Source organism: Actinophytocola sp. NPDC049390 (assembly GCF_044466355.1).
Classification (GTDB): Bacteria; Actinomycetota; Actinomycetes; order Mycobacteriales; family Pseudonocardiaceae; genus Actinophytocola.
In genome coordinates, this window is the sequence record NZ_JBITMQ010000025.1 from 39,177 (window position 1) to 81,677 (window position 42,501).

The 42,501-nt window shown below is 68.9% G+C and carries 47 protein-coding genes; 29 read left to right on the plus strand and 18 right to left on the minus strand.

All coding sequences use genetic code 11. The features are described from left to right. Positions 1–961 precede the first annotated feature (961 nt). The 8 genes from ACIBVP_RS43050 (at position 962) to ACIBVP_RS43085 (ending at position 6,273) form a co-directional block, all read left to right on the plus strand. Entirely contained in the window at positions 962–1,351 is a 390-nt protein-coding gene (locus ACIBVP_RS43050; RefSeq protein ID WP_396112373.1) for a hypothetical protein, read from the plus strand. Positions 1,352–1,712: 361 nt separating this feature from the next. Continuing rightward, on the plus strand, positions 1,713–2,486 hold the full coding sequence (locus ACIBVP_RS43055) for a hypothetical protein (protein ID WP_168523991.1): 774 nt from the start codon (positions 1,713–1,715) through the stop codon (positions 2,484–2,486). Positions 2,487–2,509: 23 nt separating this feature from the next. After that, entirely contained in the window at positions 2,510–2,809 is a 300-nt protein-coding gene (locus ACIBVP_RS43060; protein WP_168523989.1) for a hypothetical protein, read from the plus strand. Between the two features lie 49 nt (positions 2,810–2,858). Then, complete coding sequence (locus ACIBVP_RS43065) at positions 2,859–3,167, plus strand: hypothetical protein (RefSeq protein ID WP_168523987.1); 309 nt, start codon at positions 2,859–2,861, stop codon at positions 3,165–3,167. Between the two features lie 61 nt (positions 3,168–3,228). After that, a complete protein-coding gene (locus tag ACIBVP_RS43070; protein WP_396112374.1) occupies positions 3,229–3,927 on the plus strand; it encodes a hypothetical protein in 699 nt (232 codons plus the stop codon). A 61-nt stretch (positions 3,928–3,988) separates the two neighbouring features. Continuing rightward, on the plus strand, positions 3,989–4,864 hold the full coding sequence (locus ACIBVP_RS43075) for a hypothetical protein (RefSeq protein ID WP_168523983.1): 876 nt from the start codon (positions 3,989–3,991) through the stop codon (positions 4,862–4,864). A 140-nt stretch (positions 4,865–5,004) separates the two neighbouring features. Continuing rightward, on the plus strand, positions 5,005–5,589 hold the full coding sequence (locus ACIBVP_RS43080; RefSeq protein WP_168523981.1) for a hypothetical protein: 585 nt from the start codon (positions 5,005–5,007) through the stop codon (positions 5,587–5,589). Between the two features lie 96 nt (positions 5,590–5,685). Then, positions 5,686–6,273, plus strand: a complete 588-nt coding sequence (locus ACIBVP_RS43085; protein WP_168523979.1) for a hypothetical protein — start codon at positions 5,686–5,688, stop codon at positions 6,271–6,273. 66 nt (positions 6,274–6,339) lie between these two features. Here ACIBVP_RS43085 and ACIBVP_RS43090 read toward each other — a convergent pair whose 3' ends face one another. Further along, positions 6,340–6,576, minus strand: coding sequence for a hypothetical protein (locus ACIBVP_RS43090; RefSeq protein WP_168523977.1), 237 nt, complete (start codon positions 6,574–6,576; stop codon positions 6,340–6,342). Between the two features lie 293 nt (positions 6,577–6,869). Between ACIBVP_RS43090 and ACIBVP_RS43095 the strand changes: the two genes are divergently transcribed. The 8 genes from ACIBVP_RS43095 (at position 6,870) to ACIBVP_RS43130 (ending at position 14,014) form a co-directional block, all read left to right on the plus strand. Continuing rightward, positions 6,870–7,685 carry a hypothetical protein gene (locus tag ACIBVP_RS43095; protein ID WP_168523975.1) on the plus strand — a complete coding sequence of 272 codons (816 nt, stop codon included), beginning with the start codon at positions 6,870–6,872 and terminating at the stop codon, positions 7,683–7,685. A 42-nt stretch (positions 7,686–7,727) separates the two neighbouring features. After that, on the plus strand, positions 7,728–8,111 hold the full coding sequence (locus tag ACIBVP_RS43100; RefSeq protein ID WP_168523973.1) for a hypothetical protein: 384 nt from the start codon (positions 7,728–7,730) through the stop codon (positions 8,109–8,111). 115 nt (positions 8,112–8,226) lie between these two features. After that, the gene (locus ACIBVP_RS43105) at positions 8,227–8,658 is read left to right on the plus strand and encodes a hypothetical protein (protein ID WP_168523971.1); all 432 of its coding nucleotides are present in this window, start codon (positions 8,227–8,229) and stop codon (positions 8,656–8,658) included. A gap of 119 nt (positions 8,659–8,777) precedes the next feature. Further along, positions 8,778–9,095: a hypothetical protein gene (locus ACIBVP_RS43110; RefSeq protein WP_168523969.1), complete on the plus strand. Its 318-nt coding sequence runs from the start codon at positions 8,778–8,780 to the stop codon at positions 9,093–9,095. A 63-nt stretch (positions 9,096–9,158) separates the two neighbouring features. After that, positions 9,159–9,656, plus strand: coding sequence for a hypothetical protein (locus ACIBVP_RS43115; RefSeq protein WP_396112375.1), 498 nt, complete (start codon positions 9,159–9,161; stop codon positions 9,654–9,656). Positions 9,657–9,930: 274 nt separating this feature from the next. Beyond that, complete coding sequence (locus tag ACIBVP_RS43120) at positions 9,931–11,091, plus strand: tyrosine-type recombinase/integrase (protein WP_396112385.1); 1,161 nt, start codon at positions 9,931–9,933, stop codon at positions 11,089–11,091. Further along, on the plus strand, positions 11,088–11,471 hold the full coding sequence (locus ACIBVP_RS43125) for a helix-turn-helix transcriptional regulator (protein WP_168523965.1): 384 nt from the start codon (positions 11,088–11,090) through the stop codon (positions 11,469–11,471). The genes ACIBVP_RS43120 and ACIBVP_RS43125 overlap by 4 nt, the downstream gene beginning before the upstream one ends. A gap of 338 nt (positions 11,472–11,809) precedes the next feature. Next, on the plus strand, positions 11,810–14,014 hold the full coding sequence (locus ACIBVP_RS43130; RefSeq protein WP_396112376.1) for a hypothetical protein: 2,205 nt from the start codon (positions 11,810–11,812) through the stop codon (positions 14,012–14,014). Positions 14,015–14,175: 161 nt separating this feature from the next. Here the strand turns inward: ACIBVP_RS43130 and ACIBVP_RS43135 are convergent, their stop codons facing one another. From ACIBVP_RS43135 to ACIBVP_RS43145, 3 genes are read right to left on the minus strand one after another with little or no spacing between them, the layout of a single operon-like run. Beyond that, on the minus strand, positions 14,176–15,636 hold the full coding sequence (locus ACIBVP_RS43135; RefSeq protein ID WP_396112377.1) for a cytochrome P450: 1,461 nt from the start codon (positions 15,634–15,636) through the stop codon (positions 14,176–14,178). 11 nt (positions 15,637–15,647) lie between these two features. Continuing rightward, a complete protein-coding gene (locus ACIBVP_RS43140; protein WP_168524149.1) occupies positions 15,648–16,688 on the minus strand; it encodes an LLM class flavin-dependent oxidoreductase in 1,041 nt (346 codons plus the stop codon). Then, the gene (locus ACIBVP_RS43145) at positions 16,685–17,533 is read right to left on the minus strand and encodes an SDR family oxidoreductase (RefSeq protein ID WP_396112378.1); all 849 of its coding nucleotides are present in this window, start codon (positions 17,531–17,533) and stop codon (positions 16,685–16,687) included. The genes ACIBVP_RS43140 and ACIBVP_RS43145 overlap by 4 nt, the downstream gene beginning before the upstream one ends. Positions 17,534–17,681: 148 nt before the next feature. Between ACIBVP_RS43145 and ACIBVP_RS43150 the strand changes: the two genes are divergently transcribed. Further along, positions 17,682–18,317 (plus strand): TetR/AcrR family transcriptional regulator, encoded by a 636-nt coding sequence (locus tag ACIBVP_RS43150; RefSeq protein ID WP_168524151.1) that lies wholly within the window; start codon positions 17,682–17,684, stop codon positions 18,315–18,317. Between the two features lie 38 nt (positions 18,318–18,355). Next, positions 18,356–18,856 carry a PaaI family thioesterase gene (locus ACIBVP_RS43155; protein ID WP_168524153.1) on the plus strand — a complete coding sequence of 167 codons (501 nt, stop codon included), beginning with the start codon at positions 18,356–18,358 and terminating at the stop codon, positions 18,854–18,856. A gap of 102 nt (positions 18,857–18,958) precedes the next feature. Here ACIBVP_RS43155 and ACIBVP_RS43160 read toward each other — a convergent pair whose 3' ends face one another. Beyond that, the gene (locus ACIBVP_RS43160; protein WP_168524155.1) at positions 18,959–19,717 is read right to left on the minus strand and encodes a patatin-like phospholipase family protein; all 759 of its coding nucleotides are present in this window, start codon (positions 19,715–19,717) and stop codon (positions 18,959–18,961) included. 30 nt (positions 19,718–19,747) lie between these two features. After that, positions 19,748–20,332: a TetR/AcrR family transcriptional regulator gene (locus tag ACIBVP_RS43165; RefSeq protein WP_168524157.1), complete on the minus strand. Its 585-nt coding sequence runs from the start codon at positions 20,330–20,332 to the stop codon at positions 19,748–19,750. 101 nt (positions 20,333–20,433) lie between these two features. On the opposite strand from ACIBVP_RS43165, the gene ACIBVP_RS43170 reads away from it, so the two are divergent. Beyond that, positions 20,434–22,827: an MMPL family transporter gene (locus ACIBVP_RS43170; protein ID WP_396112379.1), complete on the plus strand. Its 2,394-nt coding sequence runs from the start codon at positions 20,434–20,436 to the stop codon at positions 22,825–22,827. A 175-nt stretch (positions 22,828–23,002) separates the two neighbouring features. Here the strand turns inward: ACIBVP_RS43170 and ACIBVP_RS43175 are convergent, their stop codons facing one another. The 3 genes from ACIBVP_RS43175 to ACIBVP_RS43185 are packed head-to-tail and all read right to left on the minus strand — an operon-like array spanning position 23,003 to position 26,607. Further along, positions 23,003–23,884: an alpha/beta fold hydrolase gene (locus tag ACIBVP_RS43175; RefSeq protein ID WP_396112380.1), complete on the minus strand. Its 882-nt coding sequence runs from the start codon at positions 23,882–23,884 to the stop codon at positions 23,003–23,005. 33 nt (positions 23,885–23,917) lie between these two features. Beyond that, complete coding sequence (locus tag ACIBVP_RS43180; protein WP_396112381.1) at positions 23,918–25,021, minus strand: BtrH N-terminal domain-containing protein; 1,104 nt, start codon at positions 25,019–25,021, stop codon at positions 23,918–23,920. After that, positions 25,018–26,607 carry an MFS transporter gene (locus tag ACIBVP_RS43185; protein WP_396112382.1) on the minus strand — a complete coding sequence of 530 codons (1,590 nt, stop codon included), beginning with the start codon at positions 26,605–26,607 and terminating at the stop codon, positions 25,018–25,020. Before ACIBVP_RS43185 ends, ACIBVP_RS43180 begins: the two co-directional genes overlap by 4 nt. A gap of 128 nt (positions 26,608–26,735) precedes the next feature. On the opposite strand from ACIBVP_RS43185, the gene ACIBVP_RS43190 reads away from it, so the two are divergent. The 3 genes from ACIBVP_RS43190 to ACIBVP_RS43200 all read left to right on the plus strand — a co-directional run bounded on the left by ACIBVP_RS43190 (position 26,736) and on the right by ACIBVP_RS43200 (position 28,928). Further along, positions 26,736–27,395 (plus strand): TetR/AcrR family transcriptional regulator, encoded by a 660-nt coding sequence (locus tag ACIBVP_RS43190; RefSeq protein WP_168523834.1) that lies wholly within the window; start codon positions 26,736–26,738, stop codon positions 27,393–27,395. Between the two features lie 484 nt (positions 27,396–27,879). Next, positions 27,880–28,440: a transposase gene (locus ACIBVP_RS43195; RefSeq protein WP_396112383.1), complete on the plus strand. Its 561-nt coding sequence runs from the start codon at positions 27,880–27,882 to the stop codon at positions 28,438–28,440. Between the two features lie 53 nt (positions 28,441–28,493). Then, positions 28,494–28,928 carry a transposase gene (locus tag ACIBVP_RS43200; protein WP_312872002.1) on the plus strand — a complete coding sequence of 145 codons (435 nt, stop codon included), beginning with the start codon at positions 28,494–28,496 and terminating at the stop codon, positions 28,926–28,928. Positions 28,929–29,611: 683 nt separating this feature from the next. Here ACIBVP_RS43200 and ACIBVP_RS43205 read toward each other — a convergent pair. The 9 genes from ACIBVP_RS43205 to ACIBVP_RS43245 form a co-directional block, all read right to left on the minus strand. Continuing rightward, entirely contained in the window at positions 29,612–30,430 is an 819-nt protein-coding gene (locus ACIBVP_RS43205; RefSeq protein ID WP_168523836.1) for a CoA ester lyase, read from the minus strand. Then, positions 30,427–30,987 (minus strand): MaoC family dehydratase, encoded by a 561-nt coding sequence (locus ACIBVP_RS43210; RefSeq protein ID WP_396112384.1) that lies wholly within the window; start codon positions 30,985–30,987, stop codon positions 30,427–30,429. The genes ACIBVP_RS43205 and ACIBVP_RS43210 overlap by 4 nt, the downstream gene beginning before the upstream one ends. Beyond that, positions 30,900–31,250 (minus strand): hypothetical protein, encoded by a 351-nt coding sequence (locus ACIBVP_RS43215; RefSeq protein WP_168523838.1) that lies wholly within the window; start codon positions 31,248–31,250, stop codon positions 30,900–30,902. The genes ACIBVP_RS43210 and ACIBVP_RS43215 overlap by 88 nt, the downstream gene beginning before the upstream one ends. 166 nt (positions 31,251–31,416) lie before the next feature. After that, positions 31,417–31,692: a hypothetical protein gene (locus tag ACIBVP_RS43220; RefSeq protein WP_168523840.1), complete on the minus strand. Its 276-nt coding sequence runs from the start codon at positions 31,690–31,692 to the stop codon at positions 31,417–31,419. A 128-nt stretch (positions 31,693–31,820) separates the two neighbouring features. Then, a complete protein-coding gene (locus ACIBVP_RS43225) occupies positions 31,821–32,162 on the minus strand; it encodes an enoyl-CoA hydratase-related protein (RefSeq protein WP_168523842.1) in 342 nt (113 codons plus the stop codon). Between the two features lie 35 nt (positions 32,163–32,197). Continuing rightward, positions 32,198–33,370, minus strand: a complete 1,173-nt coding sequence (locus tag ACIBVP_RS43230) for a CaiB/BaiF CoA-transferase family protein (protein ID WP_168523844.1) — start codon at positions 33,368–33,370, stop codon at positions 32,198–32,200. A 346-nt stretch (positions 33,371–33,716) separates the two neighbouring features. Further along, positions 33,717–34,508: an enoyl-CoA hydratase/isomerase family protein gene (locus tag ACIBVP_RS43235; RefSeq protein WP_168523846.1), complete on the minus strand. Its 792-nt coding sequence runs from the start codon at positions 34,506–34,508 to the stop codon at positions 33,717–33,719. Continuing rightward, positions 34,505–35,284, minus strand: a complete 780-nt coding sequence (locus tag ACIBVP_RS43240; RefSeq protein WP_168523877.1) for an enoyl-CoA hydratase-related protein — start codon at positions 35,282–35,284, stop codon at positions 34,505–34,507. The genes ACIBVP_RS43235 and ACIBVP_RS43240 overlap by 4 nt, the downstream gene beginning before the upstream one ends. 17 nt (positions 35,285–35,301) lie before the next feature. After that, on the minus strand, positions 35,302–35,871 hold the full coding sequence (locus ACIBVP_RS43245; protein ID WP_168523848.1) for an enoyl-CoA hydratase-related protein: 570 nt from the start codon (positions 35,869–35,871) through the stop codon (positions 35,302–35,304). Positions 35,872–35,905: 34 nt separating this feature from the next. On the opposite strand from ACIBVP_RS43245, the gene ACIBVP_RS43250 reads away from it, so the two are divergent. The 7 genes from ACIBVP_RS43250 (at position 35,906) to ACIBVP_RS43280 (ending at position 42,135) form a co-directional block, all read left to right on the plus strand. Beyond that, positions 35,906–36,985 (plus strand): hypothetical protein, encoded by a 1,080-nt coding sequence (locus ACIBVP_RS43250; protein ID WP_168523850.1) that lies wholly within the window; start codon positions 35,906–35,908, stop codon positions 36,983–36,985. 43 nt (positions 36,986–37,028) lie between these two features. Further along, positions 37,029–37,829, plus strand: coding sequence for a hypothetical protein (locus ACIBVP_RS43255; protein ID WP_168523852.1), 801 nt, complete (start codon positions 37,029–37,031; stop codon positions 37,827–37,829). A gap of 64 nt (positions 37,830–37,893) precedes the next feature. After that, positions 37,894–38,772 carry a DNA-processing protein DprA gene (locus tag ACIBVP_RS43260; RefSeq protein ID WP_168523854.1) on the plus strand — a complete coding sequence of 293 codons (879 nt, stop codon included), beginning with the start codon at positions 37,894–37,896 and terminating at the stop codon, positions 38,770–38,772. Continuing rightward, a complete protein-coding gene (locus ACIBVP_RS43265) occupies positions 38,769–39,557 on the plus strand; it encodes a M48 family metallopeptidase (RefSeq protein WP_168523856.1) in 789 nt (262 codons plus the stop codon). The genes ACIBVP_RS43260 and ACIBVP_RS43265 overlap by 4 nt, the downstream gene beginning before the upstream one ends. Before the next feature lie 163 nt (positions 39,558–39,720). Further along, positions 39,721–39,999: a hypothetical protein gene (locus ACIBVP_RS43270; protein WP_168523858.1), complete on the plus strand. Its 279-nt coding sequence runs from the start codon at positions 39,721–39,723 to the stop codon at positions 39,997–39,999. A 94-nt stretch (positions 40,000–40,093) separates the two neighbouring features. Further along, on the plus strand, positions 40,094–41,404 hold the full coding sequence (locus ACIBVP_RS43275) for a HEPN/Toprim-associated domain-containing protein (protein ID WP_168523860.1): 1,311 nt from the start codon (positions 40,094–40,096) through the stop codon (positions 41,402–41,404). Between the two features lie 164 nt (positions 41,405–41,568). Continuing rightward, positions 41,569–42,135, plus strand: coding sequence for a hypothetical protein (locus ACIBVP_RS43280; protein ID WP_210718544.1), 567 nt, complete (start codon positions 41,569–41,571; stop codon positions 42,133–42,135). Positions 42,136–42,501 lie beyond the last annotated feature (366 nt).

Consider the following 42,501-nt stretch of genomic DNA (forward strand, 5'->3'; position numbering starts at 1 on the left):
CCGGTCGCGTCCGCTGGGGCCTCTGCCGCGCCGGTCGCGTCCGCTGGGGCCTCTGCCGCGCCGGTCGCGTCCGCTGGGGCCTCTGCCGCGCCGGTCGCGTCCGCTGGGGCCTCTGCCGCGCCGGTCGCTCGCTTCGCTCGCCTCCCTATGCAGCCGCGCGTTGCCGGCACGAATACCGCCTGACCTGCACTCTCACAAGATCATGTAACGGCAAGGTCACAGCGAGGGCATTCCCTCTTGCAGAGTGTCCTACTTGGGTGTCTAATAGACACGTCAGCAGGACAGCTACCGAGGGGGCGACGAGGACCAGGGCACGGCGTCCCTGCGAGTCGATCACCACGGCAACTTTCCTAATGACAACAACCTTAAGTCCCGTATAGCGCGGGCAGCGGCTTGGGCCGTGCGGTCAGCAGCGAATCCGTGCAGAGCGGAATGGTGAACGACGCGTAGCCAAACGCTCATTTCCGAGAGGGAATGTGTAGTAACTGCGCTTGCAGCACCATTTGTATAGCTCTTGCTATAGAGCGGAGTAGCGCGCATAAATGGCATGCCTGCCACAGGTGTGTCCCCAAGATAAGTCAATGGTGGTCTAGCACCGAAAAACGTCGCAATGTGTAGGCGTTCGGGGTTGTTTTAGGCGGTTGCCGACATTGGGTTCCTCTGGCTTGAGAGCGTCGCTCTCGCCTGCCCATAGCACGCTAAACCCTTACGGGCATGGTTCCTTGCGTTGCGCGCTAGACATAACGGCTTATCTCAACAGTTTTAGAGATTCAGGGAATGTGCCATCGGAACGCGCAACCCTCACCACGCGAGTAGTGCCGTATTGCACGGATACAGGATGTGTCCCCTTTGCGGAGATCTCGCAATGGTGAGGGTTGCGCGTTTCGGTGCCAGTTCACAACTGGCCTGAATCGCTGCCAGTCAACCACTTTCGTACACGAAACGGAGTACCGCCATGACTATGTCTCTGATCGATTGGTCCGCCCGGATTAGCGCCATGGCGGACGCTCTGTCCGTTCCCGACGGTGGCTTTTCCGTCAAGCCTGACGACGGTTCCGACGTCCGTACCGGCTATGCGGTTGCCGTACACCCGGAACACGAACGCGTTTTCGACGGTCCCGTGACCAGTAACGACCTGCATGAGTACATCGGGCAAGCGAAAGACGCTCTTTCGCTGCCCGGTCGCGTTCTCGGCGGATGGCGCGACCCTGCGACCGGTCGCGTCTACCTGGACGTTTCCGTCGTGACCGCAGATCTGTCCGAGGCAATGACGCTCGCGCGGGAAACCGCACAGCTCGCCATTTTCGATTTTTCCGCCATGGAATCCATTCCGGTCACGGTCGCGGCGTGAATCAAGGGGCAAACCATGAGTGCAGTTATCGTCATGATCAGCGACGGGCAAACGCGGCGTATCGCGTCCGAGTGGCACGGCGGTATGTCGTCCGCTCTGTATTCCCTCGCGTCATCGGGCGCGATTGACGTTGACCGCGTGCGGGATGAGATCTCCCGTGAACTGTGGCAATTGGACGTCGGAGAAGCGCGACGCGAATTGCTCGCCCTGGACAAATACGTACGAACGGTCGGAGCGCGTCCCGCGCAATCGGGATGGTCCCGCTTGTGGGACGACTCGCCGGTGACCGTGAATCACACCTAAAAGGGACTGAATTGTCATGCCTGCCCCCAGCGATCATCCATGGTTCCGGGCACACCCCGTGAGCCACGAAAACATCGTGTGGCACTGGGAACAGGCCACACCCGACGAAATCGCGCAAGGAATGCGCTGGTATGCCGACGCGCACCACGTGGCAACCGCCATCACGAACGGTGACGCGCATCTGGGCGCCGGAATGCTTGCGATCTACTCGCCCCAGCAAGGATGGATCGGCAATGTCCTTAATGCCGCTCGCGTACTGCGCGAGGGTAAGGGAATCGGTGGGCCCGGTTCCGGGATGTTCGCCACAACCGGGCAGAAACGCGCGGCTGACCGGTTGCTCGCCGGTGAGCGGTATGAGGACATCCTGAACGGTCCCAAGATCCGCGACTTTGCCCACCTGATCGAGTTCGGCGGAGATCAGGACCCGGATGACCCGCGCGTGGTGATCGACCGGCACGCGCTGTCGGTGGCGCACGGTCGCGCGCTCACGTCCGAGGAGTACGACTCCGCGCCGGTGAACGGGTTCCGTCGCAAGGACGGAACGGTTTCCCGTCGGCAGTACGACCACGTGGTGAGCCTGTACCGCCGTGCCGCGGAGCTGATCTCCGCACGCACGGGACAACGGGTCTCGGCACACCAGGTGCAGGCCGTGACCTGGCTCGCCCGTCAACGGCTCAACCAGGAAGCCGAACAACGGCGCGGCCCCAACCGGCTGGACCGGGGACGCAACCGGGCCCGCGCGAATTCCGAACGCGCGTGGAACGACTTCCGAACCGTCTACCTGCCCCATCTGGCCAATTGCCCCGGCACGGGCTACCAGTCCGCCGCCTAACGCATCCCGAGGGAGGTCTCGCAATGACTGACACGCAACGCGATTCGATTCGGATGACTGTTATTCGGATCGGTGATCTTATCTTCCTGGACAGTTTCTCCGGACTCGTGCCGGCCAAGGTGACGGGGTACGCCACGCGCGGCGAAATCGCCGTGTTGGTCACCGCTACACGCGGCGCCTATCGCCGTGGCGAACACACCACGTTCACCCCAAGCGGTTGTGTCCCGCGCGGACACGTGCGCGTGCGTTGTGGACAGTTCCGCATTTTCGGCGCGTGGACCTTTGACGGACTGTCCGAGGAATTCCAACCGCGCTGGGCCTGAACCCGCGCACGCGACCTACCCAGGACCGGACAACGCCAAGGGAGACCACATGTCCACCGACACGGACAACGTCGTTGAGCTCCACTTTCAGTACGCCCAAAACGGCTACGTCATGACTGACGACACCTACGGCGAACAGGACGCCGATAGCGCGGTCGCGTTCACCCGTGACGGATGCGCGTTCGTCGCCTGCGAACGCGCACCGCGCGGACGTTGGCGCATCGATTCTACCGACGGGGCGCCCACTCCGGTGCCGCTGTCCGCCTACCGCTACCGATTCTCAACCCTGGCGGACGCTGCGGACTACGTCGCCAAGAAATGCGGCGCAACCGTCCACCGCGTCGATTCCTGGATCTAACCACAGTCCAGCTCGCCCGGACATGTCACCGATAGTCAGCCGCGTTTCTCGGCGCCCGTTCATGACGGGCGCCGCGCAGCTCTCACCCGCGCGCAACGGTTGCAACGGTCTGATTTTCCGTTGCGGATTGTTCGACTCATCCGCGCGCACGTCATCACCACCGTTTCCGAATCAGCAAAGGAGCTCAACCATGTTCGTGTACGGCGTGTCCCTCACCGATATTCACCACGTCGTACGCGACGTGTCCAGCGCGCTCTACGACGGAAACATCACCGTGCGCACGGGCGAGGATCGCAGCAACCGCGCCGGCCCCCGCGCCACGTTCACCCTCCGCGCCACCGACACGGGAGGCTCCGGCGCCAAGGGAAGCGCGTCCGTGTTCGGCAAGGGCACCGGCCCGAACGGCAGGCGCCGCACGATTTCGGCGTGTTGGCACGCCCACTACGACGTGTTGGCCGAGTTGTTCGCCCGATTCCCGGCCGCTCGTGTGGTCACCGCGATTGCCACCTACACCGCGCCAACCTTCCATGACCGCGCGCTGGCCACCGCGTCGCGGAACGTCGGCAGTCAGTTGTACCCGGTGACCGCGCCGGACTGCTGCGAATGCGACCACTCCGACTACGTCGACACCTTCGACCAGGTCGCCAGCACCGGTTACGTCGACGACTTCGACTGGATGCCGTCGGGCGACGCGATGCGCCCGAACACGGACGTCGACTACTTCCTTGATCAGCTCGACCGCGTGCTCGCCGAACAGTGACCCCCTTTCCCATCACCTCCGCACATTCACGCGATTCGACCGACGAAAGCGAGCACCCACAATGACCACCAACCACCCGACCACCCTGGACACACTGCGCGCGGAACTCGACCGGGAACGCGCACGAGCCGAGTCTCTGGAGACGGTGAACCGCGTGCAGGCCGGCAGCCTCACCAGCCTCGCCAGGCTCGCGGAGGAACTCCGCTGCCAGGTCGCCGACCTGCACGACGACGCGCTGAGCTCGCACCCCATGCCGGTGCAGGGCCTGCGCAACGTCACCGGCCGCATGAACGGCTTGGCGGACACCTTGAGCCGCGCGGCACGCGGCTACTCCGGCGCCCGGACCACAGACATGATCTACCCGACCGTGGACGACGATCTCCGCGCACACGGGTGGACGCCCCGACCGGACCGGGGGCTTGACGGCGTGTTGCCGCCGATCCCGATCACCGAGCTGGGCGACCGGCGCGGCTATGCGCGCGGCTGGCATCGCGGCCCGCAGTGGATCACGTTGTGGTTCACCGGGCCGTGCGCACTGGCCTACGCGGACAGCAGCGACCACGGGCGGCTCACCGACGCCGACGCCGTGCGCGCCGTGATCACCTCCCGCCGGCCGTTGTCCGCGGACGCACTGGCCGAATGGGCAGCGACTCGGCAGGAAGCACACACCGCGCCGTTCGACGCCTCGTACGTCCGGGTGTTCGCGCACCTGCGGTCGTCCTGGGGTGGGGGCCTGGTCGTCGATGACCGATGCGACGAACACGGCGCCCCCGCGCCCAACGGGCCCGGTCAGCGCTCCGTGTGGGCCTGCCCAAGCGATCCCGATTTCCGGCTCTACGTCTGGGGAATCGGCAACGAACCGGCCCACGTCCGCTACTGGGCCGGGCCCGTGGTCGACATGGCCCACCTGGTCCAGATCACCGGCCACTGCCGCTGACCTCCGTCTCTCCTTTCCCGCCGGTCGGCCGTCCCCGTCGACGGTCGGCCGGCGCCCCGTCGTGCGCCGGTTGCCGCCGCACCTCACCACCAGTTCGGCCGGCGCGTCTCGGGCTGGCCGCCGACCCACGGGAGAACTCCATGACCACCCTCGACCTCGCGCACACCGTCGCCGAGCACCTCGGAACCGGGTGGCGCGCCTACACCGGCAAGGCCGACGACGGCTCGGAAGCACACCTCGCCGGACCGAACGATCAGGTCCTCGACCTGATCGACGGCACCACCACCGGCCGCAAGACCGACCAGGGCCGATTGATCATCACCGGTCACCTCGGCTTCCTGCGCAACCACGTCCCGCAGGACCACAAGCAGGACCACAAGATCACCGTCGACCAGGGCAAACCGCCCGACATGATCACCCACGAGATCCGGCGCCGGCTGCTGCCGAACTACGAGGCCGCGCTGCACGCGGCCTGGGACGAGAAGCACGCCAGCGACGGCATCGCCGCCGCCCGCGAGCAACTCGCCGCGACCGTCGCGGCCCGCCTGGGCGTACAGCGCCGAGACCAGGCCACCGACTTCCACTTCGGCACGGTCGACGCAGGCGTCCACGGACGCGTCTGCGTGCGCTCGGGCGCGTCCGACTCGGTGTTCACCGTCCGCGTCCCGCACGACCGGGTGGCCGAGTTCGCCCGGCTGCTGGCCACCTTCGGACACCTCACTTGATCACCTCCGGCCGTTCGAGCCGCCTCCGGTGGCCGAACGGCCGACCTACGCATTCCCGATTCCGCTCGTCACCGGCCTGAAGGGACCGATGCCGCCATGACCACCTCCTTCACCGCCCCCGTGGCGGACGTCCTCGACTGCGGCCACCCGCCCACCCCGGACCCCAGCGGGATCGGCACCGGCCGCGCGATCGACCCGACCACCGGCGCCACGAGCTGCTACCCGTGCTCGGACGAACGCGAACGCCACGCGATGACACGCGCGAACACGTTCGTCGCCTACGTGTCCTCGGCCGGTCGCGCGCTGACCACCTGGCCCGGCGGGCACCTGGCCACGATCGACCCCCACGACGTCCACCAGGTCGGCCGGCGCACCTACACCCCGTCCGGCGGGATGTGGACCCGCTACGTCTGGCACGCCACCGACGTCGACGGAGGCCGCTGGGCCGGCATCAACGGCGGCCCTGGCCTCGTCATCCGCGTCCACCGGTTGCGCGCGTGCACCTGGCAAACCGAGTTCGCGACGGCCGACCCCCCGCGCTACTGCCACCGCCGCGCCACCCACGCCGGCCAGGGCGGCGCCTTCGACCTCTACTGCCGCTCCCACGCCCGCCAGGTCTTCGACCTCTACGGCTGGACCACCACCGCCCTGCCACCCCGCGCGCTCGCCCAGACCCGCGCCTGAACCCGCGCCACCACACCGAAAGGGGAGTCCCTCGTGTTCGTGAAGTTCTACGACCGCCTCGACCTGTCACGGGCCCACCTGGACGACGTGCTCACCGTGCCCGCCAACCGCGCCAAGGCGCTCGACGTGGCACGGGCCCGCCACCTTCCGCGCCAGTCGCTCACCCGCGCGACCACCCGCATGGGCCTCTGGGTCTACGTCTTCCAACTCGGCGCCGACGTCCAGCTCGGCACGGTCACTCTGGCCGGCGCCGAGCCCGGCCCCGAGAACGTGGTCACGCTGCCGGTCCGCCAGCTCGACCACTACACCACCCCCGGCATGCCGTTGACCGAGAGGCCGGGCTGCTGGCCGCGGTCGCCGAGGACTACCCGCCCACCGCGCCGACCGCGCTGCTGGCCGACAGCCTCACCAAGGTCCTCGACCTGTGGGCCGACGCCCGCCGCACCGGCCGGACCGCGATCGACATCCGCGACCTCGACCGCGCCGTCACCAGCGAACTCGCCCCCGCCATCCGCGCCTGGCGCACCGGCGACGCCTTCCCACGCCCCCGCCTGGCCGACACGGCCTGGCCCGAACCCGTTCCGAGGTGAACCACCATGCCCATCGACGACCCCACGACCGCAACCCCGTCCGAGATCGACGAAGAGCTCGCCCGGCTCGGTATCGAGCATGCCAAGGCCACCGACACCGTCAACGGGCTCACCGCCCGCGTCCGCCGTCTGGTGAACGACGGGATGGACGAGTACGCGACCGAGTTGCAGCCCCGGATCGAGCAGACCCGCCAGACGATCGCCGAGTGCGAGGCCGCCGCGCGCCCCCTCGATGCGGAGTTCGAACGCCGAGGCGGCTGGACCCGCGCCTGGCTGGTCCTCAACACCGGCGGCCACGTCCACCGCACCATGCAGTGCCGAACGTGCTTCCCGTCCACCCGATTCGCCTGGCTCACCCAGCTCTCCGGGCACGACGAGACCGAGATCGTCGAGCAGGCCGGCAAGGCCGCGTGCACCGAGTGCTACCCCAGCGCGCCGGTCGAGGTCCGCAACCGGCCCAGCCGGATCAAGACCCCCGAGCAACTCGCGCGGGAAGCGGAGAAGGCCGAACGCGCGAAAGCCAAGGCCGCCAAAGCGATCACCGCACCCGACGGAACGCCGTTGCGCACCAATCAATACGGGCAGATCGACACCGAGTTCACCGCGCGGCGCTCCTACATCGACGCGCTGTCCTACGCCCGGCTCCTTGCCAAGCGCAACGTGGCGTTCCACCGCGACACCATCGCCGAGTACCACGAGGATGCGCAGCTCATCCTGGCCGCGCTCGCCGCCAAACACGGCCGGACCGAGGACGACCTGCGCGCCGAACTGGCGCCGAAGGTCGAAGCCAAGTGGAACCGCGAACACCGCAACTGGGGCTAATCGCTCCCGGCAGGCAACCCGTTCTCGCGAAAGGACTCACCGATGCTTCTGGTCGAAACGCTGGAAGACCTGGTGCACAACTACCTCGAAAACCCCGCTCGGCCCGGCTCGGCCGTCGGCAAGGTCAACGCGCAAGACCTGGTCAGCCACGTCGTGCAGCACCTCGCCGAGCGCGGGGTCGACGTGGGATTTCACGACGGCTCACGCCTTACCCTGCCGGGCAACGCGCCCCGGCGGCCGGAGCCCGAGCGGCACCGCCTTCCCCTGGTACTCCAGGAAAACGACGACGGGCACGTCCGCATCTACTGCGACGGGCGCGACTGCGTCTGGTCCTGGCCGCTCTACCAGCAGGCGAGCGCGCAGACCAACGGCGACACGATCACCATCGCTGTCGAGCATGCCATCCGGCGACACCGCCACTTCTGACCACTCCGGCCACCAGCTACGCACCTCAGCGCGATGCCCTCCCCAGCACCAACTCGCCACGGGGAGGGCATCGCGCTGCATGGGCTGATACACATCCGAAGGAGCTCGAACCGCCATGACTACCAACGACATTCACGATGCCCGGCAACTCATCGCCGAGATCGACGTCCCCACGGAACGCCCGCGCTGGGCGTGGTGGGCCCCCGGTGACGCCACCCGGTACCACGCCGCGCTGATCAACGCAGCACCCAGCGCCAGCATGATCGGTCCCGCTTCTGGCGGCACCTTCCGCGCTCTCGTGATCACGATCGACCTGCTCAGCTTGAGTCCCACCTCGATCGTGATCCCGCGGCCCAACGCCGACCTAGACCGTTACACCGCCGAGGAATGGCTCTTCCGGCGGTTTCCTGGTGGCTGGTGGGCCGGTGTCCGGCCGCTGCTGGCCGCGCTGGGCTGGACGCCCACGAGCAACCGTGACACCAGCTACCGCAGCACGGACCACCGCGACATCACCGCGGCGCAGCGCGGCCCAGACGCCGCCCGCTAGCACCAGGTACCGCGGTTCCCCGGCCACGCGGCCAGACCACCCCACCCGCACCCACGCCACACCGGCCTGCGTCCGCGCGGGCCGGCGATGAGGGTCGCCCGCCTTCGGAGGAGATCATCATGAACAGCACCGCCAACACCGATCTGTCCAGCGTCGCCGATACGGCCAACCGTGCAGCCATCTTCGAGCCGATGACGAACGAGGACGAACGGCCGACGATCACCGTCGCCGGAGTCCACGTCGCGCTCTACGTCGACCCGGCCAGCCGGCAGGTCCGAGTCTCATCGATCTCGACGACACCGAGTCGTGGCTGCTGCGCAACGACAAGGACAGCACAGTTCCACTGCGCATCTGCATCCAGGGCGACGTCACGTTCGAGGGCTGACAAACCGATCGCGCGACCGTCGGCCCGCGCTCGCGCCTTTCGCGCACCGTAGGACAGCGCCGCCGTTCGTCCATTCAGGACACCGAATCGCGTCACGTTGATGAAGAGGTGACTCATGCACGCATCAACCACCGAAATGCCGGACCTCACCGCCTATGACGTCATCCTCGTCAACAGCAGCGGCGGCAAGGACTCACAAGCAATGCTCGACGAGGTCTGTACCCTCGCCGAGACTGCGGGAGTCCTCGATCGCATCACCGTCCTGCACTGCGCGCTCGGCCACGTCGAATGGCCCGGCACCAGTGAACTCGCCCGCACCCAGGCTGAGCACTACGGGGTGCGCTACGAACAACGCCACCGCGAGCAAGGGCTGCTCCTCGACCAGGTTCGCCGCCGCGGGCGCTGGCCTTCGGCCTCGGCTCGCTACTGTACTTCGGATCAGAAGCGAGGCCCTGCAAGGAAACTCATCACGCAACTGGTCGCCGAGCTCGGTGATCTGGGCCGTCCGGCCCGCGTGCTGAACTGCATGGGCCTGCGCGCCGAGGAGTCGCGGGCACGGCTGAAGAAGTTCGAGCAATGTTGCACTGGCTGCATCACGGCCCGACGAGGTTAGCCCGCGATCTGGCGCCTGGCCGGTACATGCGGCGACCAAGTTTCTATCACGTGCCCACCGTGTTGATCGAGGTGCGGGGCCACACGATCGTCAACACGGTGTATCCTACGCTCTATTGGTGCTTCCAGCGCATCAACTTGCAGAGATCTGCGACGATCTCTGTTGCGGAGGGTGACGATTGGTTGACGGTCGATGGACTACGGACGTCAGCCGTGGCGGCCCGATGTCCACAGTGCCCGGGGTTGCCACGTTGCATGTGGTGCCGGGCGTGTCGATGCTGCGTCCGGCAGAGGCGGTGTTCGAGAAGACTCTGCAAGGGTTTGCTGATCATCAGCGGGCTCGGCGGTTGTCGAAGGACACGGTGCGGCAGCGGTTGCGGATCGCTCGCCAGGTGCGGGTGGTGGCGGACGGCTACCCGTGGGAGCCGGCGTGGAACCGGGGCCTGTTCGATCGGTGGTCGGCGATGCTGGCCGACAGCGTGGCCGACTCGACGATGCGTAAGTATCAGAACGATCTCGCGCTGTATCTGGCGTATCTGAGTGATCCGGCCTACGAGTGGCCGCAGGTCTGTCAGGAGCTGTTCGGCCGGTTCAACTCGTTCGCGCTGCGGGATTTGAACGCGGTTCGTCATGCACAGGAGTACATCGGCAGGCCCAGCGGGAACCGGCCGCTGACCCGCGAGGAGATCCGGCGGCTGTTCGGCTGCATGGAACCGGAGATCCAGCGGCTGCGCACGGAGGGACACAAGGGCGCGTTGACCGCGGCCCGTGACCTGGCGTTGTTGACCACGTTGTATGGCTGGGGGTTGCGGCGCCGGGAGGCAGCACGGCTGGAGACGCACGATTGGCGGCGACAGGCGAAGCTGCCCGAGTTCGGCGACCACGCGGCGCTGGCGGTGCGGTGGGGCAAGCCCAGCGCCGGGCAGCCGCCCCGGCGGCGGATGGTGATCTCGGTGTGGCCGTGGGCGGTGCAGACGGTGCGGGTCTACTTGGCGAACGTGCGCCCGCTGTTTTATGTCGATCGCGAGGACGACGGTGTGATGTTCCCGACCGAGCGCGATGAGATGATCTCGGAGCGGGCGGTGAACCAGCGTTTCCAGCACTGGCGCGAACTGGCGGGGCTGCCTGACTATCTGGGTCCGCACTGCCTGCGGCACACGTACGTGACCCGGTTGATCGAGTCCGGCTACGACGGTCAGTTCGTCACCGACCAGGTCGGTCATTCCCACGCGGCAACCACGGCGATCTACACGGCGGTCAGCAGCGAGTTCAAGAACCTGAAGGTCCGTGAGCACCTGGACGCGGCCGAGGAGGCCGCCTTGCAGCGCGGCTTCGCGATGGCCGAGACGGAGGCGGAGATGGACGACGACTTCAGCGACGACATCACCGATCATGCGTCGGGCGAGCCTGCCCGCGGTCGGAGGAGGGTGCGATGAACGCCGTGTCCCGGCCAGGGCCGGACGAGCAGAACGACGGCCTGCGTGCCCAGCAGCCGCGCTACGAATGGCGGCTGCGCGAGCTGATGGCCGTCCGCAAGAACTGGTACACCACCACGAAGCTGATCCCGGAACTGCGTAGGTATGGCTTCGAGTTCGACCGCAGTTCGATCTACCGGCTGGTGCGGGCCGAGCGTCCGCCGAAGATGCCGGTCGAGTTGATCCTGGCCCTGTGCAAGATACTCGACTGCCGCTTCGAGGACTTGGCGGTGGAGATCGAGCCGCAGCAGGCCGCCGACGAGCCGCCGCGCCGTGGCCCGCGGCCGGCTGTGCCGGACATGCCGTTGTTGTCCGCGGACTTCTTCGACGCCGAGAGCTGACCGGGCACCGGGGCACGCACGTGGGGAAAGGGCGTGGTGTCTGCGCCGGTTGTGGACGCGACCGGTCTCTGGTCACCAGCGGGCTGTGCCATACCTGCTACCACGCCCGCCGGGACAAGGAGACCTGTGTCGGGTGTGGTCGACTGACCGTTCCGATCGGACGCACAGCCGAGGGGGCGTGGTGCCGGAACTGCAACGGAAAGCGCCTCGCCGAATCGTGCTCGCTGTGCGGCCGGTCCGGGCGGGTGGCCGCACGGCGCGACGGGCAGCCGGTGTGTTCGCGGTGCTGGCAGCGCGAGCGGCGCGTCCCGCAGCCCTGCTCGGTGTGCGGGCGGACGATGAAGGCCACGAAGAACACCCCGCAGGGCCGGGTCTGCTACACCTGCCACCGCAAGACCCTTCCCCGCAAGCCGTGCTGGGTCTGCGGCAAGACCGTCTTGGCCGCCGCTCACACCGAGGAGGGAGCGTGGTGCGAGCGGTGCCGCCAGGCGCATCTGGCCGAACCCTGCTCGCGGTGCGGCCGGACGGCACCGGTCGCCATCCGCGACGAGCAGCGGCCGGTGTGCAAGGCGTGCTACCAGCGCGCGCATCAACGGCCACCGCGCCGCTGCGTCGACTGCGGTGAGGACAAGCCGGCGGCTCGGCTCACCGACGAGGGCCCGCTGTGCGAGAGGTGCGACAACCGGCGTGCGCCGAAGGTGCTGTGCCCGCGCTGCGGCAAGACCCGCAAGGTCGGGACCGTGCGCACCGGCGTCTGCCGGGCCTGCGCTCAGCGGGCTATTCCGCGTCAGCCGTGCCGTAACTGCGGCCGGACCCGGTTGGTGGCCTACCGCGACGCCGACGGCGAACCGTGGTGTGACCGCTGCCGCCGGCGGGCGCAGGCCGAACCGTGCTCGGGCTGTGGCGCCCGCAAGGTCGTGTGCGCTCGTGACCACATTGGACCGTGGTGCACAGCGTGCTGGGAAGTGGTACGGCCCGGCCCACCGTGCGACGACTGCGGGCAACGACCGTCGATGCCGATGCCCGGTGCGGACGGCGTGGCCAGGTGCGTGCCGTGCCACCTGGCCGCCCAGGTCCCGTGCGCCCGGTGCGGAACCACAGCCCGCGCTGAACGGCACTGGCCGGAAGGCCCGGTCTGCCTGTCCTGTGTGGACGCCGTACGACTCACGCACGAGCGCTGCCACCGCTGCGGTGAGCTGGCCGGGGTGTTCCGCCGCGAGGCTGCCGGACCGTTGTGCCCGGACTGCGCGGGCGTCACGTTCTCCTACCACTGCCCAACCTGCGGAGCGATGGGCCGCCTGCTGCGCGGCCAGTGCCCGTCCTGCACCGCCCGCCGCGACCTGGGCGAGGTGTTCACCCAACCCGACGGGCGACCGGCCGCCTGGTTGGCGCCGCTGGCCGAGCTGCTGGAGAACTACGACAACCCCTACTCGCTGTCCCTGTACCTGCGCCGGCCCGGCGGGCAACTCATCCGCCGGATGGTCACCGGCGAGCTGGCCTGCACCCACCAAGCGCTCGACGAGTTGCGGCAGACCACCGCCGTGCAGCACCTGCGCGGCCTGCTGGTGCTCGCCGAACTCCTCGAACCCCGCGAGGAAGAACTCGCCCAGCTCACCCGCGACGTCCAGACCCTGCTGGAGCGGGTGACCACCCCGCACGACAAGACCATCCTGGCCCGCTACGCCCGATGGCACCTGATGCCGCTGGCCCACCAACACGCCGAGCAGGACGCCGGCTTCACGTACTACCAGCGTGAACACCTCCGCCGGAAGCTGGACACCGCCCGCCTGCTGTTGAGCTACCTCGGCACCCGCGGCACCAGCCTGGCCACTCTCACCCAACCCGTGGCGGACCGCTGGCTGATCCGCAATCGGCCCCGCCAGCACCATGCCCGCTCGTTCCTGCTGTGGGCCGCGACCAACGGCCTGGCCCCGGCCCACATCGCGATCGGCACCTCGCGCCACACCGGCGACCGGGAGATCATGAGCGACACCGACCGTGTCCTGCTCGCCGTCACGCTGGAGACCGACGACACGCTGCCACTGGCGGACCGGGTCGCCGGCTGTCTGGTCCTGCAATACGGCCAAAGCTGCTGGCGCCTGGTCAACCTCACCGCCGACGATGTCCTCGCCCATCCCGACGAACCCGGCATCCTCGGCCTGCGACTCGGTCGCGACCCCTTGTGGCTGCGGCCCCGGCTCTCCGCGCTCCTGCACCGGCTCGTCACCAACCGCCGCCCGCTCGCCGGCGCGCTGCGGCACCGCCCGACGCCCTACCTGTTCCCCGGGCTGCGCCCCGACCGGCCGATCACCTCAGCCACGCTCCAGACTCGACTGCGCAAGCTCGGTGTCCCCAGCGTCCGCACCGCCCGCAACGGCGCCTGGCTCTCGCTGGTCGGCGCGGTCCACTGGAAGATGCTCGCCGACCTGCTCGGCGTCGCCGACACCACCGCCAGCGCCTGGCACCGCGAGAACGGCGGCGACCGCGCCAGCTACGTCGCCAGCCGCCTGCGCCAAGGACAACGCACCGCCGGCCCCGAGTAACCGAGCTGGGTGCCGGCCGGAGTGCTCTTCGTTGCGGAGGTCCTGCCGTTGGGGATCGTGCTTGCCTGAGACGGTCCCCTTTTCGGGTTGGCCACCGGCCGGGAGGTGTCCGTGTCCTCGTGATCGGTGGACGCAGGTGCGCTCGTGTCGCGGTTGGGGTGTCAGAGTGGGTTGAGGTGTATGGGTAGTCCGTCGGAGGGCACGGGGAGGGAGGTGTTGTCCCAGCGGATGTGGTAGCCGTGGGGGATGGTCCAGTGGGTGGTGCGCAGCATTTCGTGCAGGATGGTTTTGACTTCGAGGGTGCCGAAGTGCATGCCGATGCATTTGTGCACGCCGCCGCCGAAGGGGAGCCAGGCGAAGCGATGACTGTGGTCTTCGCGGCGGTGTGGGGCGAAGCGGTCGGGGTCGAAGGTGTCGGGGTCGGTCCAGTATTCGGGCACGTAGTGGTTGATGGCGGGGGCGAGGGCGACGAGGGTGTCGGCGGGCAGGTAGTGGCCGAGGATGTCGGTGTCGGTGACGGTTTTGCGCATCACGAGGGGTACGGGGGCCAGTAGCCGGAGGGCTTCTTTGATGACGCGGTCGAGGGTGTCGAGGTTGTCCAGGGCGTCGATGTCGAGGGGGGCGTCGCCGAGGGCGAGGGATTCCTGCCGGGCGCGGTCTTGCCAGTCGGGGTGGGTGGCGAGGTAGTAGGCGGCGGCGGTGGTGGTGATGGTGGCGGTGTCGTGGGCGGCCATCATCAGAAAGATCATGTGGTTGATGACGTCGTCGTCGCTGAAGTGCTCACCTTCGGGGGTGGTGGCCTGGCACAGCGCGGCGAACAGGTCCTCCCCGGTGCTGGCGCGGGCGGCGGGCAGGTGCTGGGCGAAGTAGTCTTCGAGGACTCGGCGGCCGCGTACGCCGGCGCGCCAGCGGGTGCCGGGCAGCGGGGCGCGCACCAGTGCGCTGGCGGCGCGGACGGTGGCGACGAACGCCTGGTTGATCCGTTCGGTGTCGGTGGAGCCGCCTCGGCCGCCCATGAACACCTGGGTCGCGATGTCCAGGGTGAGACGTTTGAGCAGCCAGTACAGCCGCACGGGCCGTTGGGTCGGCCAGGTGGGGATGGTGGCGCGCACGCGCGGGCTGACCTGGTGGGTGTAGCCGGCGAGGCGGTCTCGGGTGAAGGCGTGCTGCATGATGCGGCGGTGCATCTTGTGCTCGTCGAAGTCGAGCAGCATCAGCCCGCGGTGGAAGAACCGGTCGATCAGGAACTGCCAGCCGGCTTGGGAGAAGGCTTTGTCGGCGTTGGTGAACACGCGCTGGGTCGCCTCGGGGCCTGCCACGACGGCGACGCGGGTGCCGAACGCGCCCATCCAGGTGACCGGTCCGTAGCGGTCGTAGCGTTCGCGGCCGAACTCGGTGCCGAAGCGGATGTAGTCGAGCAGGTGCCCCACCACGGGCGGGCCGTAGTCGCCGCGGACCGGCCGCAGGCCGCTGCCCTCGGGTGGGGTGGCCAGGTCAGTGGTGGGCCAGCGGCGGCTGAACCGGCGCCACGCCTCGTCGACCGCCTGGGGTGCTGGTGCGACCAGCACCGAGGACAGGCGCTGCCGCGCCGCCTGGGTGGTGCGCTCGATGATGTGGACCATGACGGCTCTCCTTATGTGGTAGGCGTGCGGGTGAGTGGGGCGAAGGCGTCGAGCACGGCGGTGGTGGCCGACGGGCCGGCGAAGGAAGACGGATACAGCAAGGTCCGCTCGTACAAGCCCGCCCACCGGGCGGCGAACTGGCTGCGGACCTGCTCAGGGGTGCCGGCCACGGCGATGGTGTCGATCATCCGGTCTGACACCGCGGCCACCATCGCCTCCAGGTCACCAGCGCGACGCGCTGCCTGGATGGCGCCCGCCTCGTCAGTGAAGCCGTGCAGAGTGAGGATGGAATCGTAGGTTTTCACCGAGGCATAGAACGCGATCTGCGCGGCGGCCATCCGGCGAGCACGGTCTTCGTCAGGATCCACCGCGCAGATCACATACCCGGCCACCGGCACCGGCCCGGCGCGTTCGGCGCCCGCTGCCAGCGCGGGCCGCACCGTGTGGCGCAGGTATTCCGGGGTGAACAGCGGATGACCGACCAGCCCGTCGGCCACCGCCCCGGCGGCGCGTATCATGCGCGTGTTCACCCCGGCCAGATACACCGGCACCGCCGGCCGCGTCGGGGCCGCGACGGGCGCGGTCGGAACGACGTGTGCGCGGTAGAACCGGCCTTCGTGGCGCACCGGCCCCTCGTCCAGCCGCCACAGCCGGCGCAGCAGCGGCACCAGTTCCTCTGCCCGTGCCGCGGGATGCTCCCCGGACAGGCCATGCCAGTCCTGCTGCATGCGCCGCGTCCCCGTCCCGAGCCCGAGGATCAGCCGGCCGCCGCACAGTGCGTCCAGATCCCGCGCCTCGGCGGCCAGCACCAGCGGCGTCCGGCCGAACCCGTAGGCGATCCCGGTCCCCAGAGTGATCGACTCGGTCACCGCGGCCATCGCCGCCACCGCGACCACCGCCGAGCGGTCGTAGAACTCCGCCGCCCACACCGACTCGAACCCCGCTCGTTCGGCGTCCGCGGCCATCGCCGCCACCTCATGCACATTCCCACCGGTGCACACGAGCGACAGTCCACGATGCCCCGCCGCGGGAGTGGCCGCGTCGCTCGTCATGGACGTTCCCGTTCCCTCGGCCGGTCGGCCATCGCGTCCTGCCCGCGTCCGGGCACAGCACGGGCGTCGTAACCAGCCCGGGCGACCGGGTCAGCGCCGGCAAGGACCCGATCCGCGCCCGAGATCCGCAGCAGGGCGTCGCGCAGCGCACGGGGCGCCAGCGCGAGCAGCCGGTTGACCACCGCCAGCGATCGCGGCACGTACACGTCGAACCGCGGCCGGCGCACCACAGCCGTGATCGCGTCGGCCACTTGCTGCGGTGTGACCGGCCGCACCAGCGGGGACTCACCCAGCCCAGTGGCCAGTTCGGTCCTCACCACCGTGGGCATCACACACGACACCGCCACCCCACTGCCCCGCAGTTCGGCGCGCAACGCCTCGGACAAGCCCACGACACCGTGTTTGGTGGCGCAATAGGTGGCCGCGCCGGGGAAGCCAACTTTGCCCGCCTGCGAGGCCACGTTGACGAGGTGTCCCCGCCCACGCGGAAGCATCCGGCGCAGAGCGTCACGGCTGCCGTGGATCACGGCATGGAGGTTGATCTCCAACTGCCGGGCCGCCACCGACGCCGGCTCGTCACCGAGCGACCCCAACGGCATGATCCCCGCATTGTTGATCAGCACATCCAGCGGTCCGCAGGTCGACTCGACCTGGTCCAGGAACCCGGCGAACGCATCCTGGTCGGTCACATCCACCCGCCAGGCACGGACGGCGGGGTGCTGGCCCGCCAGCCACCCCGGTGGGGCATCGAGGTCACCGATCGCGACTGTGGCCCCCGCCGTGGCAAGCGCCTGGGCGGTCGCCAGCCCGATTCCGCGTGAACCCCCGGTGATCGCCACCACCACACCGGCTAGTGCCGGCACGGTCTCCGCGTGCCGTCGGACGGTCCTGACTCGCTGCGTCACGTCGTATCGCCTCCGTTGCCGACCACCGAATTCTGACAGGAACCACAGTCAGAATGGTTCTGACAGGAACGTATGTCAAGATGGGTGCATGTCGATGCCGAAGCGCAGCTATCGGGGCGTCAGTTCTCAGCAACGCCGCGACCAGCGGCGCGAGCAGCTGTTGGAAGCCGGTTTGGATCTGCTGGGCACCGAAGGGTGGCGGCAGACCACGATGACCGCGGTGTGCGCGCGGGCGGGACTGACCGAGCGGTACTTCTACGAGAGTTTCGCCCACCGTGACGAGTTGCTGCTGGCGGTGCTCGACCGGGTCGCCGCGCGGATCCGTGATGTCGGGCTGCGCGCTCTGGCGACCCCCGGCGGTGATCCCTACTCGAAGGCCACGGCGGCGATCAGCGCGTTCGTCGACCTGCTCACCGGCGATCCGCGCATCGGCCGTGTGGCCATGCTGGAATCCGCCGCCGCCGAGCCGCTGCGCACCCGACGTCACGAACTGCTGCGCGAGTTCGCCCAGCTGATCGCCACCCAGGCCCAGGCTCTGCACGGTGCCGACGCGCTCTCCCCACCCCATGACCAGATCGCGGGTCTCCTGCTCACCGGCGGCCTCGCCGAACTGCTCATGGCCTGGCTCAGCGGCGAACTCCCGGTCGACCGCCAGGACATCATCGATGTCGCCGCCACCCTGTTCGCCGCCGCCACCCGGCGAAAGCCCATCTCGACCCCGTGACCCGGCCATGCCGGCCGCTACCGAAGGATCGACACGCAATGGCTGACCCCATGCCCATCTCGCTGCCGCCGCACCACCCGCAGTGCCTGGGGTGCGGGCCGGACAACCCGGCCGGTCTGCACCTGGACGTCCACCGCCACGGGGACACCGTGGTCACCGACATCACCTTCGACCCGCGGCACCGCGGCGCCCCCGGCTTGGCACACGGCGGCGCGATCTCGGCGGCCTGCGACGACCTGTTCGGGTTCGTCCTCTACCTCGTGGAAGAAGTCGCCGTCACCCGCACCTTGACCGTCAACTACCTCGCGCCGGTGCCGCTCGGCCAGCCACACCGCATCACCGCACGCCTGCAGCACCGCCATGGCCGGCGACTGCACCTGGAAGCCACCGGCACCGGCCCCGACGGCCTCACCCGGTTCACCGCCGAAGCCCTGTTCCTCACCGTAGACCACAACCACTTCGCCCCCCACGGCGCCGACACCGAGGTGCAGGCCATGTTCACCCACCACCAACCACACGACCGCGAACACCACAACTGAGAACCGCGCGGGACACCGCGGCCGGTGGACAACCGATGACCTTGACTGGTTCGGTGATCTGGTCCGTCGGTTCCGCCGGCACGGACTCGCCTCGAACCGGTCTCAGGATGCCTGGTCCTGGTCACCGATCTCCCAGGCGAACCGGGCCAGTGCGGTATCGGCGGCGCGTCGTCCCGCGTCGATGATGCGGGGAACATCCCTTCGTGACCATGGGGAGAGTCGTCGTAGGTCGGGTTCGATGATCAGAGTATCGCCGTCGTCACGTGCGGCGGCGACGGTCGCGGCGGTGACGCGGCCGGTGCCGGGCCACTGCCAGCCTGGGCGTAGCCGCACGGCGATGACGAGGTCCGCGCCGAGGCCGCGGGCGGGTGTGATGGGCAGGTTGTCCGCGAGCGCGCCGTCGACCAGGAAGCGACCGTTCCAGGAGATCGGGGGGAACAGGCCAGGGACGGCGATGCTCGCACGCAGCGCCAGGTCGAGGGGGCCGTTGGTGAGCACGACGGACGACCGTGTGCGCAGGTCGGTGGCTACCGCGCCGAACCGGCGTGGCAAATGCTCGATCCTCGGCTCTGGGCCGAGCACACCGACGGAGGCCGACAGGGCGGAGCTGTCGAGCAGGGCCAGGCGTGGTGTGAGGGTGAACTTGCCGAAGGTCGCCCAGCCCGCCACGCGGACCTGCTCCTCGATGAGATCCAGCGGCAACCCGGCCGCGAACGCGGCGCCCACGAGCGCTCCGGCGCTCGTGCCCGTGACGATCCGCGGCTCGATGCCCCGCTCGGCGAGTGCATGCAGGACACCGATGTGGGCGGCGCCCAGTGCGGCACCGCCGCCCAGGGCAAGACCAACCCGCGGGTTGGGCATGACGCGACTCCGTACTGTTGATCGAGACGTTCAGCGCGGCGGCATCGGGGTGGACCGGGACGGGTTGAGCGCGTCGAGCAGCAGGCTCAGGTAGCGGCGGCGGGTTCGGCGGTCGAGGTTGGTGGTGCTGAAGGCGGTGGTGGCGAGGGCGAGCAACACGGGGATGTCTTCGGGGGTGATGTCGGGGCGGATGTTGCCTGCTTGCTGGGCGGCGCGCAGGATGGGGGTGAGGGTCTGCATACTGCGGCGGAGCAGTTCGCCGGTGACCTCGGTGAGCTGTCCGATCGCCGCGACCAGGCCGGGTTCTCGCAGGATGAGGTCGCTGATTCGTTCGGCGACGTCGAGCAGGGCCTGCCGGGACGCGCCGGTGTCGGCGAAGGTGGCGAGTGCGGGTTCGATCTCGGTGGCGAAGATCTGGTCGTAGACGGCGCAGGCGAGAGATTCCCGGTTGGGGAAGTGCCGGTAGAGGGTCGCGATGCCCACACCGGCCTCGCGCGCGATGCGGGTGAGGGGCCCGGTGCCGTCGCCGGTGGCGAAGACCCGGCGCGCGGCGTCGAGAATTCGTGCGATGTTCGACAGCGCGTCCGCGCGTGACGACATCGACTTAGAAGCCATCGCCGCATCGTCCTCTCGGTGCCCGGGCGCACCCGACATCTCGTGGTGATAGCTTACTCTCGGTTCGAGAGTTCGCTATCACTTGTCGCCGGGGAGTGCACGTGTCGACGTTGCTGTATCGGGTGGGACGGTTCGCCTTCGGCCGGCCCTGGCGGGTGCTGGGCGCGTGGTTGTTGCTGCTGGCGGTGATCGCGGTCGCGCTGGTGGTGCAGCCCGTGCGGCTGACCAACGAGATCCGGATCGACGGGACTCCGGCGCAGGAGACCATCGACCAGCTGGCGAGGTCGCTGCCGGCGGCCTCGGGTGGGCAGGGCGTGATCGCGTTCGCCGCCGAGGACGGGCAGCGCGTCGACGAGGGGGCCAACCGGGCGGCGGTGCTGGCCGCGGTCGACGGGATCTATGGCGCCGACCATGTCGTGGACGCCCGGCGGATGCTGGCCGCCGAGGCCGCGAAAGGTGCGGACAGCCCGCTGCTGCGTGCGGCCGGCGCGATCGAGCAGGTGCGGTCGGCGAGCGCGCCGCCGCCGGGCGCGCCGGTGCCGCTGGTGATGGACGGCCGGCCCGTTCCCGGGGTGGTCGTGTCCGCCGATCGTAGCGTCGCGTTGGTTCAGTTCCAGTTCGACCGGCAGACCTTCGAACTGCCGGCGGGCACCGTCGACCGGGTCGTGGGCATCGCCGAGGACGCGGTCGCCAGCGCGCACATCGAGGTGTTGCCCTCGTCGGTGATGCTGCAGGTGCCGGACGTGCTGGGGGTCGGTGAACTCGTAGGCGTGGTGGTGGCGGCCTTGGTGTTGCTGCTGACCCTCGGCTCCGTGGTCGCGGCAGGGCTTCCGCTGGTGACCGCGTTGCTGGGGGTGGGGGTCGGGGTCGGTGGCGCGTTCGCCCTGTCCGCGGTGTTCTCCATGCACTCGGTGACGGTGGTGCTGGCACTGATGCTCGGTCTCGCGGTCGGGATCGACTACGCGTTGTTCATCGTCAACCGGCAGCGGCGGCTGGTCCTGGACCAGGGCCTGACCGCGCACGAGGCGGCCGGCCGGGCGATGGGCACCGCGGGCAACGCGGTGTTCTTCGCCGGCAGCACGGTCATCATCGCGCTGGTCGGTCTGCTCGTAGTGAACATCCAGATCCTCACCACGATGGCCCTGGTCGCCGCGGCCACCGTCGCGATCGCCGTGCTCGCCGCGCTGACCGCGCTGCCCGCGCTGCTCGGTCTGGTCGGGGAACGGATCTGCTCGCCGGCTGCCCGGCGCAGCGCCGGGCAGCGGACCGGAAAGCGGGCCCGCCACCCGGTGGCACACGCCTGGGCCACCACCCTGACCCGCAGGCCGATCGTGGGCGGGGCCGCGGCCATCGCGGTCGCCGCCGTGCTGGCCGTGCCGGCCCTGGCCATGAACCTCGGCCTGCCCGCGGGTTCCAGCTACGACACCGGCACGCCGCAACGCGACAGCTACGACACCGTGGCCCGCGCGTTCGGTGACGGCTACAACGGCCCGCTGATCCTCGCGGTCACCAGCACCGACCACACCGCGATCCCACCCGAGCGGCTCGCCGGCCTCTACCAGGACCTCTCGGCGACACGCGGGGTGGCCGCGGTGAACCTCGGCGCGCTCAACGACACCGGCACGACCGCGATCCTGTCCGTCATCCCCGCCACCGGCCCCACCGACGAGGCCACCGCCACCCTCGTCCGGACCCTACGCGACCAGACCGCGCGACTGGCCACCCACGGCGTCACCGACCCCGTCACCGATGGCGTCACCGATGGGATCACTGTGGGGGTCACCGGGTTCTCCGCGCTGGGTATCGACGTGTCCGACCGGCTCGCCGACGTGCTGCCCCTCTACGTGGCGGTCGTGCTCGCGCTCTCGCTGATCGTGCTGCTGCTGGTGTTCCGGTCGATCCTCGTGCCGGTCAAGGCCACCCTCGGTTTCCTGCTCAGCATCGGCGCCGCGCTCGGCGCGACGACCGCGGTGTTCCAGTGGGGCTGGCTGCAGCAGGCCCTCGGGATGGACGCGACCTCTCCCGTGCTGAGCCTGCTGCCGATCATCGTGGCGGGCGTGCTGTACGGGCTGGCCATGGACTACGAGATGTTCCTCGTCTCCTCCATGCGCGAGGCCACCCTCCACCACGACCACGGCCGCGACGCGGTCGTGCACGGTTTCGAACAGGCCAGCCGCGTGGTCGTGGCCGCCGCGGTGATCATGTCCGCCGTGTTCGCCGGGTTCGTGTTCAGCCCCGAACCGATGATCGCCCAGATCGGGTTCGCGCTCACCGTCGGTATCCTCATCGACGCGTTCGTCGTCCGGATGACGCTCGTCCCCGCCGTCATGGCCCTCTTCGGCGACCGCGCCTGGTGGCTGCCCCGGTGGCTCTCCCACGTCCTGCCCAACCTCGACATCGAAGGCGACCGTCTGCACGAGGCTCTGCGCACCCAGAACCGTGACCAGCCGGCGGCAGCCACGATGATCACCGCACCCCGCGACGACCGTCCGTAACACGATAGCGAACCCACCACCCGAACTAGCCGCTGCCGGACCGGTCGGCGTTCCCCTCGCGGGAGCCGCGGACCGGCAGTCCGGCAGCGGCGCAAGGCCACCGGAACAAAGTCCGGAACAGAAACGGTGCCAGACGCTGTCCCGGCGGCACACCCCTTGGCCCCGCCGCGACCCTTTACGACCCCGGCCGGTAACGCGGGAGGGGCAGGAGGCGGTTGAGGAAGTCGATCAGGTGGTTGGTGAAGACGTCGTTGTCGTCGCCGGCGACCATGTGTGCCGTGTCGGTGACGGTGGCGGTGTCGGCGGTGGGAATGTGGTGGAGAAGGTGGTCGATGGAGTCGTGGTCGACGATGTCGGACAGCGCGCCCCGGATGAGCAGGGTGGGGATGGTGATGCGGCGGGCGGCGGCGTCCATGCGGGTGGCGAGTTCGGTGATGGCGGCGGTGTCGCTGATGAACTGGAGCAGTTGCGGGTCCCAGTGCCAGTGCCAGCGCCCGTCACGGTGTTGGCGGAGGTTCTTGCGGAGGCCGTCGGTGGTGGCGGGGCGGGGTCGGTGGGGGTTGTAGGCGGTGATCGCGGCGGCGGCCTCGTTCAGGGTCGCGAAGCCGTCGCGGTGGCGGGTCATGAAATCGAGGATGCGTGCGGCGCCGCCGGGGTTGATCCGGGGCGCGATGTCGACGAGCACGAGCGCACGGGCGAGGGTGTGGTCGGCGTGCGCGAGCAGGGCGGTGATGCCGCCCAGGGAGGCGCCGACGAGCACCGGGGTGTCGCCGAGGCTGCCGGTGATGTGGACGAGGTCGTCCACGAGATGGTCGATGGTGTAGTCGCGCGGGCGCGCCCAGTCGCTGTCACCGTGGCCGCGGGCGTCGAGGGTGAGCGCGGTCCAGCCGTGCCCGGCGAGGCGGGCGGCGGTGTGGCGCCAGGAATGGCGGGTTTGCCCGGCGCCGTGGAGCAGGACGGCGGTGCCACGCGGTGAGGTGGCTGGTGGTGCGGACCAGTGGTCACCGGCCAGGGAGAGCCCCGCGCGGCGGTAGGTGACGGGTGTGGGGGTGCTCACGACATCTCCAGGTCGTCAGGGATCTCCGGGTCGTCAGGGGCTGAGTTCGCGGGCGAGCAGGTCGAGGAGATCGGCGCCGCGCTGTTCGAGTTCGGGGAGATGCCGCGCGGTGTCGGCGAGCGCGGTGACGCGGGTGGTGGTGCTGATGTCGGCGGCGGCGATGCGGGCGAGGCCGTGCCAGAGCTGGGTGAGCTGGGCGTAGAGGTCGGCGGCTTGCCCGGCGATGGGCAGGCCGGTGCGGTGGGCGAGGTAGTGCAGGTAGTCGGCTTGCAGCCGGCGGAACAGGCTGCCACCGGTGCCGGCCTTGTCGATGAACGCGGCCAGCGCGGCGAGCACGGTGTCCAGTTGCGCGGGGGTGAACACGTCGGGCCAGCGCCGCAGGTCCTCGGCGAAGACGCGGACGCCGTCCAGGCCGGCGCCGTGCACCAGGTCGGCTGCCCGGTCCTGGTTGTGGTCCTGGTTGTGGTCGTGGTCGGGGTGCCCGGTGGACAACGGTAGCGGCGGGGGGTGGCGCAGTGCGGTAGCGGCGGCGTGGCAGGCGTCGGCGGCGGTGTCGGTCAGGGGCGGCAGGTGGGTGGGGAAGCGCAGGCGGTAGGTGGTGTGCCGGGTGGGTGCGGGGAACCCGGTGGAGTGACGGGCGCGCGCGAGCGCGTCGTAGGGGACGGGTTGGGGGTCGGCGCGGTCGTTGTCGACGACGGTGGCGGTGGCGGTGTGGTCGTCGTAGCCGGTGATCACGATGTCGTGGCGGCTCATGCTCAGCCGCACCCGCAGGTAGGGAAGGTGGGCGATGTCGGCCCAGCACAGCACCGGATACCCGTGGTCGAGTTCGTCGCGGACCCACGCCCAGCCCTCGTCGGGGTCGTCGGTGGCGTGCTGAGTGGCGGTGATCCCGAGACGGCGGGTGAACGCGCCGGTGAGGTCGGGGCCGCGGCCCACAAGGTAGATCGGCGGGCTCATGGCCGGGTGACGCAGGTAGGTGAACCCGAGCTCGCCGGCGAGGCCGAACACGGTGCCCTCGTCCAGGGGCGTGTCGTCATAGGACAGCCGGGCCCACTGCATCAGGTCCCGCAGCGCCCCCGAGCCGCAGTGCCCGGCCACCTGGTGCGGGTAGTCGCTGATGAGGCGTTGTGCGGTCACGACGTGCTCCTGTCCGGTTCGACGGTCACCGACAGGCGGGCAGCGTCGCGGCCGCGGGTGTCCGCTGGCCGTGACGGTCCGTGCCGGGGGTGGCGTCCGGGCGCCCACACCGTGAGCGCGACGGCCGTGACCGCGGTGATCACGGCCAGGATGCTCAGGGTGTCGTGGAACCCGTCGACGAAGGCGTGGCGTGCCGCGTCGGCAAGACCAGGCCCAGCGGACGAGTCGCCGACCAGCCGCAGGGCGGCGGCCAGCGAGTCGCTGGCGTGGGCGCGTGCTGGTGGGGGAAGGTCGGTGATCGCCGGGGAGAGGTGGGTGCGGTAGCTGCCGGCGAGCAAGCTGCCGGCCAGCGCGATCCCCACCGCGGCACCGAGCTCCCGGGTGACGTCGTTGACCGCGGAGGCCACCCCCTGCTTGGCGCGGGGAACCCCGCGCACGATAGCCGCGGTGGCCGGTGTCGCGCAGACGCCCAGGCCGAGCCCGAACACGCCGAGGAACACCGCCAGCCGCGGATAGTTCTCGCCCACCCCCAGCCCGCCGATCCCGACCAGCGCGACAGCCACCAGCGCCAAGCCGGTACCGGTCATCACCCGCAGGCCCACCCGCTCGCTCACCCACGGCGCGAGCACCGCGGCCACGACCAGCGGGACAGCCACCGGCGCCAACGCCAGCCCGGCCCGCAGCGGCGAGTAGCCCCACACCAGCTGCAGATGCTGCATCAGCAGGAAAAACACCCCGAACGCGGCCAGGAACTGCACCACCAGCGAGACCGCGCCCGCGCCGAACCCGCGCTCACCGAACAACCCGACCTGCAGCAACGGTGCCATACGACGCCGTTCGACCAGCACGAACCCGGCCCCCGCCAGCACGCCACCACCGAGCGAGGCGACCACCAGCGCACTGTCCCAGCCGTGATCGGGAGCCCCGATCACCCCGAACACAATTAGTCCCACCGCCGCCGCCGACAGCACCGCCCCCGGCACATCCAGCCGGGGCGCCGCCGGCTCACGCGAGGCCGGCACGAACCAGCCACCCACCGCCAACACCAGCGCCAGCACCGCGGTGGCCACGAACACCGCCCGCCACGACCAGGCCGCCAACACCACCCCCGCCCCGAGAATCCCCAGCACCGCCCCCGCTCCGGCAAACCCCGCCCACACCCCCACCGCACGCGCGGCCTGCCGAGCAGGGAACTCCGCGGTCAGGATGGACAACGTCGCCGGCATCACCAGCGCCGCACCCAGCCCCGCCACCGCCCGGCACACGATCACCCCACCCGGGGAGTCGACCACCACCGGCAGGGCCGAACCGGCGGCGAACACGACCAGCCCGGCCAGCAACAGCCCCCTTCGCCCCAGACGATCCCCCACCGCACCCGCCGGCAGCAGAACACCCGCCAGCACCAAGGTGTAAGCATCCACAATCCACGTCGCCTGCGTCTGACTCGCCCCAATCGCCGCAGCCAGCTCCGGCAACGCCGTGGTCAGCGACGCCACCCCGGCCATCACCAACGCCACAGCCAGACACGACACCACCAGCGTCCACCCACGGCGCGCGCCACCCGCTGCCCCGGCCGACTCCGCCACGCGTCCTCCGCTACTCTCCCGACACTTGGTGAACCGACAGTATCGAACCTAGACTGACAGTTTCACAAGTCCGGCTGTCGTTAGGCTGCCCGTGCCCTCACAGCCCCAGCCCGATACGCAGGAGATCGATGTCCACCGCCGCAACCCCCACACCCAGCACACCCGACGAAGACCCGCGGCTGGCACGATCCCGCACACGACTGCTCGACGCCGCCACCCGCCTACTGGCCGAAGGCGGCATCGAGGCGGTCACCATCGACGCGGTCACCCGCACCGCCGGCATCGCCCGCGCCACCCTCTACCGCCACTTCGGCACCGGCACCGAACTACTCGCCGCCGCCTTCGAACACCTACTACCCCCCGTCGCACCCGCACCCACCCAAGGCCCCCTACGACAGCGCCTGCTCACACTGCTGACCAACCAAGCCCACCTCATCGACCACGCCCCCCTACAACTGACCGTGCTGTCCTGGCTCGGCATGGCCATCGCACCAACACCCCCGACACCCACCGACAACGACCGGCCACGCCTGCACACCCTGCGCCGCCGCATCATCGAGCAATACCGCCAACCCTTCGACGCCGTCCTCACCAGCGACACCGCCCAGAACACACTCCACCCCGGCACCGACACCACCACCGCCCTCGCCCAACTCATCGGCCCCCTCATCTTCAACCGCCTCGTCACCGGCACACCCAACGACGAACGGTTCTGCACCCACCTCGTCGACCACTTCCTCACCAGCCACGAACACCAGACCGACCCCAGCCAGACAGAGACCCGCTGAACCCAAGCCGCAGCCGCCACCGTTCGCCCGGTGCCTCCTACCGGCCCGCGCCGGCTGCCTTGACCCGCTCAGTCCGCTCATTAGGCCACCATCCCTGTTGCAGCCCGAACGGATAGGGTTGTGACCACTCGGTCCCGGTGGGTGCATGGCCTAGTTCGCGAGCCGTTTGACGGCCACTGTGAGTACTGCCAGCCCCGCCGGGCCGAGGCCGCTTTACCGGCCTTAGGAACATGCCCCGACCTGGTCGAGGGCCGATTAATGAGCTTCCGGCGAGCGTCCTCATCACCGAGCGGGTCCTTCACCAGCACAGAAGGAGCACCGCGCGCGTGTTCGCGGGATGGGACTGGGCCACCGGGTCGCACGATGTGACCGTGGTCGACGATGCCGGGGCGAGGACTGACCGGTGGGCGCTGGCCCACACCGAGACCGGGATCGCCAGCACCTGGCCCGGCTGCGGCGACACGGCGACCCGGCCGGCCTGCCAGTGGCGATCGAGACCACCCGGGGCCTGGTCGTCGACCGGCTGCTGGCCGCCGGGCATCCGGTGATTCCGGTGCACCCCAACGCGTTCAACGCCGTGCGCCCGCGCTGGGGCGCCGCACGGGCCAAGAGCGATCCGGGTGACTCGTTCAAGCTGGCCGACTACCTGCGCACCGACGGCCACCAACTGCGGACACTGGCACCGACTCTGCCCGAGACACTGGAGCTGCAAGCGCTGACCCGACAACGCACCGACCACATCGAGGCCCGCATCGCCGCGGTCAACCAGCTCGCCGCGCTGCTGGACGAGCACTGGCCCGGCGGCAAAACGGTGTTCGCCAGCCTGGACAGCGACATCGCACTGGCCTTCCTCGACGCCTATCCCACCCCCCACGCCGCCGCGAAACTCACCGCCGCCCGGCTGGAAGCCTTCTGCAAGCGGCACAGCTACTTCGGTAACCGACCCGGCAGCGTGCTCATCGAACGCTGCGCACCGCCCCCACGACGGCCTCCCGGCTCGGTCAGCCGATCATCACCCAACTCGTCGGGATTCAGACACAACTGATCCGCGCCCTCCGCGCGACCATCCGCGCACTGGACACCGCCATCACCAACGCCGTGCGCAACCACCCCTACGCACCCCTGATCGCCGGGCTGCCCCGCATCGGCACCCTCAACCTCAGCCAGATCGTCGGCGAGATCGGCCCCATGCTCGAACGCGCCACCACCTGCGCACAACTGACCACCGAAACCGGCGCCGCCCCCGTCACCAAGGAATCCGGCAAACACCGCACCGTCCACTTCCGACACGCCGTCAACCGCCGCGCCCGGCAAGCCCTGATGACCTTCGCCGACAACAGCCGCCACGACAACGACTGGGCCGCCACCATCTACAACCAGGCCCGAACCCGCGGCAAACGCCACCCCCACGCCGTGCGCATCCTCGCCCGCGCCTGGCTGCGCATCATCTGGGCCTGCTGGCGCGACAAAACCTGCTACAACCCCGCCATCCACCACACCACCAAGATCAACAAGACGCAGGGGTTGACTTAGGAAACTCACAGGGCGCACCAATAGAGCACGCAACTCGACGAGATCCCCGACCGAGGCGTTCATCACGCCGCGCTCGGTGTTGAACCGCTCGATCCCGCGCACGTTCACCAAAGTTTCGATTTTGTCGTTGTGACCTGCGGTTTCGTACGCAGAGGAACCCTCTCGCTCGCAACACGGGCGAGAGGGTTCTTGCTGGTCCGGGGTTGTGACCGGTGTTGCGTAGGTCGGGTATCTCCGACCACGCTCGATGGTTGGTGATGCGGTCGTTAGCGAGGTAGAGGCGGCTTAGGTACCCCACTGAACGACGGCGCACCCGACGAGGCGAGGCATTTGATGTCGTGGGCACCGGAGCAGTAGGTGCCACCGAGGTTGACCTCGGCCGCCCGCGTAGCCGACGCTGGGCCGGTTCATCGCCCCTGGCCGGAAGCCCTCGACGGACCCACGGTTCTCCCACGCCGGGTCGAGGAACCCGGCGGTGCAGGCCGGGCGTTGAGGTCGACGGCGAAACCGCGCTGTTGTGGTTGCCCGCGGCGAACAATTCACCGCGGATCGGCCAAACCGCCGCCGGCCGACGGCTCCGCCTGGTCACACTCGGCACCGAAGTCGCCGCGCAACCGCGCCGCCCACAGCTGGTTCAACGGGAACAGCCTCGACGCGTCGACGACCCCGGTGGCACTCCGCGGTCAGGCATCGGCGGCCAAATCCGCGGCGAGGATCGCGTGGGCGTGGCGGAGGATTGGCTCGTCGACCATGTTGCCGCGGACGGTGGTCACCCCGGTGGACGCGGCCACCGCGGCTATGACCTCGCGCGCCCACTCGACGTCCGCTGTGGATGGTCGGTAGGCGGCGCGGATCACCGGAGCCTGGTCGGGGTGGATGCACGCCTTCGCGCCGAACCCCATTGCCACCGCCTCGGTCGTCTCGGCGGCCAGCCCGTCGGTGTCGGCGATGTCGAGGTAGACGCCGTCGACCGCGATGCGGCCCGCGGCGCACGCCGCGAGTAGCACCGTCACTCGCGCGTGCACCACGTGGGGCAGGTAGCTTCCGTCGCTGCGCCGGCTCGCCCTGCCGCCGAGGTCGGCGGTCAGGTCTTCGGCGCCCCACATCAACCCGACGCAGTTGTCCACTTCGGACAGTTCGCGGGCGGCGAGCACCCCGCGCGCGGTCTCGCAGAGGGCGAGTACGTGCCACGGCGCGAGCCGGGCCACGGTCGCCGGGTCGGCCGCTTTGGGCAGCAGCACGGTCGTCACCGGGGTGTCGCGCAGTGCCGCCACGTCTGCGGGGCCCCACTCCCCGTCGAGCGGGTTGATCCGCACTACGCAGCGGTCCGGGGCAACGGCGCCGTCGGCCAGTGCGGTGGCCACGGCGGCACGCGCGGCCGGCTTGTCGGTGGGGGCGACCGCATCCTCCAGGTCGAGGATCACCGAGTCCGCCGCCGCGGCCGCGCGGGCGAACCGGTCCGGCCGGCTGCCGGGGCAGAACAGCAGCGCCGGCCCGATCACGCGTCCTCCTGAGGTGCCCGCATCATCAGTGCGCTGCGCCGGGCCACCGCGACAACTTCGCCGTGCTGGTTGCGGGCCCGGTGCTCGAACACCACGACACCGGCGTCCGGCCGGGACCTCGACTCCCGTACCGAGATCACCTCGGTTTCCGCGTAGAGCGTGTCGCCATGGAACACCGGTTTCGGAAAACCGATCTCGCCGAAGCCGAGGTTGGCCACCGTCGTCGCCTGGGTGAGGTCACTCACCGACAGCCCGACCAGGGTCGATAGCGTGAACAGGCTGTTCACCAGCCGCTGCCCGAACTCGGTGCCTTCGCTGAACTTCGCGTCCAGGTGCAGGCTCTGTGGGTTCATGGTGAGCGTGGAGAACAGGGTGTTGTCCGCCTCGCCGACCGTCCGACCGGGACGGTGCTGGTACAAGTCCCCGACCCTCAGCTCCTCGAGGTAGCGCCCGCGGGCGATGATGGGGTTCACAACCAGTTCCCCCTCGGTACGGCGATCTCGGCGGTGGCGTTCTCTGCCGGCCAGATGATCTTCTTCTTTTTGCCGTTCTGCCACGGGGTGCCGAGGTGGGGCATGCCGGTCTGCTGAGCCGTGTTCACCCTGTGCGTGCCGCCGAAAGTCTCGACCTTGCTGCGGGCCAGGAACTGGCGGATCTTCTCCGGATCGTCCTTGCCCGCCTCGATCGCGGCCGCCGTCTCCTTCGCCTCGTCCCGTATGATGTCCGCGACCGCGACGGCGCGGCCATCAGCGCCGAGTGCCGGCGCGATCGACCAACCGATTCCACGGTCGCCTACGGTAACCAGCGCGACGCGTTCCATCTCGCCTCCCGATTCGTTGTGCGGGTAGAACCTCGGACACCTCGCGGTCCGACCTCATGGTGGCTCACCGGCTCGACGGGCTTCGCGTCGCCGGGTGCGCCAATGGCGGTCCCTCGGAACGATGGTGCCGGCGCACCACGACGGTGTGAGCACCGGCCGAGGCACGTCATGCGGCGCCTCCGCGTCGCGCGTTCTCCAGCAGGTCGACGACATCGGCGAATCTGTCGTGCTGCGCTAGGGGGTTAGGAGCGGCCGGCACCAGCACGAACCCGTCGACTCCCGCGTTACGCAACTCCGCCAGATCGGACGCCACCGACTCCGCGTCGCCGACCAGCGCCCAACGCTCAAACCGCTCCAGCGGCAAACGGTACTGCCCGCAAAAGACCCGGTCGGCCTCTTGCCGGGCACCGGCGTCTTTCGACACGTTCGCGAACACCATCATGAGGGTCTTTGGTGTCGCCCTCCCGTGGCCACTAGCCACCTGCTGGACTTGCGGCCCGCGCGGCGGCCTCCGACCAGCCAGCCTGGCGTCGGTGGCAACCACCCGCAGGGCGGCCGCCAGTGCCCGGTTCATACCCGCGCCGACCGCCGCACCCCTGACGCGGCCGGGGTAGGCGCCCGTATCCGTCCGACTCGTACGAACGACTCGTAAATGACACCGAGTTCACCGTATGCCCGCTCGGCGGTGGGGTCGGCTCCCGAACCGGCGAGTGTGGCCAGATGAGCCCCGGAGCAGAACGAGCTGCCCTCGCCCCGGATCACGATCGCACCGACCGACGGATCCGTGTCGACCTCGTCGAGCGCGCCGATCAGGTCGCGCGACATCTCGGACGTCAACGCGTTACGCCGCTGCGACGCGGCGAGCGTCACCACGGCCACGCCCGCGTCTGTGTCGAGTCGTACTTCACCCACTTCGTCTCCCTGGGTCGCTCGCGGTGGCGTCACGTTCACTCGGCGACCGCGGCGACGCGTACCAGCCGGTCGACGTCGCTGGGGGTCAGACCGGCCTCGATGAGGATCTCGCGGGTGTGCTGCCCCGGTCGCCGGGGCACCGGGCCCGCTTCCGTGTGCCAAGCGCTCATCGGGGGCAGGGGGCCGACCACCGCTGTGTCGTTGGCCAGCTTGTCGTGCCGCGCCTGTGCGAAGGCCTCCGGAATCGAACGCACCGGTGCCACCGCGGTGTCCACATCCGCCAGTCGTTCCAGCCACTCGGCGAGCGTCGCCTCGGCGAACACCCGCTCGAACGTCGTCCGGACCTCATCCCACCGCTGTGGTGCGTGCTGCCAGTCGGTCATTTCCGGGTGCCCGATCGCGGCGCACAGGGCAGCGAAGAACTTGGGTTCAAGAGCGGCTACCGACAGCCAGCGACCGTCCGCCGTGCGGTAACAGTCGTAGAACGGCGCCGCGCCGGACAGCAGACCCTGGCCCCATGAAGGGTCTGATGCACCGGCCGCCGTCCACGCCGCGCTGGCCTGCAACAGACCGAGAAGTCCCTGGTACATCGACACGTCGATGTGCGTGCCACGCCCGGACAGGCCGCGCCCGTGGACCGCGGCCAGGATGCCGAACGCGGCGAGCAGCCCACCCGCGGCGAGGTCCGCGACCACGTTGAGCGGAATGCCCGGTCGCTGGTCGGGCCGGGTGGATGCGGACAGCAGGCCCGACTCGGCGAGGTAGTTCAGGTCGTGACCGGCACGCTGAGCTAGCTCGCCATGCCGCCCGTACCCGCTGATCGAGCAGTACACGATGCCCGGATTGCGCTCGGAAACCACGCCGTAGCCGATGCCCAGCCGGTCACACGTGCCGGGGCGGAACCCCTCGAGGAACACGTCGGCTGTTTCGGCGAGACGGAGCAGCACTTCCCGGCCGGCGGACTCCTTGAGGTTGACCACGATCGACCGCCGGGACCGCGACAGGCCGGTGCCGGCATCGCGGGCCGCCGCACCCCCATAGCCGAAGAGGTCATCGATCACCGACCCGGCGCGGGCCTGCGCAGGAGGCTCGACCGTGACCACGTCGGCCCCGAGGTCGCCGAAGAGCATGGTGGCGAATGCGCCTGGCGCTAGTGCCGTGAGGTCGAGCACCCGCAGCCCGTCGAGCGGACCTGATCGGGTGCTCATCGCGCCGGCCCGGCTGTCGACACCTTGACAGATCGCGTGAACATGGCCATCTCGTTACCCACTTCCGCTGGCATCCGGTTCTCCGCTCACGCCGCACGGCAGGCGTTCCGGCCTCGCTGACGGCGCGGTCGTGCGGGACGGCCACGGGTGTTCGGGGCCGGCATGCACCCGCCACCCGGACTGATCGCCCACGCATCGGCGCCGCCGTACTCGTCCCGAACGAACAGAGCCGAAGGGCCACATGGTGCGGTGGGTTGCTCCGGGGGCACCCGAGAGCACCGCGTCGTTGATCGGCGGAGGCTTCCCCGTCCGGCCTGGCGGCCGGACTGGGTGCGCGGCAGGGTCGTCATCGGGCCCTCCGGGTGAAGTCGGCAGGCCGCTTCTCGGCGAACGCGGCACGGCCCTCGACGGCCTCGGGGCCGTGCAGCGCCAACGTGGCCGCGAACCACTCCACGTCGAGGAAGCGGTCGAGCTCGGGGTCGGCGGCACGGATCATCCGTTTGGTCAGCATCAGCGCGTCAGGGGCGCCAGTGATGAGCCGCCCGGCCAGTTCCACGGCGGTGTCGAGTGCGTTGCCAGGCGGGACCACGCGGTTGACCAATCCGGCCGCGGCCGCCGCGGGTGCGGGAAGACGATCGCCGAGCATCAGCAGTTCAGCGGCGCGGTTTCGGCCCAGACTGCGAGTGAGAAACCAGGCCAGCCCGCCGTCGGGCGCCAGCCCGCGTTGGGTGAACGGGGCCGCGAAGAAGGCGTCCTCGGCCGCCACGACGAGGTCGCAGCAGAGCACCAGGCTCCAGGCGACGCCAACCGCGAAGCCCTCCACCGCGGCGATCGTGGGCACCGGCAGGCGCATCAGCCGGGTGACGACGCGGTGCCCGACGGACAACCTGGCGGAGGGCGCGCCGATCCCTTCGCCCCGCGATGGCGAGCTCTTCACGTCCCCGCCTGCCGAGAAACAGCCCGCGGCACCGGTGAGCACCAACGCCCGGGTCACCCCATCCTCACTCGCCTCCCCCAGGGCCGCGTCCAGCTCGGCCCAGGTCTGCCACCCGATCGCGTTGCGGTGGTCCGGGCGCTGCAGAGTGACCACCGCGACGTCGCTCGTGGGCCGGTCCAGGCGCAGCTCCCGGTCGCTCACCCGGTTCCTCCGAACCGTGCCGGCCGCTTCTCGGCGAACGCGGCCAAGCCTTCCCTGGCGTCCGGCGTTCCGAACAGCCTCGCCACACCGTCGGCCTCGGTGCGGAAACCGGCCCGCCGGCCACCGTCGAGCCGGGCCAGGACCGCTCCCTTGATCGCCGCCAACGCCGCACGCGCCCCGCCGGCCAACTCGGCCGCGAAGTCTGTCGCCGCCTCCCGCAGCCGGTCCGCCGGCACCACCCGATCCACCACCCCGAGACGCAACCCCTCTTCTGGCGTGAGCGCCCGGCCGGTGTAGAGCAACTCCAGCGCCCGGCCCTTGCCGACGGTCTCCACCAGTCGTTGCGTGCCGCCCGCCCCGGGGAGCAGCCCCAACCGCACCTCGGGCAGGCCGAGACGGACCCCTTCGGCCACGAACCGCAGGTCGCAGGCGAGGGCGAGTTCCAGCCCGCCACCCATGGCATGGCCGTTGACCGCCGCGATCGTCGGCAGCGCCAGCCGCTCCAGGTCGTCGAAGCCGCGCTGGATCGCGCTGACGAACCTCGGGAACAGAGAGTCACCGAGCCCGCGCATCATCTTGATGTCGGCGCCCGCGACGAACCTGGACCCGGTGCCGGTGATCACGACGGCGCCGACGTCTCCCCGTTGCCCGAGCGACGTGACCGCCCGGCTGAGCTGCTCCACGAGTTGCAGGTCGAGCGCGTTGGCGGGCGGCCGGTCGACAGTCAGGACCGCGACCGCGCGATCGACCTCGACCCGGACATAGCCGGTCTCCATGGGCGTTCCCACTGCGGTCACCGCCATGCCGAGAAGTCCGGGGCCCGCTTCTCCAGGAACGCCGAAGCGCCCTCATTCTGCTCGCCCGAGGCCCAGAAGCCAGGATTGACCTGACTGATGATCTTGAACCGGTCCTGCGCCTCGCGAACCGGGGCCAGGGAGTCGTCGAACGACTTCTTCACCAGCTTCAGCACCGTGGGGCTCAACATGAGCAGCTCCTCGCACCAGCGCCGCACCTCCGCGTCCAGCTCCTCCGGCGACACCACCGCGTTCACCAGACCCCACGAAAGAGCCTGTTGGGCGTCGTAGCGACGGCACAGCATCCAGATTTCCTTGGCTCGCTTCATGCCGACGACTGTCCACAGGTGGCTGACCAGCCAGCCCTCCGCCGGACTGGCCACCCGCGGTCCGTTCTGCCCGAACACCGACCGATCCGAGGCGATCGTGAAGTCACACAGGTACGCCATGTGGTGCCCGCCGCCGATCGCGTACCCGTCCACCCGCGCGATCACCGGTTTCAGGCAGTCCCGGAACGCCTTCTCCAATCTGGTCGTCGTTATCGCCCAGACTGGAGACGAGTGGAGCACGACCGGAAGACTGGTTCAGCACTACGTCCTTCCGTTGCTCCGCAAGCACAACATCCGCCTGGTCGAAGTCGCCCGCAAGGGCCCGACCAAAAAGGACGGCATCGCCGTACTCCAGGACACCCGGCAACCGTACCGGCTGCACCTCGACGGCGTATACAAGCTCTCCCGCGAGAACCGCGTCACCGGCACCATGCCGCAGCTCGGCGGAGTCCGGAAGTGCAGCCAAAAGGCGAAGGGCGCACCGCAGGATGCGTGGCGTACCAACGAGTTCGGCGACAGGCCCTACATCCACGCGATCGGGTTCAACGTCCACGAGGAAACCAGGATCACGCGCGACTCCGCGTATTCCATGGGCGGGCAACGCATCCCGACGTACCCGATCTACGAGTGGGGATGGAGCCGACAGGACTGCCTTGACTACCGTTACCGCAAACTCGGCGTAGCGTGGCCGAAAAGTTGCTGCCGACACTGTCCCTACGCTGGCAACAAATCCGGCTGGCCCGAGCAACTCGCACGGTTCGCCGCGCTCCCAACCGAAGCGGCACAGCACATCATCGACGAGTACGTCTGTCTGGCGCTCAACCCTCGATCCGGCCTGTTCGGGCCCGGCAAGTCACTGATCACCCGACTGCGCCGTGACCAGGTGACCGAGCCCATCACCCTCGCCGTCAACCGCATGAAGACGATGCCGTGGGCCATCTACCGCGTACGCCGGCTCTACTACGCGCCGGCCAACGCTGCCCGATCCGTGGACAGCGTCCTGCTCGGCGGACACCGCACCGTCCACACCGCGCTGACCGAAGTCAGCCGGCTCGTCGACATCCCGCTGACGAAGAACGAGGAGATCGCCGGAGCACCGGCCCGCGATGGCGATCGAGATACCCACCCCCGGCTGTGGCTCCGCAAGCGCGGCGACGGGACCTATCCGACCCAGGAGGAGTTCTACACGGTCGCTCCCGCCCAGGCACAGGACAAGGAGCTCGACAGCTTCGCCGACGCCTGGACCGACCACACCGACGAGGCACTGGCCCGGCTGGAACGCCGCGTCGACACGGCCGTCGCCGTTGTGCAGCAAGCCCTCATCGAGGGCCAGTGCCGCGGCAACGCGGCCTGAACCACTCACCGGAAATTTCCGCACTTCTCGAAGGGATACCGCCATGTCTCGGTTCGATCTGCACCCTGCTCACATCGACGGACTCGTCAACGCCGGACTGCAATTCGGCCTGATCGGCGTCTTCGACGACCTCACCCCGTTCGGCCAGATGCTGCTCCGGCAGCACCAACCTCACCGCGACGTCGAGCAGGAGCGGGGCGAGCCGCCGGACTACGCCGCGACGGTGACCGACCGCGCGCTGCATCCGATCGCGGTGCTGTGCCTGCTGGAGTGCTACGAGTACCAGACCAGCGGCACGATCGGCTGGCACACCAGCGAAGCGCACGCCTGGATACAGCGCCTGCGCGAGACGGTACTGACCCGGCTGCCCGCCGAGGCCAAAGCCACTGTGCGGCATGGCGCCGGCTACCTCCCGGCCTACCGGCTCCTGGCTGCCTACACCGAGACACCCTGGGGCATCACGGAACTCGACCAGATCCCCGAACTCGGGGACGGCGTCATCGAGGTCCCGGTCGTCCGGAAGGGACTGCGCGCGGAGATCCTGACCGGCCCGATCCATTGCCCGAACAACGGTCTGTCATCCCGCGTCCGCTACGTGACCATCCTCGGCGTCGGGGAAGACCGGACGCTGCCCGCCTTCGCCCGGATCTTCGAACCCTCGGACGACGCGCCGGGCGTCTACCTGCTGTTCCAGTACGGCCGCTACGTCGCGCGCCCGGCCGATGCCCCGCCCGGCAAGTGGTTCATGGCCTCCGGTGCTCACATCCACACCGGCGATTCCCGCTGGCGCGAGCTGATCGGCCACTGCCTGCCCATCCCACTACACGACCGCACAGAGCCCTAACCGGACCAGCACCGGCAAGGCGCGGAACCCCACCGACCCACCAAACCCATCCAGGAGTGTGACGATGCCTTCACGCGATGAACTGCACGCCAGGCTGTTCCTGCTGCGCGCAGCCGAACCACCAGCACCCGCCATCCACCAGTACGTCGCCGTCCACGGGCCGGTCGACGCCCTCGCGCGCATCCGGCACGGCACCGCCCCCGCTGCCGTCCTCAGCGAAGTCACCCGGCCCGAAGCCCAGATCGACGACGACCTGCGGGCCCTCGACAACGGCTCGGCGCGCTTGCTCACGCCCGAAGACGGCGACTGGCCGCTCGGGCGGCTGACCGGCCTGGCCAGCCTCGGCGTCCCGCTCGCGCTGTGGGTGCGCGGTAGCGGCTCATTGGCCGAGCTCACCAGCCTCGCCGTCACGGTCACCGGCGCACGTGCCTCCTCGGCGTACGGAAACACGATCGCTGCGGACCTCGGCTACGAGCTCGGCCGCGCCGGGGTGACCGTCGTCAGCGGCGGCGGCCTCGGCGTGGACGAGGAGGCGCACCGCAGCGCACTGGCTGCTGACGGCCGGACGATCGTCGTACTCGCCAACGGCGTCGACCTCACCCATCCGCACCAGCACGCACGGCTCTACCAGACCGTCATCGAGCAGGGCGGATTGCTGGTCAGTGAGTACCCGATCGGCACACCCTCCGCCCGCATCCGGTTCCACGCGCGGTGCCGGCTGTTGGCTGCTCTCGCCGCGGCGACCGTCATCGTCGAGGCAGGACAGCGCAGCGGTGCCCTCGGCGTCGCCCGTGCCGCTGGAGAACTCGGCCGCCGGGTCTACGGCGTGCCGGGCTCGATCCACTCCGTGACGTCGAAGGGCGTGAACGAGTTGCTGCGCACCGGCGCGGCCACGGCGGCCAGCTCGGTCGAGCACATCAACTACCAGGAGGGAGTGCGATGACCGGCCCGGACGCCTTCCGGGCCGCCCTGGCCGCCCTCGACCTGCCGCCCGAGTGGCAGGTCGAGGTGGCCATCCGTCCACGACGGCGCAAGACCGGCCTCCAGGTCAATCCGGGAGGAGGTGTCGCCGCGCTGATCCCACCGACGGCCGCCCCGGAGCAGGTTGCGCGGTTTGTCGGCAGCCATCGTCGATGGATCACCGAGAAGGTCGAGAGCGCCACGCGGTTGGCCCCGAATCACGCGGTCAAGCAGTTCGTCGACGGCGAGGAGTTCGACCTGCTCGGCCGGCGCTACCGGCTCCAGCTCGTCGACGCCGCGCCCGCGGGCACCGCACAGCTACCTCTGGTCACGTCCGACGGCATCCTGTCCGTGCGGAGACAGCGGACAGAGCTGGTCCGCCGGGCAGTGATCGGGCTGTACCAGCAGGTCGGGCTCGCCTGGTTGCGCCGCGAGGGACGCCAGTACGAACTGGACGGCCACATCACCGGCCTGAGCTACGCGGTTCGCGACCTCGGCCGGCGCCGATGGGGCATCTACGAGGGACCGTCGAAGCACACGACGACGCTGCACTGGGCCGTGTTCGGCCTGCCGCTCCGGTTGATCGAGTATGTGCTCGTCCACGAACAGGCCCACGCCACCCAGCCCAACGGAGCAGCTCATGGCCGCGCCTGGAAACGGCAGATGTACCTGTGGATGCCCGACTGGCAGCACCGCAAGGCCGAGCTTGCGGAGGTCGGCAGGCACGCCTGGCTCGGAGACCACAAGCCAGGCGTGCGGTCGACCTAGTCGCGAGCAGCCAACCGGCGGGCGACCTCGGGCGCGACCGGAGGTCGCCCGCCAGCACCAGATGTCCTAGCCACAGGGATGATAGACATGTGTGATAGACACAACGAGACGACGAACGTTCACCGTGAGCAAGACGGTGACGCCCTGCGAGAGAGGCTCCCCGATGAGCGACCCCGAGGAAGTCCTTCAGCTTCGTGCCTGCCGAACCGAGGTCGAGGGGATCAAGAAGGAACTGGACGACGCCCGCACCCAACAGGCCGAACTCGAAGCCAAGATCAACGGCCTCCTGGCCAAGCAACGAGAAGCGCGGAAGAAGCGGCGTGAGGCCGTACTGGCCGCGGACGCCGCAGGAGTGCCCCGCTTGAGGATCTCCAAGGAAGTCGGGATGCAGCGCAGCAACGTGTACAAGCTCCTTGAAGGCGACACCGCCGACGAATCGTAACAACCTTCAGCAGCCTGACGGGCGAGATTGAATATACTTAGCCTCCTCATTGACACGTCGCCAGGCGTCATAGTTAACCGGTTGGAGGCGGAGCTTGGGTACGGAAATTACGCTCGATGTGGCTGGCGTGTCGATCACGTACAGCAAGAATCACCGCGGATTTGATCACGGATCGATTTTTCAGGAACAAGATCGAAAGGCGATCAAGAGCGATCAGATCGACTACGATTGGTACGAGGAGAACGACGAGGACCCCACAGCCTCGGAGATGGCGTTCACGCGACCGCTCAAATACGTCGTTCCGCGCCTCGAACTCCTTGGTTTCAATCTAGAGCACGTCCGGCGTGAGTACGACGCCGTCGCGCAAAACTGGCTGGAGGAGAGGAAGTATCTTCAGATCGGCGGCGAAGATCTCGTTCCTGACCTGATGAACTTTGTGGAATTCGTCGCATTTGCCGCCGCGTACCCGCTCGACAGTCTCGACGACACCTTTGTTCCGTATGCGGACGATGCAGGCAAAGCGAGGATACGAGCTCGCTTCAAAGAGGTGCAGGTCGAGCGGATCCCCGCAGATCGACCCTCTGGCATTCAAGTCCATTCGGAGCGAAATTTCTTCGGCTCTTTGGTGAATATTCTTCACCCGTATTCCGTGTTGCGACTCTTGGCGGAGATCGAAGCGAACAAGGATGCGCCTGTCGTCTGGCAATATGGACCATTGGTGCAAGCCGGGTGGGCGACCGAGCGGGAATTTGTGCCCGATGCCCGGCGAACCGAGACGTTCCTGATTGCGACTGAAGGCAGTTCGGACGTCCATATTTTGTCGCATGCGCTCACGCTGCTGCGGCCAGGGATAGCGGATTTCTTCCGCTTCATCGACGTGAGCGAGCGTCACCCCTTCTCCGGTACGGGAAGCCTGGTGAAGTTCGCAGAAGGACTCACAAAAATAGACGTTCACAACCAGGTTCTTTTCGTGTTCGACAATGACGCGGAGGGTCTCGATGCGCATCAGCGTCTGTCGAAGCTCACCCTTCCTGTGAACATGCGCGGAATCATGTTACCTGAGCTTGAGGAGTTCCGCTCGTTTCCAGCTCAAGGCCCCGAGGGGCTCCACCACTCGGACATCAATCGGCGCGCTGCGGCAATCGAGTGTTATCTCGATCTTGACGTCGGCGGTTATCCGCCGGCGAAAGTGCGCTGGACCAATCACAAGGAGAGCCTAGATACCTATCACGGGGCGCTGGAATTTAAAGAGGTCTACAGCAAAGAATTTCTTAAGCAGACGGCCGAGACTTTGACTGAAGGGGCGTATGACGTGCGCAAGATTGAGGTCGTCCTAGACTCCCTTGTCGCGGAATGTGTAGCGATCGCGGCCGATCAATGGGACACCCGGCGGGGATCAAATTGAGACATACCTTCTGATAGCTGAAAGTGCGCCTGGGCCGAAGGTGCCGATCAGGTCGACCCGGTCGGCTCGGAGGCCGGCGATCGGGCCAAGAGTGCCGGTGGGTTGATGAGGACGCCACGGCCAGCCGTGGACGCCAAGTCCGAGGTTTGCGGCAGACTGGCCCCATGACCGAACTCGCGTACATGGTCCGGGAAGATTGGGGACAGCACGGCACCGCGATGCGGCAGCAGAGTGCCGTGATCCAAGACTGGCTCGGAAGTCCGCCATACGTTTTCGCTACGGCCGATCGGAAGACGTACGAGTCGGACCACAGCGCTGACCGTGAGTTCATGACCTTCGTCGCCCACGACGCCGACGAACGGCACGTCATCGATCTGTCAGACCTCAATGAGCTCCGACGCACCGACAAGACGATCAGCCGTCCGCTCATCGTCCTGCATCCCTACAAGGAACGGGATTGCGACTTGCTGCGCGAGATCGTCACGACGGAGTCCGTCGCAAGACTGTTCGTCATCGTTTGGTCACCGCACGATATGGTCCGCACCTGGCTCGACGGGATCGGCGCCACGAACCTGCACACCGGGTCCGCACTCGAAGCACCAGACGCCGTGCAACTTGAGGCCGCGAAGTGCTGGGTAGGTGAGCAGTACAACGGGCTGTCGGGTGGCAACGGCAAGGATGCCGTCGTGCAGCTACTGCGCGTGGTTTACCGCAGCCGGCTATCCGCTTGACGCTGACACCTGGCTGCGTGCCTTCTTCGCAGCAGGCGGTGAGTTCGACGAAGCCACAAAGGTCGCGAAGCTCATCAAGGAGATGCAGGGGGGCACCCAGCACCGCATCAAGGCGCGCTACCGGCCCGACATTCTGAGCGTGCTACGCGAGCGCGCCACTGAAACTGCATGATCGCCCCGAGTTGAAGCGGAGCCCGACAGGGGCAACCGCTGGGCTGTCACCCCTGAACGTCCGACGGAAGAAAGTCAGCCTAGCTATATCCACTTTAGACGCGAGTGTAGGTTCTCAAGATTGTTTTCGTTTGATCTTGACGCGAGCTGGGCGGACGTCGGGTTTCTCACGGGTGTTGCGCTGGCTGGTTCTCA

Coding starts and splice junctions, on each gene's coding strand:
- ACIBVP_RS43075 (WP_168523983.1), top strand. CDS start 3,989: ATGACCACCAACCACCCGACCACCCTGGACACACTGCGCGCGGAACTC.
- ACIBVP_RS43220 (WP_168523840.1), bottom strand. CDS start 31,692: ATGATGGTGTTCGCGAACGTGTCGAAAGACGCCGGTGCCCGGCAAGAG.
- ACIBVP_RS43110 (WP_168523969.1), top strand. CDS start 8,778: ATGAACAGCACCGCCAACACCGATCTGTCCAGCGTCGCCGATACGGCC.
- ACIBVP_RS43065 (WP_168523987.1), top strand. CDS start 2,859: ATGTCCACCGACACGGACAACGTCGTTGAGCTCCACTTTCAGTACGCC.
- ACIBVP_RS43050 (WP_396112373.1), top strand. CDS start 962: ATGTCTCTGATCGATTGGTCCGCCCGGATTAGCGCCATGGCGGACGCT.
- ACIBVP_RS43130 (WP_396112376.1), top strand. CDS start 11,810: ATGAAGGCCACGAAGAACACCCCGCAGGGCCGGGTCTGCTACACCTGC.
- ACIBVP_RS43135 (WP_396112377.1), bottom strand. CDS start 15,636: ATGGTCCACATCATCGAGCGCACCACCCAGGCGGCGCGGCAGCGCCTG.
- ACIBVP_RS43155 (WP_168524153.1), top strand. CDS start 18,356: ATGGCTGACCCCATGCCCATCTCGCTGCCGCCGCACCACCCGCAGTGC.
- ACIBVP_RS43190 (WP_168523834.1), top strand. CDS start 26,736: ATGTCCACCGCCGCAACCCCCACACCCAGCACACCCGACGAAGACCCG.
- ACIBVP_RS43270 (WP_168523858.1), top strand. CDS start 39,721: ATGAGCGACCCCGAGGAAGTCCTTCAGCTTCGTGCCTGCCGAACCGAG.
- ACIBVP_RS43095 (WP_168523975.1), top strand. CDS start 6,870: ATGCCCATCGACGACCCCACGACCGCAACCCCGTCCGAGATCGACGAA.
- ACIBVP_RS43120 (WP_396112385.1), top strand. CDS start 9,931: ATGCTGCGTCCGGCAGAGGCGGTGTTCGAGAAGACTCTGCAAGGGTTT.
- ACIBVP_RS43215 (WP_168523838.1), bottom strand. CDS start 31,250: ATGGAACGCGTCGCGCTGGTTACCGTAGGCGACCGTGGAATCGGTTGG.
- ACIBVP_RS43260 (WP_168523854.1), top strand. CDS start 37,894: ATGCCTTCACGCGATGAACTGCACGCCAGGCTGTTCCTGCTGCGCGCA.
- ACIBVP_RS43115 (WP_396112375.1), top strand. CDS start 9,159: ATGCACGCATCAACCACCGAAATGCCGGACCTCACCGCCTATGACGTC.
- ACIBVP_RS43125 (WP_168523965.1), top strand. CDS start 11,088: ATGAACGCCGTGTCCCGGCCAGGGCCGGACGAGCAGAACGACGGCCTG.
- ACIBVP_RS43060 (WP_168523989.1), top strand. CDS start 2,510: ATGACTGACACGCAACGCGATTCGATTCGGATGACTGTTATTCGGATC.
- ACIBVP_RS43085 (WP_168523979.1), top strand. CDS start 5,686: ATGACCACCTCCTTCACCGCCCCCGTGGCGGACGTCCTCGACTGCGGC.
- ACIBVP_RS43255 (WP_168523852.1), top strand. CDS start 37,029: ATGTCTCGGTTCGATCTGCACCCTGCTCACATCGACGGACTCGTCAAC.
- ACIBVP_RS43080 (WP_168523981.1), top strand. CDS start 5,005: ATGACCACCCTCGACCTCGCGCACACCGTCGCCGAGCACCTCGGAACC.
- ACIBVP_RS43280 (WP_210718544.1), top strand. CDS start 41,569: ATGACCGAACTCGCGTACATGGTCCGGGAAGATTGGGGACAGCACGGC.
- ACIBVP_RS43150 (WP_168524151.1), top strand. CDS start 17,682: ATGTCGATGCCGAAGCGCAGCTATCGGGGCGTCAGTTCTCAGCAACGC.
- ACIBVP_RS43240 (WP_168523877.1), bottom strand. CDS start 35,284: ATGGAGACCGGCTATGTCCGGGTCGAGGTCGATCGCGCGGTCGCGGTC.
- ACIBVP_RS43105 (WP_168523971.1), top strand. CDS start 8,227: ATGACTACCAACGACATTCACGATGCCCGGCAACTCATCGCCGAGATC.
- ACIBVP_RS43070 (WP_396112374.1), top strand. CDS start 3,229: ATGACGGGCGCCGCGCAGCTCTCACCCGCGCGCAACGGTTGCAACGGT.
- ACIBVP_RS43100 (WP_168523973.1), top strand. CDS start 7,728: ATGCTTCTGGTCGAAACGCTGGAAGACCTGGTGCACAACTACCTCGAA.
- ACIBVP_RS43265 (WP_168523856.1), top strand. CDS start 38,769: ATGACCGGCCCGGACGCCTTCCGGGCCGCCCTGGCCGCCCTCGACCTG.
- ACIBVP_RS43160 (WP_168524155.1), bottom strand. CDS start 19,717: ATGCCCAACCCGCGGGTTGGTCTTGCCCTGGGCGGCGGTGCCGCACTG.
- ACIBVP_RS43165 (WP_168524157.1), bottom strand. CDS start 20,332: ATGGCTTCTAAGTCGATGTCGTCACGCGCGGACGCGCTGTCGAACATC.
- ACIBVP_RS43230 (WP_168523844.1), bottom strand. CDS start 33,370: ATGAGCACCCGATCAGGTCCGCTCGACGGGCTGCGGGTGCTCGACCTC.
- ACIBVP_RS43140 (WP_168524149.1), bottom strand. CDS start 16,688: ATGACGAGCGACGCGGCCACTCCCGCGGCGGGGCATCGTGGACTGTCG.